This is a genomic window from Bacteroides sp. 3_1_13, from assembly GCF_001185845.1.
Taxonomy (GTDB): Bacteria; Bacteroidota; Bacteroidia; order Bacteroidales; family Bacteroidaceae; genus Bacteroides; species Bacteroides xylanisolvens.
The window spans coordinates 346,029-403,699 of sequence record NZ_KQ236955.1; the positions used below are offsets into that span (position 1 = coordinate 346,029).

Here is a 57,671-nt window from a genome sequence, read left to right on the forward strand (position 1 = left end):
AAGAACCATATCCTGTGCAGGCACAGTAATAGGCGCACCGTTTGCCGGATTCAAGATATTATGTGATTGAAGCATCAACATTTGTGCTTCAAGAATTGCTTCATTACTCAAAGGCAAGTGAACAGCCATCTGGTCACCGTCAAAGTCAGCGTTGAATGCCGTACATGCCAATGGGTGCAACTGGATAGCTTTACCTTCGATCATTTTAGGCTGGAAAGCCTGAATACCCAAACGGTGCAAGGTCGGAGCACGGTTCAACAGTACCGGGTGTCCCTTCATTACATGTTCCAAGATATCCCAAATCACCGGCTCTTTGCGGTCTACGATTTTCTTTGCAGACTTAACAGTCTTAACGATACCACGTTCGATGAGCTTGCGAATAATAAACGGCTTGTATAATTCGGCAGCCATCAATTTAGGAATACCGCATTCACCCATCTTTAATTCCGGACCAACGACGATTACGGAACGAGCAGAGTAGTCAACACGTTTACCCAGCAAGTTCTGACGGAAACGTCCCTGTTTACCTTTCAAACTGTCAGACAATGACTTCAACGGACGGTTGGCGTCTGTCTTCACAGCACTTGACTTACGTGAGTTATCAAACAAAGAATCGACAGATTCCTGAAGCATACGTTTTTCATTACGCAAGATTACTTCCGGAGCCTTGATTTCAATCAGTCGTTTCAAACGGTTGTTACGGATAATCACACGACGATAAAGGTCGTTCAAGTCAGATGTAGCAAAACGGCCACCATCCAGCGGAACCAACGGACGAAGTTCGGGCGGAATAACCGGTACGATACGTACGATCATCCATTCCGGTTTGTTACGTCCACGTGATGCGCGGAACGATTCTACTACCTGAAGACGTTTCAAAGCTTCATTCTTACGTTGCTGAGACGCATCGTTTCCGGCGCGGTGACGCAGTTCGTAAGACAAAGCATCCAGATCCAAACGAGCCAGCAAATCATAAATAGCTTCGGCTCCCATCTTTGCAACAAATTTATTCGGATCATTATCTTCAAGATACTGATTGTCTTTCGGAAGCGTATCCAGAATATCCAGATATTCTTCTTCAGAAAGCAAATCATATTCGGCTACGCCATCTTCAGCTTTCACACCCGGCTGAATAACAACATAACGTTCGTAGTATATAATCGAATCCAGTTTCTTTGTCGGCAATCCGAGCAAATAACCGATTTTATTAGGAAGCGAACGGAAATACCAGATGTGAGCCACCGGCACAACCAGCTGGATATGTCCCATACGTTCACGGCGCACTTTCTTTTCAGTAACTTCCACACCACAACGGTCGCAGACGATACCTTTATAACGGATACGCTTGTATTTACCGCAATGACATTCATAATCCTTGATAGGACCAAAAATGCGCTCGCAGAACAAACCGTCACGTTCGGGTTTGTACGTACGGTAATTAATGGTTTCAGGCTTCAAAACTTCACCACTCGAATTCTCAAGGATTTCTTCCGGAGAAGCCAGACCAATTGAGATCTTCGAGAAATTACTTTTCGTCTTATTTTCTTTTCTAAAAGCCATACTCTATATAATTGAGATTTGATAATTGAATCATTGGAAATTGAAAAAAGTGCGGATGCCAACAGACCTTCATCGGTACATTGACATCTCACATTCTTTCATTATTTTATTCTAGGTTGATACTCAAACCTAAACCTCTCAACTCGTGCAACAATACGTTCAAGGATTCCGGAATACCAGGTTGTGGCATCGGTTCACCTTTCACAATTGCTTCATAAGCCTTCGAACGTCCTACCACGTCATCAGATTTGATAGTCAGGATTTCCTGCAAGATATGGGCAGCACCGAAACCTTCGAGTGCCCAAACCTCCATTTCTCCGAAACGCTGACCACCGAATTGAGCTTTACCACCAAGAGGTTGCTGAGTAATCAATGAGTACGGACCGATAGAACGAGCATGCATCTTGTCTTCAACCATGTGGCCCAACTTCAACATGTAAGTTACGCCCACAGTAGCTGCCTGGTCAAATTGCTCACCTGTACCACCATCACAAAGATAAGTCTTACAGTAGCGAGGCAATCCTGCCTTGTCTGTCCACTGATCCAGATCTTCCATGGTAGCACCGTCGAAAATAGGAGTCGCGAATTTCACGCCCAACGTTTTTCCGGCACGTCCGAGTACAGCTTCAAAAATCTGACCAATGTTCATACGAGAAGGCACACCCAACGGATTCAACACAATGTCAACCGGAGTACCATCAGCCAAGAACGGCATATCCTCCTGACGAACAACACGGGATACAATACCCTTGTTACCGTGGCGACCAGCCATCTTATCACCCACACCAATCTTACGTTTCTTAGCAATATATACTTTTGCCATCTGGATAATACCAGCAGGAAGTTCATCACCAATTGTAATAGCAAACTTCTTACGTTTCAATTCAGCATCCAGCTCTTTATATTTCTTAATGAAATTCATCACCAGATCACGAATCATACCGTTAATATGATCGTCACTTGTCCAGTTGCTCAACTGAATAGAAGTAAAGTCAAGTGAATCAAAATCAGAAGCACTGAACTTAGAACCTTTCGCAATAACTTCCGCACCCAAATAGTCTTTCACACCTTGAGAAACCTTACCTTCAGTCAAAGTCATCAGTTTCTTAACCAGGATACGTTTCAAGTCAGCTACCTTAGATTCAAATTCATCATCAATCTTAGGCAACAATGCTTTATCGGCCAGTTTAGAGCTACGATTCTTAATCACACGTGAGAAAAGTTTCTTATCAATCACCACACCTTTCAAAGAAGGAGAAGCTTTCAAAGAAGCATCTTTCACGTCACCTGCCTTATCACCGAAGATAGCCCGAAGCAGTTTTTCTTCCGGAGAAGGATCAGATTCACCCTTCGGCGTAATCTTACCAATCATGATATCACCCGGCTCGATACGAGCACCGATTCTTACGATACCGTTTTCATCCAAGTCTTTGGTAGCTTCTTCACTTACATTCGGGATATCAGAAGTCAGCTCTTCCATACCACGCTTTGTTTCACGAACTTCCAGCGAATATTCCTCTACGTGAACCGAAGTCAACAAGTCTTCGCGTACCACACGTTCGTTCAATACGATAGCATCCTCATAGTTGTAACCCTTCCAAGGCATATAAGCTACCAGCAGGTTCTTACCCAATGCCAATTCACCCTTTTCAGTAGAATAACCTTCAGTCAAGATATCACCTTTCTTCACACGCTGGCCTTTGTCACAAATCGGACGTAAGTCAATCGTCATGTTCTGGTTAGTCTTACGGAACTTAGGTATTCTATATTCCTTCAAAGCAGGTTCGAAACTTACAAATTCTTCGTCTTCCGTACGGTCATACAAAATACGGATAGTAGTAGCATCCACATAGTCAACCACACCATCGCCTTCTGCGGTAATCTGGGTACGAGAGTCTCTTACCAACTGACGTTCGATACCTGTACCTACGATCGGAGCTTCACTTCTCAACAAAGGAACTGCCTGGCGCATCATGTTCGATCCCATCAATGCACGGTTAGCATCGTCATGTTCCAAGAATGGAATCAAAGAAGCTGCAATAGATGCGATCTGCTGTGGAGCAACGTCCATCAAGTCAACTTCAGATGGTTCAACAACCGGGAAATCTGCATCTTGACGAGACTTAACTCTGTTAAGTACGAATGTACCATCGTCATTCAACGGAGCATTTCCCTGCGCAATAACCTTTTCTTCCTCTTCTTCAGCAGTCAGATAAATCAGACCGTTATCAGAAAGATCCACTTTCCCATTTTCCACCTTGCGGTAGGGAGTTTCAATGAATCCTAGCTCATTAATCTTAGCAAATACACACAATGAAGAAATCAAACCAATGTTCGGACCTTCAGGAGTCTCAATCGGACAAAGACGACCATAGTGTGTATAGTGAACGTCACGAACCTCAAATCCGGCACGTTCACGGGAAAGACCACCAGGACCAAGGGCAGACATACGACGTTTGTGCGTAATTTCAGCCAGCGGGTTTGTCTGGTCCATGAACTGCGACAACGCGTTCGTTCCGAAGAATGAGTTGATTACTGAAGAAATAGTCTTCGCATTAATCAAATCAATCGGAGTAAACACTTCGTTGTCACGAACGTTCATACGTTCACGAATCGTACGAGACATACGAGCCAGCCCCACAGCAAACTGATTAGAAAGCTGTTCACCAACAGTACGTACACGACGGTTACTCAAGTGGTCAATATCATCCACATCCGCTTTTGAGTTAATCAACTCAATCAGATATTTGATGATTTCAATAATATCTTCCTTCGTGAGGACACGCACGTCCATATCAGTCGTCAGATTCAACTTTTTGTTGATTCTGTAACGACCTACATCACCAAGGTCATATCGTTTTTCTGAGAAGAACAAGTTGTTGATAACCTCCCTTGCACTTGCGTCATCAGCCGGATCGGCATTACGCAACTGACGGTAGATATACAACACAGCTTCTTTTTCCGAGTTACTCGGGTCCTTCTGCAACGTATTATATATGATAGAGAAATCGGACTGATTCGGTTCATCCTTATGCAAAAGGATGTTCTGAACTCCCGACTCCAAAATTTCATCAATATGCTCCTCTTCCAGTACGGTTTCACGGTCGATAATAACTTCGTTACGTTCAATAGAAACCACTTCACCGGTATCTTCATCAACGAAATCTTCAATCCATGTTTTCAAGACACGTGCAGCCAGTTTACGGCCTAACACCTTCTTCAGATTTGTCTTGTTTACCTTCACATCTTCTGCAAGATCGAAAATCTCAAGAATATCTTTGTCATTCTCGAAGCCAATTGCACGCAACAATGTAGTCACCGGCAATTTCTTCTTACGGTCGATGTATGCGTACATCACATTATTGATGTCAGTAGCAAACTCAATCCACGAACCCTTAAACGGAATAATACGAGCCGAATAAAGTTTCGTACCATTGGCATGTACACTCTGACCGAAGAACACACCCGGAGAACGGTGAAGCTGTGACACAACTACGCGTTCGGCACCGTTAATGACGAAAGTAGCCTTATCAGTCATATAAGGAATCGGGCCGAGGAATACGTCCTGAATCACTGTATCAAAATCCTCATGATCGGGGTCCGTACAGTAAAGCTTAAGTTTCGCTTTTAAGGGAACACTATAAGTAAGCCCACGCTCTATACAATCATCAATGGTATAACGCGGCGGATCAATATAATAGTCCAGAAACTCAAGAACAAAATTGTTTCTTGTATCGGCAATAGGGAAGTTTTCAGCAAATACTTTATACAATCCCTCATTCTTACGCTTTTCAGGTGGGGTATCTAATTGTAGAAAGTCTTGGAATGACTTCAATTGTACTTCCAGGAAATCCGGGTATTCTAGCGGATTCTTAGTCGAAGCAAAATTAACTCTTTGATTTACAGTATTTGAAGACATCTGTCAATGAATTTGGAGAACTTAATTTGAAATATATACACAAAAAGGTTAAGAATCCTCTTGTGAAGGATTCCTAACCGAATTACCTGATTACCAGGCCAATGTTATTTAAGTTCAACTTCAGCTCCAGCTTCTTCCAATGTTTTCTTCAATGATTCTGCTTCGTCTTTAGCCAAACCTTCTTTTACTGTGCTAGGAGCACCGTCTACCAAGTCTTTAGCTTCTTTCAAACCAAGACCACAAGCTTCCTTAACGGCCTTAACTACTTGAAGTTTAGCTGCACCAGCGCTCTTCAATACTACGTCGAAAGAAGTTTTTTCTTCTGCGGCAGCAGCACCAGCTGCAGGACCAGCAGCAACAGCTACAGCTGCAGCAGCAGGTTCAATACCGTATTCTTCTTTAAGGATAGTTGCAAGTTCATTAACTTCTTTTACTGTCAAGTTAACTAATTGTTCTGCAAAAGCTTTCAAATCTGCCATTTTTTGTATGATTTTAATTGTTTAAATACTTTGTTGATTTTTGAAAATTATTCGGGACGTTCACCAAGAGTCTTGAGAACTCCGTGAAGGGTGTTACCACCTGATTGAAGAGCAGAAATAACATTCTTGGCCGGAGATTGCAACAGGGCAACGATATCGGCGATAACTTCATTCTTACTCTTGATTGAAACGAGAGCATCCAATTGATCAGCACCAATGTAGAAGCTTTCTTCTGCATATGCAGCTTTCAGTCCGGGAATACCGTCTTTCGCTTTGTCTTTGATTAACTTAGCAGGAACGTTTGCAGTATTGCTAAACATAACAGCAGTAGTACCTTTCAAAGAACCGTAAAGAGGTGAGAAGTCTTCTTCCAAGCTTTCAAGTGCTTTGTGAAGCAGCGTGTTTTTAACCAACATCAATTTGATGTCTGATTTAAAACAATCTCTTCTCAATGCACTGGTAGCAGCAGCGTTCATAGCTGTAACGTCTACCAAGTAGAAGTGACCATATTCCTTTACTGTAGCAGCAATTTGCTCTATAATCGTACTTTTATCTTCCTTTCTCATTATTTCTCTGTTTTATTAGATTTCATCCACTGATTTCGGGTCGATTTTAATACCCGCACTCATTGTACTAGAAAGATAAATACTCTTAATATATGTACCCTTTGCTGCGGTCGGTTTCAGTTTGTTCAGAGTAGAGATGAACTCTTTCGCGTTGTCGCGAATCTGATCAGGACTGAATGATACCTTACCGATAGAAGTGTGAACGATACCGCTCTTATCAACTTTAAAGTCAATCTTACCTTGTTTTACTTCTTTTACAGCCTTAGCAACATCCATAGTTACAGTACCACTCTTAGGGTTCGGCATCAATCCACGAGGACCGAGTACACGACCGAGCGCACCAATTTTACCCATGATAGATGGCATAGTGATGATTACATCAATATCAGTCCATCCACCTTTGATCTTTTCAATATATTCGTCAAGACCAACGTAGTCAGCACCAGCTTCTTTTGCAGCAGCTTCAGCATCCGGTGTACAAAGTACCAACACACGCACTTCTTTACCAGTACCATGAGGAAGTGAAACAACACCTCTCACCATCTGGTTAGCTTTACGTGGGTCAACACCTAAACGTACATCAATATCCAGTGAAGCATCAAACTTAGTAAAAGTGATTTCTTTTACCAAAGATGCAGCTTCTTTCAGTGAGTATGCTTTCCCTGCTTCAATCTTTTCTGCAGCTAACTTTTGATTTTTTGTCAGTTTACCCATTACAATTGAAGTTTATTAATTATTAACCGGGAACTCCCCTTTTACAGCGATACCCATACTTCTAGCTGTACCTGCAACCATTCTCATGGCAGCTTCCACAGTAAAACAGTTTAAGTCAACCATTTTGTCCTGAGCAATCGTACGAACCTGTTCCCAAGTAAGCTCGGCAACTTTCTTACGGTTAGGCTCAGCAGAACCACTCTTTACCTTAGCTACTTCAAGTAATTGAATAGCAACGGGAGGAGTCTTGATTACAAAATCGAAAGACTTATCTGCGTAGTAAGTAATGATAACAGGTAAAATCTTACCTGCTTTGTCTTGGGTTCTGGCATTGAATTGCTTGCAAAATTCCATGATATTAATACCCTTAGAACCCAAAGCAGGTCCAACGGGAGGTGATGGATTTGCAGCGCCTCCTTTAATCTGTAACTTGATTAGTCCAGCAACTTCTTTAGCCATTTTTTTATTGATTTATATATAAACATTAAACGAAGAACAACAACAGCGTAACAATTCCGTGTTATTCCTTTTCCACTTGCATAAAGCCCAATTCAAGCGGAGTTTTGCGCCCGAATATCTTTACCATGACCTTTAGTTTCTTTTTTTCACTATTCACTTCTTCAATGATGCCACTGAATCCGCTGAAAGGTCCAAAAGTAACTTTTACAGTTTCTCCCACTACGTACGGAATATTGAGTTCTTCACCCGTTTCCTGCAGTTCGTCCACTGTACCAAGTATACGATTCACTTCTGATTGTCTGAGAGGCACCGGTTTTTCGGAGCCGCCTAAAAAGCCTATCACATTCGGAGTATTGCGCAGGTGATGAGCGACCTCACCAACCAAAGCAGCCTCCACTAAAACGTAGCCAGGAAGATAACTTCTTTCCTTCACATTTTTTTTACCATTGCGAACCTGGTAAACTTTTTCAGTAGGAATCAATACCTGAGATACATATTCACCAAGGTCGCTGTTCTTAAGATCAGCTTCAAGATATTCCTTTACCTTAGCTTCTTTACCGCTAATAGCACGTAGAACGTACCATTTCTTTTCAATCTCAGCCATTTTCAATTCCTAATTTTTTAATGTGGATAAACGATTTTTTCCATGAAGTTCTGGAAACAGACATCCATACCCCATACTACCAATGCAATAAGCAGGGAAGCATATAAAACAACTACTGCACTGTTAGCAAGTTCAGAATACGTAGGCCACGATACTTTATGTACAAGTTCGTCGTAAGATTCTTTAATATAAGCTATTACCTTTTTCATTTCAATAATATTAGCACGGGAGGAGAGGCTCGAACTCCCGACACCCGGTTTTGGAGACCGGTGCTCTACCAACTGAGCTACTCCCGTGTGTACATAATCAGTTCCCGATTGGAAAACCGGGAACTGATTAATTATTGTGTATTAGTCGATAATTTCAGTAATCTGACCAGCACCTACCGTACGTCCACCTTCGCGGATAGCGAAACGAAGACCCGGGTTCAATGCTACTGGGTAGATCAACTCAACTGTAATAGTTACGTTATCACCCGGCATTACCATTTCTGTTCCTTCCGGCAAAGTGATTTCACCTGTACAGTCCATAGTACGCAAGTAGAACTGAGGACGGTATTTGTTGTGGAACGGAGTGTGACGACCACCTTCTTCTTTCTTCAAGATATAAACCTCAGCTTTGAATTTAGAGTGCGGTTTAATCTGACCTGGTTTACAAAGAACCATACCACGTTTGATTTCGTTCTTGTCAATACCACGAAGCAAAAGGCCTACGTTGTCACCAGCTTCACCTTGATCCAACAGTTTACGGAACATTTCAACACCAGTTACAACTGATTTCTTATCTTCACCTAAACCAAGGATTTCGATTTCATCACCAACGTGGATAACACCAGTTTCGATACGACCTGTTGCTACAGTACCACGTCCTGTGATAGAGAACACGTCTTCAACCGGCATCAAGAATGGTTTATCAACATCGCGCGGAGGCAGTGGAATCCAGTTATCAACTGCATCCATCAGTTCCATAACTTTGTCTTCCCATTTTTCAACACCGTTCAATGCGCCAAGAGCAGAACCACGGATGATAGGAGTATTGTCACCGTCGAAATCATAGAATGAAAGAAGTTCTCTCATTTCCATTTCAACGAGTTCCAACATTTCTTCGTCGTCTACCATATCGCACTTGTTCAAGAATACAACCAGACGAGGTACGTTTACCTGACGAGCCAACAGGATGTGTTCGCGAGTTTGAGGCATCGGACCATCAGTTGCAGCACAAACGATGATAGCACCGTCCATCTGAGCAGCACCAGTTACCATGTTCTTTACGTAGTCGGCGTGACCCGGACAGTCTACGTGTGCATAGTGACGGTTAGCTGTTTGATATTCAACGTGAGAAGTATTGATAGTAATACCTCTTTCTTTTTCTTCAGGAGCGTTGTCGATAGAATCGAAAGAACGCAATTCTGAAAGACCTTTCTTTGCCAACACAGTAGTGATAGCAGCTGTCAACGTTGTCTTACCGTGGTCTACGTGACCGATTGTACCAATGTTTACGTGCGGTTTGGTACGTTCAAATTTCTCTTTAGCCATAGCTTTACTTGTTATTTATTTGATTAATAATCAGCATTTACATCCTTTATGAGCTGTTACCGGGATTTGAACCCGGGACCTCTTCCTTACCAAGGAAGTGCTCTACCACTGAGCTATAACAGCAAGAAAAGAGAGCGGAAGACGGGGCTCAAACCCGCGACCCTCAGCTTGGAAGGCTAATGCTCTATCAACTGAGCTACTTCCGCATTCTTGCCAAAGTTGTCACTCTGATTGTGGGCAAAGATGGATTCGAACCACCGAAGGCGTAAGCCAGCAGATTTACAGTCTGCCCCATTTGGCCACTCTGGTATTTGCCCTTTTCAAAATCAAGAAATAAAAGAACTATTTTCAAACAATATGATGAAGACAGACGTTCTATCTTTGTTCTTCGGTTTCTTTTTGAGCCTCTTGTCGGATTCGAACCAACGACCCCGAGATTACAAATCACGTGCTCTGGCCAACTGAGCTAAAGAGGCAAACTTACTAAAAAATGCAACCGTCACGTTCTAACGCGAGCGAAACGGCTGCAAATTTAGTTATTTATTTCTTTCCCGCAAAATATTTGGGATTTTTTTATTTGCTACGTTGCTTTTCCTTGTATTTAACCAGCTGTTTTCCGAGTGCTTCCACATCTAAATCAATTGCTTCTTCAAATGTATCGCATACTTTGCTTGCATAAAACTCTCCATTTGGGATCAATATTTTAATGCCCGCTTCCTTGTTTTCAGCAACTTCTGGTTTAACTACCTTTAATGACACCTCTACTTTCTTTATATCTTCGTAATATTTTTCCAACTTGGACACTTTCTTCTGAATAAATGCCTGCAATTGCTCTGACGCATCAAAGTGAATTGATTGAATTCTAACATCCATACTTACCTCCTTTTTTTTAAGCTCTTGGATGAGCTTGTTTATACACTTTTTTAAGTTCTTCAAATGTGGCATGTGTGTAGATCTCGGTAGTTGTTATGCTTTCGTGACCCAAAAGTTCTTTTACCGCCCCCAGCTCTGCTTCATTATTCAGCATTGTGGTAGCAAAAGTATGCCTCAACACGTGAGGGCTCTTTTTCTTCAACGTCGCCACCTTTGACAGGTTCCGTTTCACTAAATTATAGACTAGATTCTTGTAAAGCCGTTCACCATTCTCTCTAATAAAGAAAGCTTCCGACCTTTCCGGAATCGTTTCGTTTCTTACATTAATATATTCAAGCATCAATTCCTGCAGTTCGTCACCGAACGGAATCAGCCGTTGCTTGTTTCTTTTCCCGGTCACTTTCAGAAGAGAAGCCGAAAAATCCACATCCTTATTATCCAGACCTATCAATTCCGAAAGTCTCATGCCGGTAGCATAAAACATTTCAATAATCAACCGATCCCGACAGCCTTTAAATCCTTCACCAAAGTCCGTTTCATCCAATAACCGATTCATTTCGTTTTCTTTTAAGAACACAGGCAACGGCTTTTTGTTTTTAGGTCCTTTTATTTTACGCAAAGGATCTATAGTCGTTTCTCCCTGCCTCAAGAGATACTTGTAAAACGTTCGGAGCGAACTTAGCTTACGATTTACAGAAGTTGAGGTATACCCTTTGTCCATCAATGAAACAATCCATTCACGAATCAGTTCCGCCTCGACCTCCAACGGATTAAATTTTCCATACTCTTCCTGAGCAAACTCCTGCAGTTGCTTTATATCTTCACCGTACGCAAGAACGGTTTTTTCAGAATAGTTCCGCTCATACTGGAGATAATCAAGAAAAGATTCTATCAACATAATATCGCTACATCTAAAATCGTGCAACGAATGTATGAAAAGAATTCAATAATTCAAAGGAAATTACGAATTATTAATCTTCTACTTGCTGAAGTTGTTGTACGTAAACTGCGCGTTCTTTCTTAAGTCTTTTAGTTACAGACGGTTTATCAAACTGTTGTCTGCTTCTCAACTCTTTTACAATGCCAGTCTTTTCAAATTTTCTTTTGAACTTCTTCAGCGCTTTTTCAATGTTTTCGCCTTCTTTTACAGGTACTACAATCATTTTGTTACTATTAATATGTTATGATTAAAAAATTCCGCAGTCAAATTGCGCCGCAAAATTACACATACTTTCTTTATTCACAAAACTTTCGGCAAATATTTCTCAAAAACTATTCATAAACAAGTTATTAAATGCAGAAAGTTAGTACCTTTGAAACACTTACATGTCTATAATAATATAATAAAGTATGAAACAGAGCATAAAAGAGCGAGTGCATGCACTGCGCATGACCTTTCATTCCAATTCTATCAAAGCGTTCATTATTCCCAGCACCGACCCTCATCTTAGTGAATATGTGGCTCCCCACTGGATGTCACGGGAGTGGATTTCCGGTTTTACTGGTTCTGCCGGAACAGCGGTTATCCTGATGGATAAAGCAGGATTATGGACCGACTCACGTTATTTTCTGCAAGCTACGAAGGAATTGGAGGGCAGCGGCATTACCTTATATAAAGAGATGTTGCCGGAGACTCCCAGTATTACAGAATTTCTCTGCCAACACTTAAAACCTGGAGAATCTGTAAGTATCGACGGGAAAATGTTCTCTGTGCAACAGGTCGAACAGATGAAAGAAGAACTGGCGGCACATCAGTTACAGGTCGACATATTTGGAGATCCATTGAGTAGCATTTGGAAAGACCGGCCCGCCATGCCTGATTCTCCTGCCTTTATTTATGATATCAAATATGCAGGGAAAAGCTGCGAAGAGAAAATATCCGCCATCCGTACGGAGTTGAAAAAGAAAGATGTCTATGCTTTATTCATATCCGCACTCGACGAGATCGCATGGACTCTCAATTTGCGAGGAAACGATGTACATTGCAATCCGGTCATAGTAAGTTACCTGTTAATCACACAGGATGAAGTGACTTATTTTATTTCACCAGAGAAAGTGACGGCAGAGGTAGAGACTTATCTAAAGGAACGGCAGATTGGGATACAGAAGTATGATGAGGTAGAGACATACCTGAATTCTTTTCCGGGAAAAAACATTCTGATTGATCCACGAAAAACGAATTATTCTATCTATTCGTCTATTAATCCGCAATGTTCTATTCTTCGTGGCGAGTCGCCTGTCGCATTATTGAAAGCGATTCGCAATGAGCAGGAGGTCGCCGGCATCCACGCTGCCATGCAACGGGATGGAGTAGCACTCGTCAAATTCCTCAAATGGCTGGAAGAATCCGTATCTACCGGAAAAGAGACAGAATTAAGTATAGATAAAAAGTTGCATGAGTTTAGGGCTGCACAGCCTCTCTACATGGGGGAAAGTTTCGACACGATTGCAGGATATAAAGAACATGGGGCAATCGTACATTATTCAGCTACCCCGGAAAGTGACGTGACTCTTCAGCCCAGAGGGTTCTTACTCTTAGATTCAGGAGCCCAATATCTGGACGGAACCACTGACATCACCCGAACCATTGCCTTAGGCGAACTTACAGAAGAAGAAAAAACGGATTATACCCTTATATTAAAAGGACACATCGCGTTGGCTATGGCCAAATTCCCTGCCGGAACCCGTGGAGCCCAGCTCGATGTACTAGCCCGTATGCCTATCTGGAACCACAGAATGAATTTTCTTCATGGCACAGGACATGGCGTCGGACATTTCCTGAGTGTACACGAAGGTCCGCAAAGCATTCGTATGAATGAGAATCCTGTCATTTTGCAGCCCGGCATGGTTACTTCCAATGAACCTGGTGTTTATAAAGCAGGCAGTCACGGGATACGTACGGAGAACCTGACGTTGGTTTGCAAAGATGGAGAGGGAATGTTTGGAGAATATCTTAAGTTTGAAACTATCACTTTATGCCCAATCTGCAAAAAAGGGATCATCAAGGAGATGCTGACAAATGAAGAAATTGAATGGTTAAACAATTACCATCAGACTGTCTACGAGAAGTTGTCACCGGATCTTAACGAAGAAGAAAAAGTTTGGTTACAAGAGGCGACTGCTTCCCTTTAAACAGAACTTGTCTGACACCCGGGTGTCAAGCATACTGAGACCCGGGTGTCAGACTATCCAAGACCCGGGTCTCATCCATCACGACACCCGGGTGTCGTACAACATAGAACTGCATTAAATAAAAAACTTTATTAGAAACAAATATTATATGGCTTTAATTAAATCAGTACGGGGTTTTACTCCCGAAATCGGAGAAAACTGCTTCCTCGCAGATAATGCAACTATTATAGGAGATGTAAAAATAGGAAATGATTGTAGCATTTGGTTTAATACGGTATTAAGAGGTGACGTCAACTCCATACGAATCGGCAATGGTGTCAACATTCAGGATGGAAGTGTCTTGCATACGTTATATCAGAAATCGACTATTGAAATTGGCGATCACGTATCCGTTGGGCATAATGTCACCATTCATGGGGCGACCATCAAAGATTATGCATTGGTAGGGATGGGGTCAACCGTCCTGGATCACGTCGTAGTTGGTGAAGGAGCAATCGTTGCCGCCGGTTCGCTGGTATTAAGCAATACCATCATTGAGCCGGGAAGTATTTGGGGAGGAGTACCCGCGAAATTCATAAAAAAGGTAGATCCTGAACAAGCCAAAGAACTGAATCAGAAGATTGCTCACAATTATTTGATGTATTCGCAATGGTATAAGGAAGATAAATAGCAGACTCTAACAAGTTAATAAAAACAGCGGGACATTCTAATGAAAGAACATCCCGCTGTTTTTATAAGATTTTTTATAAAGCCGTTTTTTTACAAAAAGCGAATTCATTGGATTCATCTCTTTTCGACACTATTTCCTCTAATCAAAAATTAATCATGTGCATAATCTTTTCTGTAGCTCCGGCATTACTAGTCACATAATAACCTGCATTTGTTCCTGTTTCACGCAAGAACAATTCATCCGTCAGGAAACGATCCAGTAAAGTTTTCAGTTCATCATAATCTTTGATAGAATAAGCGCCTTTTGCTTCGAGCAATTGAACGGCTTCCATAAATTTCTGATACTTCGGTCCGAAAATCACCGGAATACCATATACAGCCGCTTCCAATGTGTTATGAATACCGACTCCGAAACCTCCACCGATATAAGCTATTTCGCCATAACGGTAAATAGAGGACAGCAGTCCGAAGCAGTCTATAATAAGACAATCCGCTTTCAATACATTCCTTTCGTCGGCACGGGTATAGCGCACATACGGACGTTTCAATTTACCGATGATTTCAACCAAGTGATTCTCGTCAATCACATGCGGAGCAATAATCAGTTTCATTTCCGGATGGTTATTGAAATATTCGAGGAATAAATCTTCGTCAGGTCCCCATGAGCTTCCGGCAATAAAAGTAAAGGAATTGGTTCCTTTAAATTTCTCTACCAACGGGAGTTCTTTAGCCTCTTCACGGATTTGTAACACGCGGTCAAAACGGGTATCTCCCACTACTGTCACACGGCTGATACCGATTTTCGACAAGTAACGTTTGGATGCCTCATTCTGAACAAAGAGATGATCGAAATCTTTCAATACATTGCGATAAGTTCCACCGTACCATTTAAAGAATATTTGTTCGCGACGGAAGATAGACGATACACTATATACCGGAATACGGCGTTTGTGAAGTTCATCCAGATAATTCTTCCAAAACTCATATTTGATAAAAAACGCCATGCAAGGATTTGCAATATCCAGGAACTTTTTCACATTTCGCGGTTTATCAAACGGCAGATAGCAGACAATATCCGCCCCCCGGTAATGTTTACGCACCTCGTAACCGGAAGGAGAAAAAAATGTCAGCAATATCTTATAGTTAGGATACTTCGCACGAATCATTTCTATCAGAGGGCGCCCTTGTTCAAACTCTCCCAGTGAAGCAGCATGAAACCAAATATACTGTTCCCCTTTCTCCACTTGCTGCCGCAGGAGTTCATACACTACCCAATGCCCTTTCATCATCTTTCGGGGCTTACGGCTAAACGGAGCAGCCAAATGGACGATAAAGTCATAAATGACTATTGCCAGGTCGTAAAGCATAGTACTGTGTCGATTACTTCAAAACCTCTACCGCACGTTTCATGCGAGCTATCGTCTCCTCTTTGCCCAATACCCAGGAAATATCGAACATGTGCGGGCCTTTTCCTTCACCCACTAATGTCAGACGGAAAGCATTCATGATATTACCAGTATGATAACCTTTCTCCGCAATCCAGTCCATAACGACTTTTTCCTGTCCTTCAATACTAAAGTCTTCAATGCCGGCAATCACTTCTGCCAATTCGGTCATACATTTTGCAGAATCTTCTTTCCAACGTTTCTTCACCGTCTTTTCATCATATTCGGTAGGAGCAACGAAGAAGAAGCTACATACGTCCCACAGTTCTTTAATGAAACTTACCCGATCTTTCATCATGCCAACCACAGTCACCACTTTTTCGAAAGGAGCTTCTACACCATGTTCTTTCAGGAAAGGCAAGAACAGTTCCGCAATTTCTTCGTTAGGTTTCTGCTGTATATATTGATGGTTGAACCATATTCCCTTTTTATAGTCGAACTTGGCACCCGACTTGCTGCAACGGTGAAGATCAAACAATTTAATCAATTCGTCCATTGACATCACTTCCTGGTCATTGCCCGGGTTCCATCCCAATAAAGCAAGGAAATTAATCACTGCTTCCGGCAGATACCCCGATTCACGATAACCTGAAGAGATTTCTCCCGATTTCGGATCGTGCCATTCCAGTGGGAATACAGGGAATCCGAGACGATCACCGTCACGTTTACTTAATTTTCCATTACCTTCCGGTTTCAGCAATAAAGGCAGGTGGGCAAATTCCGGCATTGTATCTTCCCAGCCGAAAGCACGGTACAACAACACATGCAAAGGAGCGGAAGGCAGCCATTCTTCACCACGAATCACGTGGGAAACTCCCATCAAATGGTCGTCCACGATATTTGCCAGATGGTAAGTCGGCAGTTCATCAGCCGATTTATAAAGCACTTTATCATCCAGAATGGATGAGTTGATAATAACTTCGCCACGAATCAGGTCATTCACATGTACGTCTTCATTCGGTTCGATTTTGAAACGAACGACGTATTGTTTGCCTTCAGCAATCAGTGCATCCACTTCTTCCTTCGGCATGGTTAATGAGTTGCGCATCATTCCGCGAGTAGATGCGTCATATTGGAAGTTAGCAATTTCGGCACGCTTAGCGTCCAGTTCCTCCGGAGTATCAAAAGCGATGTATGCTTTTCCATTTTCCAGCAAAACCTGCACATATTTCTTGTAGATTTCGCGGCGCTCCGACTGGCGGTACGGACCACATTCACCACCGAAGCTCACTCCTTCATCAAAGTGGATACCCAACCACTTAAAAGATTCGAGTATATACTCTTCCGCTCCCGGAACGAACCGGTTAGAATCAGTATCTTCAATACGAAATATCAAGTCTCCGCCGTGTTGACGCGCAAATAGATAATTATACAAAGCTGTACGCACACCACCGATGTGCAGTGCTCCCGTAGGACTTGGAGCAAAACGAACTCTTACTTTTCTTTCTGCCATAATTTGGGTTAGTATAGGTAAATCGTGGCAAAATTAAACCTTTTTTTCCACACTATTGTTTTTTTTTGTACTTTTCGCAAAAATTTCAGTGGATATGGAACATTTGAAGAAGAAAAAAAGTTTTTCATGGAGAGATTTACTATATAAATCACTGCTATTTGTGAGCACTGTGACGTTGATTGTCTATTTCCTGCCACGTGACGGAAAATTCAATTACCAGTTTGACATCAATAAGCCCTGGAAGTACGGGCAGCTGATCGCGACTTTCGACTTTCCTATTTATAAAGAGGACGCGGTAGTAAAAAGAGAGCAGGACAGTCTGATGGCTTTCTTCCAGCCTTATTACCAATTGGATAAAGACATCGAAAAAGACGCAATTGCCAAGTTGAAAGAGAATTATCACACCAATCTGAAAGGAATTCTTCCTTCCATCGATTACTTGCGGTATATCGAGCGTACCTTAAAAGAAATCTATCAGGCAGGTATCGTATCGACAGAGAATATACAACAGCTTCAAAAAGACAGCACTTCATCCGTCATGGTGATTGACGATAAACTTGCCAACCCGCAGGCTACCGAAAACATTTACACGGTAAAGAAAGCGTATGAACACCTGCTGACAGCAGACTCGACCCATTTCAACCGGGAAGTATTAAGGCAATGCGCGCTGAACGAATACATTACTCCCAACCTCACTTTTGACGAGGAGCGCACCCAGGCTGCCAAAGAGGAAATATTAAATAATTATTCCTGGGCAAACGGATTGGTAGTCAGCGGGCAGAAGATTATCGACCGTGGAGAGATCGTTAGTCCGCATACCTATAATATCCTCGAATCATTGCGCAAAGAATCCATCAAACGCAACGAGTCTATGGGACAAAACCGTTTGATTCTCGGTGGTCAGGTTCTGTTTGTGGGTATGCTGATGCTTTGTTTCATGCTCTATCTCGATTTATTCCGGAAAGACTATTATCAACGGAAAGGCAGTCTGTCGTTACTATTCACCCTGATTGTGTTCTACAGCGTCATAACGGCTTTCATGGTGACACATAATATATTTAATGTGTACATCATCCCCTACGCGATGCTGCCGATTATCATCCGTGTCTTTCTTGATTCGAGAACTGCTTTTCTGACGCATGTCATCACTATATTGATATGCTCCATCTCCTTGCGCTTCCCTCATGAGTTTATTCTGACGCAGTTGGCAGCGGGATTAGTGGCGATATTCAGCCTAAGGGAACTATCGCAGAGATCCCAGCTTTTCCGAACGGCCTTATTAGTGATACTGACTTATGCAGCCATTTATTTTGCTTTCGAACTGATGACGGAGAATGGTCTTTCCACCGACTTCTCAAAGTTGAACATACGCATGTACACTTACTTCATCATTAACGGAATCCTGTTATTATTCACTTATCCTTTATTATTCTTATTGGAAAAGACTTTCGGATTTACTTCCAATGTTACTTTGGTGGAACTTTCGAATATCAATAACGATCTTTTGCGGCAGATGTCTGAAACGGTTCCCGGAACCTTCCAACATTCCATGCAGGTGGCTAATCTGGCAGCAGAAGCCGCTATCCGCATTGGAGCAAAAAGCCAGTTAGTACGTACGGGGGCTTTGTATCACGATATCGGGAAGATGGAAAATCCGGCTTTCTTTACGGAGAATCAGTCGGGAGGGGTTAATCCGCATAAGAATTTGAATTACGAACAAAGCGCACAGGTCGTTATCAGCCATGTGACGGATGGATTGAAACTGGCGGATAAACACAATCTGCCTAAAGCGGTCAAAGATTTTATCAGCACCCATCACGGACGGGGAAAAACAAAATATTTCTATATTTCCTGGAAGAACGAGCATCCGGACGAAGAGCCGAATGAAGAATTGTTCACTTACCCCGGACCAAATCCGTTTACCAAAGAGCAGGCTATCCTGATGATGGCGGATGCTGTGGAAGCTGCCTCGCGCAGTCTTCCGGAATATACGGAAGAAACAATCAGCAACCTGGTCGACAAGATTATCGACTCACAGGTTACTGAAGGCTACTTTAAGGAATGTCCTATCACTTTCAAGGATATAGCAACTGTGAAAGCTGTATTCAAGGAAAAACTAAAGATTGCTTATCATACCCGGATCAGCTATCCGGAGTTAAAGAAGTAAGCAGGCCGGCACAAGCGTCTTCCAACACATCGAGTACATATTCAAATCCTTCGGCCCCTCCATAATAGGGGTCGGGGACATGATCTGCAGGAATACGGGTGCAGTACTCCGTCATGCGATGAATCTTCTTCCATTCTTCGGGAGAAGGTGCTTTGTCTTTCAGGTCGTCTATGTTCCGGTCGTCCATACCGATTATCAAATCAAAATGATAGAAATCTTCTGTACGGACGGGGCGCGAACGATGCACCAATTGGTAACCGCGACGAGCCGCGTGAGCACGCATCCGGCTGTCCGGCAGTTCGCCCTGATGATAAGACAAGATTCCGGCGGAATCTATCACAAATTCTTTTTCCAATCCCGCTTCTTTTATCAAATGAAGCATCACGCCTTCAGCCGTAGAGCTACGGCAGATATTTCCAAGACAGACAAACAATATCTTTTTCATAATTTCACTTTTAACAGATTCAAGAATAAGTCAAATGATAATTTTGCGGAGTGCCCTGAAAGGGCTTAATTATATAGCGTAGGGCAACGCCCTACGTAAAAACGACAATCTGAATTTGCGCCCTGAAAGGGCATATTTGTATACAGTTCCGCCCTTTCAGGGCTTGTGGCTGGTGTGTTTTTTTCGTAGGGCGTTGCCCTACGCTATATAATTAAGCCCTTTCAGGGCACCCCAATAAATATATAATTGTAAGGCTTTCAGCCTAACCGAAAAATTCCCATTTAACCGATAAATTCCCATTTACCGGCGTAGCGCCGGAGCAAGGTTTCCATTCGGTATTCCCTGAAAGAGATACAGTTCCACCCTTTAGGGTATGTCTAAAACGATAACATGCCGAATGGAAACCTTGTTGGGGCGCTACGCCCCTAAATTCCCATTTAACGAACAATCATTTACAATGAGTTCAATATTTGATTTGCCCGGTTCACGGTTACTGCTGCCGGGGTTTCCGGCATACTACCCAAGTTGAACGGAGCAAGCATTTTCTCTATTTTCTTTAATCCGGCTTTATTTCCCTTTTTCTCAAATTCCTGACGGAGGATATTTATCTTCTCGTGCGCCTGAATTCCTTCAATCAAGCGTTCGAAACGGATACAGCTACGCGCTCCCGGATATACAAGATACGTATCTCCACCTGCCCAACTGCGGAAACGGGAATCGAGCAGCGGTTCCAATGGCCAGCTGTTGTATGCCCAACGCAAATAACCGTCCAGGTGTTTCTTAGAAGAATAATAACTTATCCAGACAGCTTCTGCAGGATCGGAGAAAGTAAATGTATTGGGGTGAGCTTCCGTACAGCAGGTGTAATAGTTGGTACGCTTGTTTTCTGCCACACGGCGGAGGCGTACTTCTTCGGGGAAGTTCTGTCCGATTACAATGCAGTAATCATACAAATCGGGCTCAATCTCCGCATGGTAATTTCCTGCCAACGAAACTTTGAAATCCGGATCGGCCTTACGAATCACCTTCAAGGTCTTCTGCATCACTTCCATCGGACGTTCATCCATTGCTATAGCGCAGATATCGAACCATCCTTTTTCTTTCAGGTGCTTGGAGAAAGACGAAAGCATTGCTACCCACATTTCTTCGTAAGCCTCCTCGCCCGGTGCTGTTTTCACAAATTTCAGCGAGTTGGTTGCCTGGTCGTAATACTGGAATGACAACTCCCAAGGAACCATTGAATAACAGTTGATCTGTTTGTCAATGCCCACACTCATCATAAATTCTACCCAACGGTCGAAAATGGTATAGTCGAAAGACCATGTGCCGTCCGCCCGTTTCATCCAGGTAACCATTGTATCAAAATAATCTTCCGTCTGACCGTTCCAGGGTTTGTGCGTCAAAGTAGCCGTGATAATCTTTTGTCCGGCGTCTGCCAGCATTTTCATCAAAGGACGCATGGCGTCTAAATGCTCCTGGCTCCATAGAGGAACCTGATAGTAACGTGCCACTGCATAGGGACTTTGCCACAAATCCAAGTGGTAAGCCCACTCCGAAGGCGCCGGAAGTTCACGGGAAGAAACCGTAATTTCCAGATTCAGGCGTTGCAACAAACGAGAGCCGTCGTTGATTAGCAACTCCCCTTTATACGTTCCGGGAACAGCCGATTGAGGAATCCAACATTGCACCCAGACAGGTTGAACTGTGCGGGCAGGCAAAGCCATCGCTTTCAGACTGGTATCAATCGGATCGGCCACCAATAATGAATCATAATCCACCGCTTTCCGATGTCCGCAGGCACCTCTGCCGTCTTTGTTCAATTCGTCCGTCATCACATAACGAACAAAACCGCCGGTGAATGCATCTTGGGGAAGAACATTTCCTTTCTTGTCTTTGAAATCACCAAAGCTGAAATTCAGGTCTTTCAGTTCTACACCTGTCCATACAACCGCTTGCGCGTTCACACGTTCACCACGCCAGCCTTTCAAAGCAACCGTTTGCTGGTTCTTCAACCGGGGAAGCCCGTGTTTTGCGTACCGGACGTCTGTTGTACCCCAAGACACTTGTGTTATTGTCACTGCCGCCCATTCTTTATCAGACGGCGCAGCAGGGTCGGGCAATTCCTGATAAGTCTGTAAAGGGAACTTCGGTTGTCCTGTCGGAACACCACATTGAGTGACTCCTTGCTGGGCAAAAACTGCGCCTACGCTAAAGAGACAAGTCAGAGAAAAAATAGTAAGTCGTTTCATGGTTAGTTAATTAAATGATTAAAGGTTTTTATTAGGGGGAAAAATATTCAATCACATGGGGTCTACATCATAATAGACAATCAAAGATTTATAGCGTTCATCTTCCAACATCTCCCGTTGGATGCGCAACAGCAACTCCCGGGCACGCCCCATCGGAGCGTTCTGCTCAATCTTTACGACAATCTTTTTAATAAACAACGTTTGGATACGGGCAACAGGAGGTTTATCCGGCCCCAACACTCGATTACCAAATACCGCCCGCAGCTTATCCGCCATCACTACCGCCATCTGATCCAACAACGCTTCATTATGATTTTTCAGATAAACATATACCAACCGGTAATAAGGAGGATAATGGAACATCTGCCGTTCCGCCAACTGCCCGCCTACCATGTCTTCATAATCATTGGCAATGACCTGATGAATGATAGGATGCTCGATACTCTTGGTTTGCAGCACCACCCTACCCCGTTTGTTCTTACGTCCGGCACGTCCCGCTACTTGCGCCATCAACTGGAAAGCCCGTTCATAGGAACGGAAATCCGGATAATTCAGCATCGTATCGGCATTCAGTATACCTACAATACTGACATGATCGAAATCCAATCCTTTTGAAACCATTTGCGTACCGATCAATATATCCGTCTTTCCCTGTTCGAAATCCGCAATAATCTTTTCATAAGCAGAGCGGGTGCGCGTGGTATCCAAGTCCATTCGTGCCACTGCCGCTTCGGGAAAAAGGATTTTAATGTCATCTTCAATCTTTTCCGTACCAAAGCCACGGTTCACCAGTTCCGTACCTTCGCAGGCAGGACAGGATTTCGGCAGTTGGTAGGTATAACCGCAATAATGACAAGTTAGCTGATTGATCCCTTTATGATAGGTAAGGCTCACGTCGCAATTCTTACACTTGGGCACCCAACCGCAAGTACGACACTCCACCATCGGAGCAAACCCGCGACGGTTCTGAAAGAGAATCACTTGCTCTTCTTGTTCCAAAGCCTCTTTCATGTATTGTATCAACAGCGGTGAGAATTGTCCCACCATCCTCTTTTTGCGATGCAATTCCTTTATATCTACCGGAATAATCTCCGGCAATTGAATTTCTTTATATCGTTCTTTTAGTTGTACAAAACCATATTTCCCCTCCCCTGCATTCTGCCACGACTCGATGGAAGGAGTAGCCGTCCCCAACAAAGTTTTAGCTCCGTACATGGCAGCCAGTACAATCGCTGCGCTACGGGCATGATAACGGGGAGCGGGATCTTGTTGCTTATACGTATTTTCGTGCTCTTCGTCCACAATCACCAATCCCAGATTTCGGAAAGGAAGAAACACGGAAGAGCGAACACCCAGGATAATATCGTACCCATTCTCTCCCAGTTGTTTCCGCCATATTTCAACCCGTTCGGCATCGGGGAATTTAGAATGGTAGATCCCCAGGCGAGCACCGAAAACCCGTTGCAGACGCTCTGTAATTTGAGTAGTCAAGGCAATCTCCGGCAACAAATATAAGACTTGCTTTCCCTGACGAATCGTTTCTTCGATCAGATGAATATACACTTCCGTCTTCCCGCTGGACGTTACTCCATGAAGCAGACACACGTTTTTCTCCTGAAAAGACTGAACGATTTCATCATGTGCCCGTTGCTGAAACTCGTTCAAGGCGTTCAGCTCGACTACTTCTTTCTCCTGTTTATTCAACCGTCCGATCTCGTGATAGTAGATTTCGAAAATCTTCTTATCCACCAGCCCGTTCAGTACCGAAGGAGCCACATTAGCCCGTTGCAACAATTCTTTCTTGGAGACTTCTTTCGGAGTTCCGGTTCCTAAAATACCTGAATACTCTACATACTTCATGAGCAACGCCAGTTGCTTCGGAGCACGAGACAGAATATCAAACAGAATATGGAGTTGCTTTTCATCTGCCGTACCCGCAAGCCGCACCCGTGCCTCTGTCTTAGGCTTATAAGTGCGTTTCAATTCTTCCTTTACAAAAATGGCTTCTTTATCGAGCAGGGACTTGATGGCGGTAAGAATATTTTTTATGCCGCTATCTTTCTCCAGTTTAGTGACGGACTGCTGCGCATCTACGGCAAGTAAATCCAAAATGCGTTGTTCCCGTTCCGGCAATGGCGCATCCGCCTCAAAATCGGGATTATATTCAACAATCGTTTCACTCTCCAGCTTCAGGCCGGAAGGAAGTGCCGCTTTATAAACATCTCCCTGTGTACAGAGATAGTAATCGGCTATCCATTCCCAAAATTTGAACTGAACGGGTAGTAAAATGGGAGAAGCATCCAGCAATGCAGATATATCTTTCACTTCGTACTCCGTTGGAGCACAATAATGAACGTTAAGGACGATAGCCGTATAAAACTTCTTTCGCCCGAAAGGAACTACCACACGGCAGCCTATCTTCACATCTTCCGCACATTCGTCCGGCAAAGAGTAAGTGAAACTCTTCGGAAGCGGAAGCGGTAATATGACATCTACATATTTTTTCATTGCAGGTACAAAAATACAATAAAAAAATGGGGAATGAAAAAGAAGGAAGAGAGAACACTCAAAAGAAAAACGCTTCTTAAGGCAGGATTGGGCAGAAACAGTTTCGAGGCTGCAACAGGGCAGCCTCCGAACAAAAAAAGAGTTCCCGTTCACCGGAAACTCTTTTTTATATACGATGTAAAATGACAGACTATTTAAAAAATATAGGCAACAGATACCTGCCAAGTCTTAGTCTTATAAGAACCATCTATTCCTTCAAATTTGGCAGTGTCTCCCAAAGGGATGTTATAATTGGCACCAACCTGCAAATGATTGAGCAATTTCACACCCGCGCCAACGTTAATGCCGACTTCGGCTTTCTTCTTGTCGGTTTTTACGCCTTCAATCGTTTTATTTCCCGCAAAATCGAAATAAAAATCAGGACCTGCAGCGAAGTAAATACCTGCCAGACTTCCCAAACCGATTGTATATTTCAAGTTTACAGGAATATCAATACCGTTTTGCTTAACAGTATAATCCTCGTTTCCTTCAGAAACCTTTATACCTCTTTGAGCAAAAAGCAAGGCAGCATCTACTCCCAACCCTACGATTGGAATATTAAACTCGGCCATCGGACCAATAAAGAAACCGGTAAAATTATCCTTCTTAAAGTTTTCGCTCACATTAGAGAAACTCGCCTTCGACAAGTTCAAACCTCCTTTTACACCAAAGTGTATTTGCGCCTGGGCAGGCATTGCCATACCGATACATACGGCAATCATTAAAGCACCAAAAATCTTTTTCATAAATTTACGTGTTTATAATTCGGGACAAAGATATATAATTAGAATAAATAAACACAATTTATCGGTTTTTTGTTCGCTCAAAGTCGCTGTTGTTCACTTAATCCGACGCCCGTACTTTTATATTTGCTCTTTTGAAGATTGAACTTACAATAGAGCATCAGTTTCATCCACCACTCACAGACTAATAAGAAATTCTTATTAGTTCAATTTTCATCCTATCTATCATCTATAAATCTTGGGAAAATGATAGTTAATCAAATTTACTTCCAGATTATCATACATAACCTTTTCAGCCAACACGCACGGCAAGTGGTTTGTTCCAATGCAAGTTCTTTTTCTAAATGCCGCACCCGGTCACATTGCTTCAACCATTTGCCCTGCAATGTATCATACAAGTGTTTAGCTCCTTTATATATGGTGATTTCCTTATCCTGTTTGCCTAAAAGTGATGCGTATATTGAACAGACTCGAGATTTATCCATGCAATATCGTTCCAACTTTTCGATATACATCAATGTAATCCCCTTTTTATTCCGGTTGATAAAATCCTGAATACTTTCATCGTCGATGATGTCAATGTCGGCTCTTTGGTAGTCCACGGTGATTTCTCTTATCTCTATCAAGACCCAGATATATTCTGTCTCGAATCCGTACTTTGCAGCCGCTTCTTCTATACTAATCCATTGTGCCATAGCGTTTGTTCTTTTATGTGTGATACAATAAGGGATGAATAATGTTTTATTCATGTATATTAGCACAACGAGCATCCACTCTTTTTGCAGTCTGCCGGATGGAGATTGGCTAGGTTAAATTGTGGGATAATCAATAACCGGCCGAATACAAGAAAGACGCAGATGCTGCTGTACCATTATCCACTTTCAAGGCTAGCTAAACCGACCAGAGAACAATGATAACAGCAGACACCCACGTCAATCGTTTATATATAACACATCTTTTACGAATATGTTGATATACATCCGTTCACGTGGAGTATCTACCGTATCATCTCCCTCTGTTTGAATTAGCTATTTCTGAAAGTGAGAGATAATACGCTTTTACTCCATATAGGAAATAAAAACCGCTTCCTGCCTGTTTCATCACGCTGATGGGCTGAAAGCGTATGACAAAGATATATGTTTTTTTTGAAAGGTAGCAGAAATATGGAAATAAATATAGGAAGTTCTGTATTAAAATGAATTTGATAAAATATAATCCTGTTTCTTATTTCTGATTACTGAAATCCGTCACTAATAAAAATAAATAAGCAATTTTACTCTCATACTCTCATCAATCGTTTGAAAAGCCTTTATTCATCGGAGTTACAGGTATGAGAGTAAGTATGATAGTAAGATGAGAGTAACTTTTACTCTCACCATGCCTCACACCAAGACAGGACCATTATCTTCTGACATACAGTACATTATCTACTATTACCAAAAGTATTAACAGCTATAGCATCAAGTATTAACTCCCTAAAAATCATATATTAATAGTTCGAAAATCAGGTATTAATGCATGGGAAACAGTATAATAATACCTTTATTAGTAGTGACAATAAAAGCATTATAGATAAACTTATAACCAGGCTATCATCATCTTTCTACCATTTAAGTAGTGAATGTTCGTTAAAATACGAATATAGGATTTGCTTTTTATAGCATTGTTCGTATATTTGCGAACATTAAATAAAAGAGAAACTAATGTATGGAACAGCAGGAACAGATTGCTCGTTTTGCTAAAGCGTTGGGGCATCCCACCAGAATAGCAATACTTAATTTTCTTGCAAGGCAAGAAAGCTGTTATTTTGGGGACATCCACGATGAGTTGCCAATCGCTAAAGCAACCGTTTCCCAGCATCTAAAAGAGTTAAAAGACGCTGGACTGATACAGGGTGAAATAGAAACGCCCAAAGTGAAATATTGCATAAACCGTGAAAACTGGGAAATAGCCAGACAGTTGTTCGCCCAATTCTTTTGCGATTGCGCTTCTAAAAAAGGTGCTTGCTGTGAATAGCAGCCCTTTTTTTAGACTTATTGTTCGTTGTTTTGCGAATTACGTTTAATATATAAAATAGAAAATATGGAAATTAAAGTTTTGGGTACAGGCTGCGCAAATTGTAAAGCTCTGTACGTAACAGTAGAACAGGCGGTAAGAGATCTAAATTTAGATGCTACGTTAGTTAAAGAGGAAGATATTTTAAAGATTATGGAGTATAATATCCTTAGTTTGCCGGCATTAGTGATTGACGAAAAGATCGTTTCCGCCGGAAGAAAATTATCCTTAGCCGAAGTAAAAGAACTATTGAAACAATAACTTAGAAACACTGTACCTATGAAACATTTATTTTTGATTGTTATCAGCTTACTCCTGTTTTCTTGTAGCGGGAAGCCAAAAACAGAAAACAAACAAGCGGTTTCCCCACAGGGAGATCGTGTAGAAGTAATCTACTTTCATGGAAAACAACGGTGTGTTACCTGCCGTGCGATTGAGCAACTGACGAATGAAGTGTTGGAAGCCACTTTCAGAAATCAAATCGATAAAGGGGCAGTTGTGTATAAGGTTATAGATATTTCAGATCCGCAAAATGAAGCGATTACGGATAAATATGAGGTGACATGGTCGTCTTTGTATATAAACGGCTGGAAGGGAGGAAAAGAAACTGTTAATAACATGACTGAATTTTCTTTTGCCAACGCAAAGGGGTCACCGGACATATTCAAAGAAGGTATAAAGAACAAAATAAATGAACTGCTAAAATAACTATTATATGGATTTTCTTCAAAATCTTCTGGATAATAGTAATATCCCGGTAATAACCGCTTTCCTGCTCGGTTTGCTTACAGCCATAAGTCCTTGCCCTTTAGCTACCAATATAACTGCGATAGGCTTTATCAGTAAGGATATAGGCAACCGGAACAAGATTTTTTTAGGAGGATTGCTTTATACCTTGGGGCGTGTTGTGGCTTATACGGTTTTAGGGATCATCCTGATTTCTATATTGAAAGAGGGATCAAGCATGTTTTCCTTGCAAAAAGGTATAAGTAAATATGGTGAGATACTGATCGCCCCGGTCTTGATATTTGTAGGGGTATTCATGCTTTTCGGAGATCGTTTGAATTTACCTAAGTTCGGATTTTCGGGAACAGGAAAGGCAGAAAAACTGAAAGGCAATTTAGGCAGCCTTTTGCTTGGAGTGCTTTTCGCTCTGGCATTTTGCCCTACCAGCGGACTGTTTTACTTCGGGATGCTTATACCGATGTCGGCAGCAGAACCGGGAGGCTACCTCTTGCCTATTGTCTATGCGGTGGCTACCGGTCTGCCCGTTATTCTGGTAGCCTGGATCTTGGCGTATAGCGTTGCCGGGATAGGTAAATTTTATAACCGCATACAGGTATTTCAGAAATGGTTTAACAGAGTGGTAGCTGTTTTGTTTATCGCAGTCGGCATTTATTACGCATATATCAATTACTTATAAATTAAATAAAAACAGAATATGAAAAGAATCGAGATTTTTGATCCGGCGATGTGTTGCCCTACCGGATTGTGTGGCCCGAATATCAATCCTGACCTTATGAGGATTGCAGCCGTACTGGAAACCCTCAAAAGACAGGGGATCGTTGTCGAGCGTCATAATTTACGGGACGAGCCGCAGCTTTATGTCAGCAATAAAACGGTTAATGATTATTTGATGAAAGAGGGTGCGGAAGGCTTGCCAATCACCATAGTAGAGGGGGAAATCGTGGTAACAAAAGGTTATCCGACCAATAAGCAGTTGAGCGAGTGGACAGGCATTCAGTTAGACATTATTCCAATTATCAACCAATGAGATTATGAAGAATTTCAATTTATCAGACATACAGTTAACAAAGTATTTGTTTTTTACAGGTAAAGGCGGTGTAGGAAAAACTTCTATCGCTTGCGCTACGGCCGTAGGTCTTGCGGATCTTGGCAAAAAGATATTATTGATAAGTACAGATCCAGCATCTAATTTGCAAGATGTGTTTGGGCAGGAACTGAACGGACATGGTACGAATATCTCCGAAGTGCCCGGCCTGACGATCGTAAATCTTGATCCGGAAAAAGCAGCCGCAGAATACCGGGAAAGCGTAATCTCCCCTTATCGTGGGAAATTGCCGGAAAGTGTGATCCGGAATATGGAAGAACAATTGTCCGGATCTTGCACGGTAGAGATTGCAGCGTTCAATGAGTTTTCGGATTTTATCACCGATAAAACCAAAGAGAAAGAATACGATTATATCATTTTTGATACAGCGCCAACAGGACACACCCTAAGAATGTTACAATTACCATCCGCCTGGAGTACGTTTATCAGTGAAAGTACGCATGGCGCATCCTGCTTAGGCCAGCTGTCGGGACTGGAAGAAAAAAAAGGCATTTATAAACAGGCTGTAAATACCTTGTCCGATGAAAAAGCAACCAGCCTGATACTAGTTGCCCGCCCGGATCTTGCTCCATTAAAGGAGGCTGCACGCTCTTCTCACGAGTTGAATTTGCTTGGCATAAAAAACCAGGTACTTGTCATAAACGGAGTGTTACAACAAGCCGATGATAACGACAAAGTTTCCAAGTTATTAAGCGAAAAACAAACTTCGGCTTTACAGAACATTCCGGAGGAGTTGAAAGATTATCCGGCATATAGCGTTCCGTTACGTTCCTACAATTTATCAACTATAGAAAATATCCGGAAAATGTTATCGAGCGATAACCTTATTTCGGGAGGTGATTACAAGCCTTTGCAGGGTGAAAAGAATCTGGATGATTTGGTAAATGACCTTTTTTCTTCCGGCAAACGGGTTATTTTTACAATGGGAAAAGGGGGCGTAGGAAAAACGACTGTTGCAACCAATATCGCCCTAAAGCTAAAAGCACTTGGCGCAAAAGTGCATTTGACAACAACAGACCCGGCCAATCACTTGAATTATGAACTTGTAATAAAAGCAGGGATCGACGTTAGCAAAATTGACGAAGCCGAAGTTCTGGAGGCTTATAAAAACGAGGTAAGGGCAAAAGCCAGGGAAAACCAAATGACGGCCGAAGATATGGAATATATTGAGGAAGATCTGCGTTCCCCTTGCACACAGGAAATAGCTGTATTCAAGGCATTTGCCGATATAGTGGAAAAGGCTGATACGGAAATTGTAGTAATAGACACAGCACCAACCGGACATACTTTGTTATTGTTGGATGCAACGCAAAGTTATCACAAGGAGGTAGAACGAACGCAGGGAGAAATCAAGGGAGCAGTGGCAAACCTGTTGCCACGTTTGCGCAATCCCAAAGAAACGGAGGTTGTCATCGTAACACTTCCGGAAACAACCCCTGTTTTTGAGGCGGAACGTTTATTGCAAGATTTACAACGGGCAGGCATCAAGAACAAATGGTGGGTGATAAACTCCTGTTTATCTCTGGTTGATACCCAAAACCCATTTTTAAAGGCCAAAGCACAAAGTGAGTTGCCATGGATCGACAGAGTAAAGAAATTATCTGACAATAATACCGCGTTAATCGCATGGAGAGCAAAATAAAAAGAGAGTGATTATGAAACAACTTGCTTTTTTAGACCGTTATTTGACGGTATGGATTTTCTTAGCAATGTTTATCGGTGTAGGACTGGGTTACCTATATCCCGGCATCGTAGACTTTTGGAGTCATTTTGAAGTCGGAACGACGAATATACCCTTGGCAATAGGGCTTATCCTGATGATGTATCCACCTTTGGCAAAGGTGAAATATGAAGAATTAGGCAACGTATTCAAAAATAAGAAAATCCTGACCGTATCACTTTTGTTGAATTGGTTGGTAGGGCCGATACTGATGTTCGCTCTCTCAATCATCTTCCTGCATAATTACCCCGAATATATGTACGGATTGATTATGATAGGTCTTGCACGATGTATCGCCATGGTACTGGTTTGGAGCGAACTTGCAGGAGGAAGCAACGAATATACGGCCGGACTGGTCGCTTTTAACAGCATCTTTCAGGTCCTTTTCTTTTCTGTATATGCTTATTTCTTCTTATCTGTGTTCCCTGAATGGGTGGGAATGGAAACAACCAACGCCGTTCAACAAATCACGATGTCCGAGATTGCGAAAAGTGTAGGCATTTATTTAGGAATACCGTTTGTTCTTGGATTTCTTACACGTTTAGTCTTGGTTAAGAATAAAGGCATGGATTGGTATTACCAGAAATTTATCCCTAAAATCAGCCCGGTTACATTGTTGGCCTTGCTGTTTACAATCGTGATAATGTTCTCTTACAAGGGAGAATATATCATAAAATTGCCGTATGATGTGATGATAATAGCAGTCCCGTTGGTGTTGTACTTTGGAATCATGTTTTTTGTTTCCTTTTTTATTACCCGAAAAATGGGAACGGATTACCCAAAAGCCGCATCCGTATCATTTACGGCTACCGGAAATAACTTTGAATTGGCTATTGCTGTGGCTATTGCCGTTTTCGGTATCAGTTCGGGAGAGGCTTTCGCCGCGGTAATCGGGCCACTGGTAGAAGTACCCGTATTGATACTATTAGTAAGATATGCGTTAAAGATGCGCCGCAAATTTAAAGCAAAGAACTAGAAACTACAGTTCCGAGGCGGGAAACGACAGTATCTAAGGCAGGAAACGACAGTACCTAAGGCAGGAAACTGAAGTTTCCATATAGAGTTATTATAACTCTCCCGTAAGGATAACTAGAACTTCCCATAGCTTTGCATAAAGAAATCAAGGACTTTTCTTTAGTTATATTATACGTTGCAGATACTTTATCTGCAACGTATCTGCAACAGGTATCTGCAACGCTCCAACTGCCTATTTACTAATACATTACAAGCGTTTTGTTGCAGGTGGCAGATACTTTGATGTTTTTTAAACTTTATGGAGGAAGATTATACTCATTCTTACTACTATGAAAACAAATCATTTAACGCCTCGCTCATACTAGGATGAGTAAAAATGAAGTCACGCAGGAAAGTATAATCCTGACCTGTCTTCATTGCAACAGCAACTATATTGATTACTTCGCTGGAATCAGGCGCAAACAGCATACAGCCCAATATTTTTCCCGTATTCTTATCAATAACAGCTTTCAAAAGGCCATCCGTTTCTCCCAATGTTTTCGCTCTTGGTATCGCCATAACGGGCAATTTCTTGATAATAATATCCAAATTCTGTTTACGAGCCTCTTCTTCATTCAATCCGATACGTGCTAATGGAGGATCAATAAAAACAGAGTAGCTAACCGGATTGCGATCATTGGTTGTCCGTTCTTTATCGCCAAACAGATCCTCCCGGATAATCCGGTAATCATCCAATGAAATATAAGTGAACTGCAAACCACCTTTCACATCACCAACGGCACGTATATTCGGTTGGGTTGTTTTCAGGTATTCATCCACAATGATCGCTCCGCGTGCATCCGTCTCCACTCCGGCCACTTCCAAATTCAGATCTTTCGTGTTCGGCCGGCGTCCTGTAGCCAGCAATACAGCATCAGCTTCAAGTTCCACCACCTCACCAGTTTGTGAATCAGAAAAAACAACGACTGCTCCATCTTCGATATGTTTCACAGATTGAACCTTTGCATTCATTCGAAAAACAATGCCTTTTTTCTCTAATGTTTCTTTTACACTTGCAGCAATATCCCGATCTTCACGCACAATCAGTTCAGGATAACTTTCGAGTACGGTCACCTGTGAACCGAACGAAGCATACATAGACGCAAACTCCAAACCGATGTAACCGCCACCGACAATAACCAGTTGGCGGGGAAGCTCGGCCAATTCCATGATTGAGGTACTTGTATAAACCAACGGATTACCCGCAACTCCCTCAATGGGAGGAATAACTGTTTCTGCTCCCGTATTGATAATAATTTGCTTCGATGTCAGCATTATTTCTTCAGTAGATGTACGGACAGAAACCACATCGGAAGAGACAAAAGAGCCCACACCTGTATAGACTGTCACATTGGGATTATCTGCCAGATTATGGTAATTCTTATTTCTCAATGCACTTGTCACAGCTTCTTTCACATAAATGGCGTTGCGATAGAACTCACTCCTTTCTTCAAATGTAGCATCTTTCATACCGGAAGCAATCTTAGCCTGATGAACCAATGTCTTGGTCGGAATACAGCCAATATTAATACACGTTCCTCCATACATTTTATCCGAACGTTCAACAATGGCAACTTTTCGCCCACGCTTTGCAAACTCTGCCGCAAGAGTCTTCCCTCCCTTGCCAAAACCGATAATAATAACGTCAAATGCATCCATATCCATATAGTTTTAATTGGTTCTAAATTTACTTGTTAAGTTCATAACTAATGATGTTGCAAAGTTCACTGTTTTTGAAAGAATGAACAATAACCATTTTACCGGATAAGTTAGCAATTATTCCCATATAGAATAAAAGTAACAAATAATCAAAATCGCCGGAGCAGATCAGTGACTTGCCCGGCGATTTCCCTATTGAATCGATTCCCACTTACTATCTATCAACGGTTGGGATGAATATCCAGTTTGACTGGTTTAATCATATTTTCAGGTTCCAGAATGGTATCCAAATCTTTCTTGGAAAGGATATTATGTTCCAAAACAAGTTCATACACTCCCTTTCCTGTTTCCAATGCTTCTTTAGCTATCTTGGTAGAATTTTTATAACCAATCACCGGATTCAGGGCTGTCACTACGCCAATGCTGTTGTGCACATCTCTCCGGCATTTTTCTTCATTGGCTGTTATGCCGTCGATACATAACGTACGCAAGGTATCGAAGCCATTCATCAACAAGTCGGCAGACTCGAAACAACATTGCGCCATCACCGGCTCCATCGCATTCAGCTCCATTTGAGCGGCTTCGCCACTCATGGCCACACAAAGATCATTTCCTATCACCTTATAAGCCACCTGGTTCATCACTTCAGGAATCACCGGGTTCACTTTTCCCGGCATGATGGATGAACCCGGTTGCATAGCCGGCAGATTGATTTCGCCCAATCCGCAACGCGGACCGGAAGCCAGCAATCGCAAGTCATTGCATATCTTATTCATTTTGACAGCTATACGCCTCATCGCTCCCGAATAACCTACCATGCAGGAAGTATCCGAAGTGGCTCCTACCAAATCATCGGCAAGCTTTATATCCAGTCCCGTAATCTTGCGCAAAGCGGCAATACACTTTTCCGCATATTCCGGTTCGGCGGTGATTCCGGTTCCGATGGCCGTGGCTCCCATGTTGACTGTCAGAAAGTCTTGCGCGGCAAAATCAAGATTCTTCACTTCATGTTCAAGAATACTCGCAAACCCGTTGAAGGTCTGTCCGAGAGTCATCGGTACGGCATCTTCCAGTTGAGTACGTCCCATTTTGATGATATGCGCAAACTCACTTCCTTTCTTCCGGAAAGCCTCTATCAACACCTCGAAATGCTTAACTAATTTCAAATGAGTGTAATAGAGTCCAATGTGGATAGCGGTGGGATAAGCATCGTTGGTAGATTGCGAGCGGTTGACATGATCGTTAGGCGAACAGTATTGATACTCTCCGCGCTGATGCCCCATCAATTCCAATGCCCGGTTGGCAACCACTTCATTGATATTCATGTTCGTGGTAGTACCCGCTCCTCCCTGAATCATATCTACGGGGAACTGTTCGCGATGCTTTCCTTCAAGTATTTCTTTACAAGCTCTCAAGATAGCATCCGTTTGTTCTTCGGTTAATAAGTCCAGTTCGCGGTTGGCAACGGCGGCTCCCATTTTTGTGATAGCCAATGCCTGGATAAACAAAGGGTACTCATTTAAATGAAACTTACTGATGCGAAAGTTTTCGATACCGCGGAGCGTCTGTACTCCGTACAGTGCACTTTCCGGCACTTCACGACTACCTATCAGGTCACTCTCCGTACGAGTTTTTTTTGATAAATTTTGTTCCATATCGGTTGTTTTATAATAATAACAGTTTCGTTAGTTCTTATAATAACCAATGAGTTTAGTTATTGTTTTAATAAATATGCAAAAACTATTCAAAGACTTTTTTGTTGTTAATACAAGAAAAAGAAAATACAAAGAGAGAAATCACTTATCTTTGTTGGGAACTTAAAACAGCATCTTATGATATTACAATTAGCATTTGTTCTGACAGCTATTATTATTGGCGCACGCCTGGGAGGTATCGGCCTCGGCGTGATGGGAGGAGTTGGATTGGCTATACTTACGTTCGTTTTTGGTTTACAACCCACCGCGCCTCCTATCGACGTAATGTTAATGATTGCCGCAGTGATTTCGGCTGCTTCCTGTATGCAAGCGGCCGGCGGACTGGACTATATGGTGAAACTGGCAGAACATTTGCTTCGTAAGAATCCTTCACACGTCACCCTGCTTAGTCCGCTGGTGACTTACCTGTTTACTTTTGTAGCCGGAACGGGACACGTCGCCTATTCTGTGTTGCCGGTCATCGCGGAGGTTGCCACCGAAACCAAAATCCGTCCGGAACGTCCGTTGGGTATTGCTGTCATTGCTTCCCAACAGGCCATTACGGCCAGTCCGATTTCCGCGGCTACCGTAGCACTTCTCGGACTCTTAGCCGGATTCGATATTACCCTGTTCGACATTCTCAAAATTACGATTCCCGCTACCATTGTCGGCGTGTTGGTCGGTGCTTTATTCTCTATGAAAGTCGGTAAAGAGCTGGTGGAAGACCCCGAATATCAGAAACGTCTGAAAGAAGGATTATTCAACAATAAAAAGATAGAGATTAAAGATGTGAAGAACAAACGTTCCGCTATGATTTCCGTCCTTATCTTTATATTGGCAACTGCGTTTATCGTACTCTTCGGTTCTTTTGAAGGAATGCGCCCCAGTTTCCTGATCGACGGGGAAATAGTTACATTAGGAATGTCTTCCATCATTGAAATCGTGATGTTATCGGCTGCTGCCATTATCCTGTTAGTGACCAAGACTGACGGAATCAAAGCAACGCAAGGTTCCGTATTTCCGGCAGGCATGCAGGCAGTGATTGCCATCTTCGGTATTGCCTGGATGGGAGATACCTTCCTTCAGGGAAATATGGGACAGCTAACTCTTTCTATTGAAGGGATCGTGCAACAAATGCCGTGGCTGTTTGGTGTCGCGCTGTTTGTGATGTCTATTCTACTATACAGCCAGGCTGCCACAGTTCGGGCACTTGTGCCTCTGGGCATTGCGTTGGGGATTTCGCCTTATATGCTGATCGCCTTGTTTCCGGCAGTGAACGGATATTTCTTTATTCCGAATTACCCTACCGTAGTGGCTGCCATTAATTTCGACCGTACCGGGACAACAAAAATCGGCAAGTATGTGTTAAATCATTCGTTCATGATGCCCGGCTTGGTATCGACGATTGTTGCCATTGCCCTAGGACTGCTCTTTATACAAATATTTTAATATACATATATTATTAACCTAAACATCATTCAGTTATGAAACAATTCAAAAGCTTTGGACTGGTAGTAGTCACACTACTATTTTCTGTAACAATGGCATTTGCCGCCAAACCGAACATTCATATCCTTGCCACCGGAGGAACGATTGCAGGCACAGGAAGTTCAGCTACCGGAACCAGCTACACAGCAGGACAAGTTGCCATCGGCGCACTACTCGATGCCGTGCCGGAAATTAAGGATATCGCCAACGTGACCGGAGAACAGATTGTCAAAATCGGTTCGCAGGACATGAACGACCAGGTTTGGCTGACGCTTGCAAAAAAAATAAATGAACTATTGAAACGCCCGGACATCGACGGCATCGTGATTACTCACGGAACCGATACGATGGAAGAAACTGCCTATTTCCTGAACCTGACCGTTAAAAGCAACAAACCGGTGGTACTGGTAGGTGCCATGCGTCCGTCTACTGCTCTAAGTGCCGACGGCCCGTTGAATCTTTATAACGCCGTAGTTACCGCCGCCGCAAAAGAATCCAAAGACAAAGGAGTACTGGTTGCCATGAACGGACTGATCCTTGGAGCACAGAGTACAGTTAAAATGAACACGGTCGACGTGCAAACTTTCCAAGCTCCCAACTCCGGCGCGCTAGGTTATGTGTTGAACGGAAAAGTATTCTATAATCAGGTGACGCTAAAAAAACATACCACCCAATCCGTTTTCGATGTTACTCATCTGAACGCACTTCCTAAAGTAGGTATCGTATACAGCTACTCTAACATTGAAGCAGATATGGTCACTCCGATGCTCAACAACGGCTATAAAGGCATTATCCATGCAGGAGTAGGAAATGGAAATATCCATCAGAATATCTTCCCGGTACTGACAGACGCCCGTCAGAAAGGAATCCTTGTGGTTCGTTCTTCCCGTGTCCCGACAGGTCCTACCACACTGGATGCAGAGGTAGACGACGCCAAATATCAGTTTGTGGCTTCACAGGAACTGAATCCGCAGAAATCACGCGTTTTGTTAATGCTTGCACTAACCAAAACAACTGACTGGAAACAAATTCAGCAATATTTTAACGAATACTAAAAGCCTGACCTACTTATGAAAAAATGGATATTTATGTTGCTCCTCGCGGGCAGCATACAGGGAGTATATGCTCAAAAAACGGAGAAGAAGGATAAATTCAACCCGAACACTCCCCTGTTTGAAGAACTGACAGACGTAAAAAAGAAGACAGATAAGTTCAATCTTTATCTGAATATGCAAGGAAGTTTTGACGCTCATTTCCAAAATGGTTTTCAGGAAGGTGACTTCAATATGCACCAGCTCCGTATCGAAGCCAAAGGAAATATCAACAACTGGCTTTCTTACCGCTATCGCCAGCGCCTCAACCGCTCGAACGATGCAAACGGCATGATTGACAATCTGCCTACTTCCATCGACTATGCCGGAATCGGTATCAAACTGAATGACCAGTTCAGTCTCTTCGCAGGAAAGCAATGTGCCGCATACGGTGGTATCGAGTTCGACCTCAACCCGATCGACATCTATCAGTACAGCGATATGATCGACTATATGAGTAACTTTATGACCGGACTGAATGTAGGTTATAACATTACTCCCGAACAACAACTTAACCTGCAAATACTGAACAGCCGCAACAGTTCGTTCGACAATACTTACGGAATCACGGAAGATGCCGAAGGAAATCTTCCCGATCTGAAATCCGGCAAAATGCCGCTGGTTTATACTTTGAACTGGAACGGTAATTTCAATAACGTATTCAAGACCCGTTGGTCGGCTTCTATCATGAACGAGGCCAAAAGTCACAATATGTATTATTATGCTTTAGGTAACGAGTTGAATCTCGGCAAATGGAATGCTTTTGTCGATTTCATGTATTCAAAAGAGGATATTGACCGCAAAGGTATTATCACCAACATCGTAGGCCGTCCGGGCGGACACAATGCCTTTGACGCGAATTATCTTTCCGTGGTTGCCAAATGTAATTATCGTTTTCTGCCGAAATGGAATGTGTTTGTGAAGGGTATGTATGAGACGGCTTCCGTGAGCAAGGCATCCGAAGGAATAGAGAAAGGCAATTACCGTACTTCCTGGGGATACCTGACCGGTATCGAATATTATCCGATGGAAACCAACCTGCATTTCTTTGTGACGTATGTAGGACGTTCGTATGATTTCACCTCCCGCGCCAAAGTGCTGGGACAGGAGAATTACAGTACTAACCGGATTTCCGTAGGATTCATCTGGCAGATGCCTGTATTCTAAAAAACAGCCTCATTATTATACAAAAAATACCCGATAGCCTTCTTGCAAAGGTTATCGGGTATTCTTATATGTTCGGTCTTTTTTAATCAATACTCTTCCTCGTTAAAGAAGAAATCCTCCTTACTAGGATAATCCGGCCAAATATCTTCGATACTCTCATAGATTTCGCCCTCATCTTCCATCTCTTGGAGGTTCTCAATAACTTCAAGAGGAGCACCCGAACGCATGGCATAATCAATCAATTCATCCTTGGTTGCCGGCCAGGGAGCATCTTCAAGTTTTGATGCAAGTTCCAATGTCCAATACATAATCTTGAGTATTTTAAGTGAATACTAAATTTGTCTCGTTTTCTATTTTTCGGCAAAAGTATAATAAAATCTATCATTTCCAACTATTATCCCAAAATATTTCATTATTTTGTTCATCAAAATTAATTTTTCGGGATAATACAAACAAATAATCTGATAATCTGTTGACAAATGCTAATACTTCGGGAGAAATTGTACAAGTTTCGGACAAAGCCAGAATGCGTCTTTCAGCTCTCCGGCAAATCGTACGGCAAACATGGCAAACGGCTGCTCCACGACTTCCGCCGGGAATGATGAAAGCACAAAGTTCGGGTAATTGCTCGTCCAGCTTATCAATCTCCCGCTCAATACTTTCCACATGTTCAGGGGTAATGATACTGGCGGGTTTCAGTTGTGTTTTCTCCTGGTCGGTGGCCAGGTGTGAACCGATGGCGAATAACTTATGTTGAATACTCAAGATAAAATCCCGGTCGGACTCCTCCTGCAGATAAGTGTGCAGCCATCCCAGGTGAGAATTTAATTCATCCACCGTTCCGTAAGCTTCCAGGCGGATATGAGTCTTTGGAACGCGACTTCCGCCGACAAGACTGGTAGTTCCTTTGTCTCCGGTCTTTGTATATACAAGGCTCTTTTTCATAACTTTCTTTTTTACTATTATAGATGGTAAACGTACAAAGGTTCTTAGAAGTTGATGATATACTGCTGTTTTATCTTCGTTTTATCAAAAAATAGCAAACCGACGTCATATAGGTCGAAAGTTATTCCTACCCTTTCGTCAGCCTGCCACTTTTTCCAAAGCGCTTTCATCTCTTTGGAATAGCAAATGCCATGGACTACAAATACACTTTTAGGAGTAGTACGGTGTACGCAAACCCGAAATACTTCTTCCAATAAGTCCGGATTTTGGTAATCGTTCAGATACAGAAAATCGACTGAAGTATCCGCATCCAGAAACAATTCCGACAAATCGGAAGCAAAGAGATAGGAAGCCGATGGTTTAGCAGACTGTAAGTACAAGGCTGTCGAGGAAGGACGCCCAACCTCAATAATCGTATCAGGCTGCACTCTATTTACCAACCGGAACAAAAAACGGTTTACCTTTTGAGAACCTTTGGTCCACCCACGCTCTCTTACCATCTTTTTTTGTTCTTCTTTCAAAGAAGAATAAGCATAGTAAGGCATCTTTTCATAAATTACATCAGTAATGAGACTGAAAGCAAATGGGGAATGGACACCATATCCGCAACGATGACGAAAGCGGGAAAGCCAGATAAAAGGTCTTTTTATACAGAGTAGAAGATTCATAAAACAATCATTCGTATTTTTATTCTCCCGACAAAGATATATTTTTTTATTGAAAAAGGGTTGGTTCTTTGCAGGAACCAACCCTTATTCATTTATTCCAAGTTACTACTGCAGTCTGAATGACACAGGTACAGTATATTTCACTCGAACTTTCTTACCATTTTGCACTCCGGGAGTCCATTTCGGCATAGAACTTATCACGCGGATAGCTTCTTTATCCAAATAAGGATCAACCCCTCGCACCACTTCAGGATTAGAAATCGTTCCGTCTCTATCTACTACAAACTGAACAATGACTTTTCCCTGTGAGCCAGTTTCTTGCGAAATCGTCGGATATTTGATATTGCTACCTAAATATTTCATTAAAGCAGCTGTACCTCCAGGAAACTCCGGCATGACTTCAACACTTACGTGAATAATGTCTTCAACTACCGTTTCTGTTTCTACCACTGGTGGTATCCAAATAACGTCATGAACTGCATTCATATCCTCTGACACTGTAGAAACGTTATCCGTCACCTCCATATTGTTTTCCACTATTTCGAACAATTCTGTTACCTTAGTTTCGGGAGGAGGAGGCGGTTCCAGTTTCTCTTCAGGGAATGTGATCGGAACTAGCTCTGTTACAAAGATGGATTCATCATCTGGTGATAGTGCTGCAACTCTGACATCATGTTGTGTCCATTCGAACGAAACGAACATGAAGGCTAGCGCAACAACCAAACCCATCAACAACCAAGAACCCCGTTGATTCTCAATTGCAGCCTTTTTTGATTTCTTGGCTTCCATAAAAAATGTGTTTAAGTAATTAATAATAGAAAATATATAGTATATATACTACTTTTCGTTTTTCCTCTTAAGCATTACTTAAAGTGCTCTCTCGCTGCAATAAATATAGTCTTTTTATGGATAGGTTGTTACGACGCCCCTTGTTTATTTTATTCTTTTCTCTTCTTTTGGATAAAATTTATGAATTAATCCTCATATCGGACAACCTGTCCATTCCTGTCAACAATAATCCTTGAATATATGTCTTTCAAAGCACACAAGAATAAATCTTTGCTAAGTACAGTAATGTTATGATAGACGGGAGCAGTAAGAGGCTTTCCTTTTTCATCCATCAGCCCGTAAAGATTGTAACTACCATATCTATAAATTCCGGTAGGCTTCATGATTGTTCCTTCGCCGTCTTCTGCCCTTTCCATCGTATCATAATCCAGTGAAGTCACATCATGATAAACATTCTTATTTAGTATCCTACCATCATAAGCGATCTGCAACTGAACTCCATCCGGTCTATCTGCCACTAAATAATCATCTAATAATTCAATATCCCTGTATTCTGCAGGAAGAAGTACATGCAAAGAATCATCCAGTACTCCATACATCTTTCCGTCATTGAATACTCTTTTTCCATATTGCGGATTTTGTATATACTCATAGGATGGTTTCAGTACCCATTCTCCCTTTTTATTGATTATGCCACATTTCCCGGTTGCATCATACATACTGCTATACCCATCGTGAAACACAAGCCCAACTTGCTTCTTATTATCCTTAGCATAAGGAAACTGAAAATCAATCACAGTCTTTCCTTGATGATCAATAAATCCAACCTTATTATTCAGTACTACAGCTGCCAAGCCTTCGGAGAAGATCCAGGCATGTGTATATTGTGCCGGTATCACATTCGCTCCCGTATAACGGTCGAAATATCCACGTTTGAAGTTTATGGAATAAACAACCAACGAATCTGTATATGCATCCGCCGCAAACAGCCAGTCGATGCCGTCAATCGTTGTTTTTCCGGTAGTCATATTGCGTATACTATATTTCTCGTCACTGATAAAAGAACGACACTCGCTACTGTATATATCAGCCAATTGCTCGTCACTCTCATAATGTTCACAAAAACCAATAGTCAACATAATGCTAACCCAAAGCAGGCACAATACAGCAATTGTACCCAAAGCTTTTCCCAAAGTTATCTTTTTCATTTTATCTTTATACTATTTTTCATCATCAAAAAAATTGTCTGCCAAATTATTACAGTTTTTCTCCAGTTTATCAAAGAAGCGCATACGACTGGCACTTTCTTTTGCAAACATTTGATTGGTACCACATGGAGTACTTTCAAAACTCATTACGTTTGTTACGGAGATCGTTGCAGCCACCTTTTCTACATTCTGATTAGCTCCGATATAAGTAAACACCCAACCTTTAGTCTTCAATTCTTCAACCATTTTCTTTATCAGCCTTCCATCATATTCCGAAGAGGAATTTTCTTCCCCGTCTGTTATAATTGTAACCAATACTTTATAATCATCGGTTTCGGATAAAGAATAGCGCAACTTTGTCAATGCCATTCCCATTGCATCATACAAAGGAGTACAGCAATCCGGACGATAGGTCTCATGCGTTAACTCCGACACCACATCTACACTGACTTTATCAAACACAGTCCGGATACTGTCTGAATTAAATACTACCAATGAAACAAAATGTCGTTGTCCTTCATGCTTCCTTTGCGCAGCAGAAATCGTTTGAATCGTTTCATTAAAACCTGAAATAGTTTGTTTCTCAATGCTGCTCATTGATCCACTCTCATCCAAAATAATTAAATTATAAACTCGTTGACTCATGTTGTTTTTATATTTTTAGTTTATCAAAAAAAATCTACAATCATTTTATCTATAATCCTACATACAAACTTTTCTCCTCTCTTAAAAGAGAATTGTCTCCTTATCTGATTAGGAGTCCCAACAAAGCAACTTGTTGACATTCTTCCCTCATCTTTAAACCCGATCTCCACATATACCAGACAGCACTGTTCATCTTTCACCCCTCTGATGTATTGAAATGAAAGAGAGTCATAACAATCACTTACTTTTTCATTCTCCTCCAACAACTTGACTTCCTTATCTGTTATAGTCCCTTTTATATCTTGCACTACCACCTCCAGTAGCTTACTATTCAGCCGGGATATAAGTCCACAAAGATGTGAGTAATCAAAATTGCTTTTACTTCTACGCTGTTCTTCCTGATTACGCTCCCATTCCTTCCTCTCTTTTTCCCGTTCAGGAGTCAGTTCCACTATCCAATAGGTATCTCTCAACTCTTCACACTGATCTAATACAGATTTCTCACTAGCTTCCAACGCTTTACCGGCTTTTTCCCGTGTTTCAAAAGTACCTACCAAATAACTTTCCCGGGCAAAAGTATCTTCGCCCCATACCTCATACATTACCTTGTTCATAATTCCTCCCTGCTATTAAATACTTGGATATTTTTCTTTCAGTTTTCTCATAAAAGGCTTGGTTATCTGTAAATTATCCACCTCATCAAACGGTGGAAGAAACACGCAATTATTATCCTTAATCAAGATCAGGTATCTTACATTAATGATGAATGACTGGCTAACCTGCACCAAGTGAGGATGATAACTCAGTATCTTTTGCGAATTTGTATTTCTTTTCAACATCAGAGAATGTTTATCACACAAAACTGCTTCCCATTGCTTACATTTGGAGTTATAGCGAAAATAACCAATGTGTTCCAAACGGATCAGTTGCAAATTTCCAGTCATAGTGGCAGATAAAAAGATATTATCCTGATCTCCGGCAATACCAATATTCTTCCAATTGTCCATGTTCAGTTCATTTTAATTCGGTTATATGTACTTATATTACCATTGTAAATACTCAAAAACTCCTTGATAGCCCGATGTTTAATATTATAAATATTATCTATCGTTTTATTCCATTTTCGGGCAACCTCCTCAGGTGTATATCCTTCAATAATCATTAATCTTAGGATATCCGCATAACGCTTGTTTTTCATCAAAGACATTACCCGTTTCACATCTATATCTACTTCAAGGTTCAGTTCTGTATTATAAGTATTCCTACAGGAATTTATCAATTCCTCTTCAGAATCCTTCTCCATCAGCACCATCTTCTTTTTGACGAAAAAATGCCATGACACGACAGAAAGCCACGTTTTCAGATGACAATCATTTATTCCTAAAAAAGAATCCAGTCTTTTCCAGTTTCCAGCATTGAGTTCCAGATATAGTTCGTTCACAAGTTCATCATATCCGACTTTACCATTGTAAAGTGAATACTTGATTTCATTCAATAAAAAATAGCATTCTTTATAAAAGAATTGATGAGTTACCCTGTTATCCAGATTTTTAAGGCCATGGATATAGTCATTATCACTCAATAAAGGGCTTTTAGTAGCATACGATTTCATAATGGTAAACCTTTAATTTACCACTTAATGTATTTTAGTCCTTCAAAGTAACCCTACTTTGGAAGAAAAATGTATTATTTCCTATTTTTTAGTGTCAGTCCAGCATAATAAAGCCTGCCCAGTAGAAAGGTTCAGGATAAGTTTGACGTATGAATGCTTTTGCATCTTCAAAAGCCTTTCTCTTATTCCAGCCGTTTTCTGTCAGATTTCTGTAAAAATGCACCATAAATTCTTTGGTAGTCCAATCACTCACTCCCCATAAACTCATCACTAAAGTTTGTACACCGGCCTTCTTAAAAGCACGCTGTAGGCCAAAAACTCCTTCAGAATTGATACTACCTAATCCTGTGTCACAAGCAGATAGTACGACTAAATCCGCATCTTTCAAATTCAGACGGGAAATATCATCTGCCGTCATAATGCCATCTAAAACACCTTCCGGTAGCATGGTTCCCTTCCACCCTGCATTACCACCGGACATGATCACACCGGATAACAACATTGCATTCTGATATCCTGCCAACCTTGATACATTCTCCGCATCCGTCGGAGTATAGTAGAAGCCATGTGTAGCCAAATGAATAATTTGAGGTGCCTGCCCATCCAAATGAAAGAAAGATTCCTCAGTACCCTGAGTTCCAGTATAAATAGTCGCATCTATCCGGCAGTCTCCCAGCAAATCAGCAATACTATTTACCTCCTCTTGGGTCATAGGAAGATAGCGATAAACAGAATCACTGACCATGGCTCCACCACGCAATGCAAAAAGTCGGGATATATCATATTTCTTACTTTCCGCATCCATAACGGACAAATCGACATCATAATATAACCCTCCGTACAAAACCGCACTTGTATGTCCAGTTTGTTGTAATTCTTGCCTGCAGATTTCTCTGGTAGAAGACAATCGTATAAAATGATACTGATCTCCCAATATAGAATCAGAGGTAACAGCTACAGATTCAAGAGATAGCTGATGTAAAGTACCAGCCGGAACATAATAAACGGTCTCACCCAGATGAATATAATGAGACAGTGATTCCCAACAAAGCTTCAACAAAGATTGAGAATAAGGGAAATGATAAAGACGGTCTGTTATATTATTTACAGTGTTATATAATGAGTCCAATTGATTCTGATTAAAAAGCGGAACCAATAAGGGATATTCCCACTCTTTCCTTAAAACATAAGCTGCATAACAATGAACGGAATCTAATTTAAAATCCGTAAAGTCAATGGCAACCTCACCTTCTTTCAAAGCATTTTTTATATCCTTATATTGCGTATTCAAGAACTGAGTATAGTTTCCATAAAAAGAGCACTTGCTTGCCAACTGTTTATCAATCTGATCAATCTGAGAATAAAGTTCATTGGCATTCTCTGTCCCCTTACCTGTAGCTCGCTCTACTTCGGTCAATCGACTTTGTAACAGTAGCATTTTATTATACAGTGCCAAGTCTTCTTCCGTGCCACTCTGCCGTAGTAAATTCCTCATAGACCTTTCAGACTCCAATAACAATCCTTTCGAAAAGACCAATGCATTATATGCATCGCAGGCAAAAGGCTCCTGCTTTACTCCTATTTTTACAGCATAAGCAGTCATATTCCATAATATATCAGAAAGATCATTCCAGTATTTAGTTCTGGCGTTCGTTGGCAAATATCTTAATTGCTTTTTAATAAGCTCTTTCAATAAAATTGCAGCCTGCCTGTAATCTTTGCATCCAACTTGCTTTTCATTGGTGAATCCTTCAATGTTGGCTAAATAGTAAAGTGAATTTGCATACTCCATAGACTGATCTCCATATTTAGATTTACACAAAACTGAATAATGGGAATAATTCTTTTTAGCGACAGCAAAATCTTTTTTATGATACCAACAATTGGCCATAGCCAGCAAAATATGCATTCTGCTATTACTATCTTCCGGGTAACGGACAGACAGCAGACTGTCTGCATATTTATAATCAGCTATTGCCAAGCCGTATTCATCAAAGTTTGCATATAATAAACCTCTCTGTACATAATGACCGGCAACCGTTTCCATAGACACCGACTTCAGCTGATGACTCAGGAATAAGGAATCCATACAGCAAAAAGCACTATCCTTTAATCCCATTTTCTGATAAATATATGCACGGTTCCGGTAAGGAGAATAACGATTAGCTGACGCAAGACCAAACTCTGAAGCATAACAAGACAAACAACAGGTGTTATATTTTAATGCGTCATCATATTTTTTCTGTGCTATCTTCAGATCGCACAAGCGTAAACTGGTAATAAATAACTGGCTATTTCTTACCTCTTCCTGCAAATTGGGAATCAGACTTAAATTCTTTAAATAAAATGATTCTGCTAGTGCATCATTTCCCCACAAATTTTGTGCATTGTCCCCTCTTTCATAATTCAGTTCCATCTGAATATTGACATCGCCAACATTTGACATTAAAGAATCTAGCCTAAGTGACAATTGCAGATATTCCTCCCACTCTCCAAGCTCCTTCAATACACCACTTTGTCCTTTCAAGGCATCAGTCCACATAAGTGTATCAGGTATCTGCCGGGCAATGTTCACCACCTCGTTATACCTTTTCATAGCCTCATCAGCCGAATAGAATCTTTTTTCTATCTCAGCCATTTGCTTTAATACGGACATCTCATCTCCCTTATCAGAAATCTCCTGAAAAGATTTACGTGCTTCTATAAAACATCGGTATGCTTCTTTATTCTTATTCTGCAGTTTAAGAACACAACCTTCAAAGTACCAGCTCAGTCCTATTTTCTGTATGCTTTTTATGCGCATCTCGCCTGTAGCAAACGTCAAACCTTGATGCAATACACTTCTCGCCTTTTCATAATCACGCTTTAATATCAGCTCCAAAGCACGTGAGTAGTAAGTCGAGTCCGGCTGCGTTTCGGTATACTGCCGGGCATTTACTCCGACAGTCGCCATTATGAATAATATATAAGTCACCCAACGTCTCATCTTAGCATCTTTTATCTAAGCAACATCCATAATGAATCCGCCTTATCGCGATAATCGCCTTCTTGTAATCTATACTGTTCTAACGATTCACGGACTTCATTATATTTTTTTTGCCCAATTAATGATTGAATACGTAACCACTCTAACTGATAAAGAACAATAGAGTCGCATTCATGTATATAAACATCTTCCTCTGTCTTTATCTTTTTAGCTAGTACCAGAGAGTCTTCACTCCTATATACAATTCTCAAAGAATCTACTAAAATCAAAGCTTCATCATATTGGCTATCATTCAATAACTTCACGACATTCTGAGTATGTGTTCCTCCCCGTTGGTACATTCCCAAGTCTGATGGGATAGACACAGGGATAGACAAATGATCATCTCCTACATGAAAAAAGAAAACAGCCAATACTAAACAAGCAGCCAAAACAGATACGATTCTTCCAATCTTGTAAACCTGGTTTCGCCTGGACCGTACTACATCCAGTGCTACCAAATGCTCTTTCATTGCACGTGTTTCAACTGCATCTATTATATCTTTCATCAATTCTACACGCTGGCGTAAAGTATCATCTCCTGCCAATATATTCTCAAAGGCATTCTTCTCACGATCCGTCATCTCTCCACGTAGGTAACGATCTATTTTATTTAAAGTTTCCTCTTTCATGTAGATAAGGTTTCAAGTTATACATATTAAACTTTTCTTCAATACGCTTTTGCAATTGTTCCATACATTTATATTTCCGTGTTTTCAATGCATCCTTACTTGTATAATTATCTGACATCTCCATGATTTCATCGTAATTCTTTTGCTCGTAATAGAAAAGTGAAATAATCTTGTAGCAAGAATCGGGTAGGTTCATTACACATTCTGAAACAATTTTCGATTTCAAATCTTCCGTATGAGTAGTAACGTCTGCCTCACTCACCTTACTATTCAAAAGCTGTTCCATATCCCGTGCACTTACTTCTTTTTTTCTGAGATATTGGTTATAATCATTTTTGGTGATATCTATCAGATATGTCCGCAAACTGCATTTTAACAGATTTATCTCTCCAGCAGCATTTCTCTTGTAAATTTGATTATTTTGTACAAAAATAGAACAACGCCGGATCTCTTTCCACAGTTTCACAAATGACTCCTGAAAAAAATCATCTTCCAGATTTTCTTCCTGAAACAGCTTCTTATAGGTTTTACGAAAATAATCTCTACAGTAAGTATGAAAGTGATTAATCACTTTCATGTTTTCTTTTTGAATTTCCAGGATGTAAAATTCATCCGTATATGATTTAAATCCCCACATCAACTATTTTCCTCCAAATACATTAAAGATTTTATATCCGGATTGCCCAGTCAACACAGGAGTCTGCGGCAAACCTCTCCGATTCTCATCCATAAATGATTTTATTAATTGGATTAATTGATCATTAGACAGTCTACCCAATGATTCTTTATGTTTATACAAGCCATAACTCAATTTTCCATATCCATCCGGTAATTCTGTATTAGACTGATAATTCTTGCAAGCACTCAGCGTCAGCCAATACTCCGGAGTCTTTTCTTTTTTGACGACAAGAGCAGGATCAATGGGAATCACAAACTTCCTCTCCGTACCTCTCACACACTCCTTGCTTATATCTCTCGAAGAATCTCCACTATGGCATGCATCTACTGCTACCAACAGATGTCCCGACGTTCCTATTTTATTATGTATATTTGTCAATAGTAAGCCGATCTCATCATCTACCAGATGTTTCTCTCCACGATCTTTATTACTATATTGCAAATATCCGTCATAAGGAATCCAAGCCTCATCCAAACCATCCTCTTCATCTCCGTCTATATCCGTCATTCGTTGCCCATGTCCGGAGAAATGAATATAGACAATATCACCAGCTAAACATCGTTTTGCCAGTTTTTGAAATTCAGAGACTATTTGTTTCTTGGTAGCTTGCTTATTCACCAACGTCTTTACATCATTATATTTATAGTATTTCAGCATTTCCACGATAATAGGGACATCCTTATCACCATGAACAGCAGACCAGCTAGTATCTTCATATTCACCTAATCCTATTACTAATGCTCTTTTATTCTGCGCTTGCAAATACAAAGAAAAGAATATGATAAATGTCACTACTAAAGATTTCTGATTCATAGTCTAAACATCAATGTCTAATTCATTTTCCAGCCTTTATTTCTAAATACAGATTTACATGAAGGACAAAAATCATCCTAAGCAAACAGTAATGTAAAAGCTAACATACTTAGAAAAGCCTGTTTCATCATATTATACTTTTCAATTTCTATTATAAGCCTTTTTTAAAGCATCTCTAGCCCACTCCAATCTAGTTTTAGCTTTATCTTTGGCGTCTTTTGCCCATCTTTGACGTGTTTTGGCTTTATCCACTGCATCTTTCGCCCATCTTTGACGGGTAGCTACCTTGTCCAAATTATTTCTATCTGCATAATATTCAGCGTCCTTCAAATACTTTTGCGCCTGATTATTATAATATTTTGCCTCCCGTTCATAACCTTCCGCCTGATTAAAATAGTACTTAGCTTCACGTTGATAACTCTCAGCCTGTTTCAAATAGTAATCGTTACTTTGGGAAAAAGCAGGCAATACAATCCATAATCCAACCACAAAAAAAATAAACAATCTTTTCATGTTAGTTCTATTTAAAAATATCCTTTTTATACTATTGAGTCATTCAATCTATTATTTCTAACATGAAGTATGAAAAATATTCCATTATTAAACAATCAACAATGATAATTCCAGGAGCGTGCGATAATTCTGCTGACTCCTGGAATTTTATATACCCCAAACGCCCGAATGCTAATACACAACAATCACATTATGCGTCAACTATATTGTCAATCGTATTCTGTGCTTCATGTGCCTGATTGATAAATAGCTGGGCTGTCACTGGTGAACCACTATCCATTGCATCCTGAGCATATCGCATACAATCATCATAATTGTTCTCCAATGATTGAATCGAATGTTGCACTGTCGGATTATTCAAATCATATCCAAAGGAATCATAATTGAAGCTAGACGGATTGAATGGCGAATTCATAGAAAATAATGAGGCATCTATAGGTGGTAGTCCAACAGAAGCAATCGCATCATCAAAAGTCAAATAAGGTGCTGTCGGCATCGTATCGAAAGCATTATACAATAATGTCATAGGATCTGTCGCTGCCATCCATGTAGAGGCATCTGGAAGATAATGACTATAATTGTGAAACATATCGAATGTACCATATTCTACTCCTGCTACAACAGGCAAATGATAGTCTTCACCCATACTTTGAAATGCTTCTACAGCGTTTGGAGTGGGAATATCCGTTGAAACCATAAAATGCTTTGAATCAGACCACGCATCCATAAACTGATCCATTGGATATGCCTGGGATTCTTGTCCTGTTCCAGGATCAGTCAATATGACCATTGGATTATTAGGGTCAGCCATATCTATTCCAGCTACAACTAGTGCATGATCAGGTGTATCACCATGGAAGAAATCATTCCACCACCCTAATAGTTTATTATCCCACAACTCACCACTATCAACCCCCACAATAACCTTATGCCCCTGTGCCAGTTCATTTGCTAAGTCAAAGACATTTGCATTCACCGTTTGAGTACATGGGATACCAGCTTCTGCCAGCAGTTTACCAACATCTCCCATTTGAGTACCTGTTCCATCACCTGAATACCACCCGTGTTCAATAGAATATTGCACCAGCTGATCTTCAGAAACTGGAACTCCGAAATCATTTAAAATAAGTTGCTGGGATTTAATAGCACAGGTATCAGCATATTCCTGTTGAATTGAATTGTTTTCTAAAGCTGCCATAATACAATTTTATTTTTTAATTAATACCATATTCATTTAACTTAGTCCCCCAATAACTATCACCAACTGAAGCTGCTACAATTGCCATTGACCAAGCTCCCATATCATCTTGTGTATACCATGTTCCATTGGGAAATATCTTGAAGTTGTCTGCCGAGTATCCTGATGCATAATCCCCTTGCGGATGATAACAGTTAATGATAGAAGAACCATCTGTATAGTTGGTAAGCGTAGCTCCTTCTGTTATCCATAATAAACCAAGTTGTGGATGAACATATTTAACCTTTACCAATCCCGAGAAATCGGTCATAATAACAATTAATGCCCGATAAGTCATATAACTAGCGTCAGTCCATTGCACTTCTACCATCCTATAAATAGATGGGGAGGATTCAGAAGTGAAAGATGACGATGAAGTATCATCACTTTCCGATGAATCATCCGTCGTAATACCCACATCAGTGTCATCATACGTATCAGCATTGTCATAACCATCATTCGCCGCAGTTTCAGTAGCAGAACTTGATGGTCTAACAGGCGCTGTATCTATATAATCCGAACTTGAAGATTCTGAAATAGCATAGACACATATTCCAAGAATTATAACTGCTACAATAGACAAAACGACCTTCCAAATACCCAAATCGCCAGATGCATTCAGATTGACGCCACATCCTCTACAAAACTTTGCTTCATCAGGATTAGTAACCTTACATTTTTTACATATTTTCATCTCCAAATCTTTTTTTAACCATTCTTAAGAACCCTCTTCCACAGCTTCAGCTGAATCCATATTTGTATCTTTTCTTCCTGCAAGAGAATCTTGCAATTGTTTAATTATTTGGTTATACTCATTGCTCTGATGGATTATCTGTTGGTCTTTTATTTTCAGCTGCTTTTGAAGCAAATGAATTGTCTTTCTTTGATTGACCGGTTCTACGTTTCGAGAATATAAAAGTGTCATCAATAAGATCAGACAAAATATAAACAAGCCCACTATAATCCAAACACTTCCCAATACATAAGTTTTTTTTTTAATTTTTATTCCCCCAATATTAATATACTCTTCAGAATTATTATGAGATGCAAATGAAAAATAATCACATGTTTTTTTGTTTGCGGTACTATTTTCGTCCAAAGAAGGGATGGCTACTTTTTGTTGTTCAACATGCTCTGTTTGCACAGATGTAGCACAGCTATTTTTACCATCTTTTACTAACGGAGCACCACACATTGGACAATAATAAATAGTATCTTTTATTGATGGACTTTTTTCATCTTGACGGAGCTGTAGGAATATAGCAGAATAGTTATCATGCGATTTTTCATCACACATTTCTCTCAATCGCAAAGTACGTTCTTCTAATATTCCTTCGTACAAAACTGCTTCAATTTCATTATCACGAAGTGCATCATTCACTCCATCAGTACATAACAATAAGTAATCACCATCTGTTACATCCACAAGTGTATCTATCGTCATTTCGATTTTTTCATCTTTGCCGGCCTGAACACTACGTGTGAGAATATTCTTCTTAGGACTATTATAAGCTTCTTCTTCTGTCAATATTTGATTTTCTACCGCTTCCGCAACCATAGAATGATCTCTAGTACGGAATTTGATATTGCAACAATTATCTAACAAATAGCATCGACTATCCCCAACGTGCCCCACTAACACATTATAACGGTTCAATGCCACCACAACGAGAGTTGTACCCATACGACGTTCATCGTGATAAGTATCAGCGTCGTTCAATTGTTCGACAGCAAAATCAAGTGCTTCTTGAAGTACATCGGAGGTATATTCATCTATTTGTAATTCTTTAAGATAACGAAATACGCTCGTTCCAACAATTTCACTGGCGATTTCCCCATGCCCATGACCTCCCATGCCATCACAAAGCACAAAAATCCGATCCTGATCATCACAAGGGTAAATGAAGTCCTCATTTTCTTTGCGATATTTTCCTTTTTCAGAAAAACTTGCACTATTTATAACTTGTACCATAATTCATTCTATTAATATTAATGCTATAATGATCTAAGAACTTTTCCATATTTCACGCAGAACGCCACCCGCTCCCACTATCACTCCCGTCTTTCCAACCATGTTAAACACATATATCAGATATATTGCCAATGCAATTATAACAATAGAAAAGACTACTTTTGCAACTGTACCAGTTCTTTCTGATTGTGTTCCAGATGGAGAAGATTCTTTCACTTTGGGGCCGCCAGATTGTATCAACAACATCCCACACCATCTGCAATATTTCGCATCAATGGGATTATCCGTATTGCATTTACTGCATCTTTTCACCATAATACTACGCTTCTACGTAAGCTATCTCTTTTGATCCGCAATAACAGCAATAATTGTTCTTGTTATCATTAAACTCTGAAGGCAGAGAACGGTAACAACTTTTACATTTCCAACGTTTAGATACCGAAGAAGTAAATATGTACCCACAATAACAGGAGGAATTCCCGAGCGGACTTTCCCTTCCACATTTAGGGCATTTCTTTGTTACTTCGGATATTGCTATTTGCTCCTTTCCGCAATATGGACAGTATCGAACATTCTCTGCAATTTTTTGATGGCAAGCAGGATTAATACAAACCCTCTCCTTTTTATTACCTATTCCTTCCAATGCCAATTTCAATTGATTAAAACCAGCAAACCTTTTGTTGGGATTCTGTTCTGTGCATTTATCAATAATAGTAGCAAAAGGTTCCACTGTTACTTCAACAGAAGGATCATCTGTACCTGTCAATAAAAAGTGCAACGTTTTACCAAAAGAATAGATGTCAGAAGCTACTGTCAGTTTGCCACCTACTTGTTGTTCAGGAGAAGCATAAGCAAGCGTCCCTTTAAATGTAGACTCCCCTGTTTCTGTTTTGGTAGTGTACATCTCTGCACCTTCTACAATGTCTGCATTCTCGCCTATAATTTTGGCTATACCAAAATCTATTATTTTAATATATCCGTCTTTAGTACGAAATAGATTGTTAGGTTTTATATCTAAATGCAAAATATGTTTATCATGAGCATATTGCAAACCTTCTATTACTTGATAACATATCTTTTTCACTGAGTCCGGAAGAATTCCATTAGGAGTTTTTTCTTTAACAAATTTCTCTAAATCCATTCCATCAAGCCAATCCATCTCAAGAACGGTATACGTTTCTCCGGTCTCATCATCAACATAAGTGAAAGCATTCAATGCTTTGATTATATTCGGATGATCCAGACTCTTAAGTATTTGAATACCCTTCAAGAAGCGTTGACAAAGTGCCGGATTGTTTACCGCCTTATCTGGACGGACTACTTTAAAAGCACGACAAAAACCTGAACTATTCATTCCTTTATATACTACGGCCATTCCACCTTGTGCCTTTTCTACAATTCTATATCCATTTATTTCCTTTGGCATAATCTTTGGTTTTTAATATTATTATAGAGTTATTTTTATTATTATTTCTATCACTTACCAATAAAAAATATTCATTTACCGTTTTTCGACAATAATAAAGTTCAAAAGAAAACAGACATTGTTCACTTTTTAAACTGAAATCTTGTTACACCTGCTTGGATGGTGGCTCCATCCACTAATGCTATATTTCTAGGTGCAAAAGGTACATTCAAGTTCAAAGCCAACCTATCATTAATTATAGTAGCCTTTTTTTGACTCATTGTAGTTACCAAATATTCATAATGTCCTGACGAGTTTCTAGATACATCAATAGTAAAGTGTTCCCGACTCATAGCCGGGTCGCTAAAACTAAAATCCTGCTCACTACTCCGTCCGAAAGTATTCACGCCTTCTTTTAATTGACAGACCTCATTCCCACAAATCAATATTCCAATCTGTTCTTCCGCCATAGGAGGCTGTTCTTGTTTGTCCAGCAACCTTTCTATATAGGCAATTCCCCCCAAACATACAGCATAGTTATGATTATATTCCCCATTAATTCCGGTCATACTACGAATGATACGCACCTCGGAAGCGTTATGGGAGGCAAGATGTTGTCGAAGCTTTTCACTGACTAAAGGAATTGATGTGGATCCACCTACCAATAAAACTTGATTTATATGCGTCCATTCTTTATGAGCCGTTTTCAACATTGAATCACAAGCACTTAGTGTGAGATCCAGTTTCTCTCCAATCAAAGCATTCAGCCCTTCCCTATTAAGTGAGAAAAATTCATCATTTGAAAGCATGATAGTCCCACTGGGTGATGCTGACAAGCTCTCTTTCAATTTCTTACAAGCCTCATAGTCATTCCATCGTTTCTCCCGGACTAGAGGTTTATCCATGTCCGTTGCTTCTTTCTGAGCCTTTTTATAAACAGCTGCATCGAAATATTGTCCACCACATTTCACTCCACTATTACATCCCAAAAAAGTTGGGTTGTCTACTTCTCCCATATCCATCAATGCAGGATCGAAAGTGCCGCCTCCAAGATCATAAATCAATGATAAACCTGCCGAACGACTATCATTGATGTAAGCATAGTGCCAAGCAGCGGCTTGCGGTTCCCGCAAAAACTCCACCGTCGTAAAACCAGCATCTAAGGCAGCCAACCTCATGATATCTTTACGCGAATCTTGCTCTGTATATATAGCCGGAATCGTAAGAATTACTCTATCCAAACGTGCTCCGTTATTTTCTACTTCAGAGCATCCTTTGATGTATCTAAGTATTTCAGCTACCACCTTTTGGTAATCCACCCCGTTACAATCCGGTGAATTAGCGATATCCAGCTTAAACTCCTGCAAGAAACTTTCAGGATAACGTGTTTTAAAGCTCTCCGCATTTTGGCATACCACAATTTTATCCCTTGACAGTACACATGCAACTGTAGGGAAAAAAGGAATATTGTTAGGCAATACCAATTTCGGCCTACCATCTATTTCAATAGCAGCTGCTGAATTACATGTTCCAAAATCTATGCAAACCCAATTACCCATATACTTTCTATCAAAAATTAGTCATTTATTATGTTCATAAAACAGCACTTACACTACATCGATATCATAATAGCCCAAATGGATATAAAGACAGCAAAAATCATCAGTATAATCCATATCCATTCATAATTTCGCTTCAAAATTTGCCCACAATAACGACAGTACTTTGCATCCACAGGATTATCTGTGTGACAATGTATACATTCCATATCAATACTATTTTAGCTCATTTCCATAAATATCCATAATATATTGACGTCCGTTTTGCTGTACGTTCAGAATCTGTCCTTCAATTTTCCATGATAACCAATCATAAATTGCCGGAAGTTGTATCTCATACCGCCGAACACTATATACACCAAACTTTTTATTCTTCACTATAAAAGTATAATCATCATCATTCACAAAATCCAGTTGTATGTAATCCGCTTCTTTAAGAAGTTCACTCTTGACGTATCGGTTGGGAAATGATTTATCAAAGAGTTTGTATTTAAAAGAAACATAAGCAATGACAAAACTGCAAACAAAACCGCCTAATCCAAAAAAAACTTGGACAGATAGTGGCTGAACAAAAAACACAATAATTCCTCCAATAGCCATAAAACAGCCGATAACAAAAAGAAACTCTAATAAATATAATAAAAGAGTAGCCCCTAACGAGCTTTTTAAC

The 57,671-nt window shown here is 40.9% G+C and carries 56 protein-coding genes and 5 tRNA genes (2 of these 61 cut by a window edge); 14 read left to right on the top strand and 47 right to left on the bottom strand.

What is annotated here, in order from left to right; all coding sequences use genetic code 11:
- From rpoC to rpsU, 17 genes are all read right to left on the bottom strand, one after another.
- Positions 1–1,560: the beginning of a DNA-directed RNA polymerase subunit beta' gene (gene rpoC / locus HMPREF9009_RS01335; RefSeq protein WP_004310891.1), read on the bottom strand. Its footprint begins 2,724 nt before the window's first position; 1,560 of the gene's 4,284 nt are visible here — the first part of the coding sequence; the start codon lies at positions 1,558–1,560; its stop codon lies beyond the left edge, outside the window.
- A 106-nt stretch (positions 1,561–1,666) separates the two neighbouring features.
- Positions 1,667–5,479, bottom strand: a complete 3,813-nt coding sequence (rpoB, locus tag HMPREF9009_RS01340) for a DNA-directed RNA polymerase subunit beta (protein ID WP_004310892.1) — start codon at positions 5,477–5,479, stop codon at positions 1,667–1,669.
- 104 nt (positions 5,480–5,583) lie between these two features.
- The gene (gene rplL / locus HMPREF9009_RS01345) at positions 5,584–5,958 is read right to left on the bottom strand and encodes a 50S ribosomal protein L7/L12 (RefSeq protein ID WP_004296358.1); all 375 of its coding nucleotides are present in this window, start codon (positions 5,956–5,958) and stop codon (positions 5,584–5,586) included.
- 47 nt (positions 5,959–6,005) lie between these two features.
- Positions 6,006–6,524: a 50S ribosomal protein L10 gene (gene rplJ, locus HMPREF9009_RS01350; RefSeq protein WP_004310893.1), complete on the bottom strand. Its 519-nt coding sequence runs from the start codon at positions 6,522–6,524 to the stop codon at positions 6,006–6,008.
- A gap of 15 nt (positions 6,525–6,539) precedes the next feature.
- Entirely contained in the window at positions 6,540–7,238 is a 699-nt protein-coding gene (gene rplA / locus HMPREF9009_RS01355) for a 50S ribosomal protein L1 (protein WP_004310894.1), read from the bottom strand.
- A 15-nt stretch (positions 7,239–7,253) separates the two neighbouring features.
- Entirely contained in the window at positions 7,254–7,697 is a 444-nt protein-coding gene (gene rplK, locus HMPREF9009_RS01360) for a 50S ribosomal protein L11 (RefSeq protein WP_004296361.1), read from the bottom strand.
- Positions 7,698–7,758: 61 nt separating this feature from the next.
- Positions 7,759–8,301 carry a transcription termination/antitermination protein NusG gene (gene nusG, locus HMPREF9009_RS01365; RefSeq protein ID WP_049701234.1) on the bottom strand — a complete coding sequence of 181 codons (543 nt, stop codon included), beginning with the start codon at positions 8,299–8,301 and terminating at the stop codon, positions 7,759–7,761.
- Positions 8,302–8,318: 17 nt separating this feature from the next.
- Positions 8,319–8,510, bottom strand: coding sequence for a preprotein translocase subunit SecE (gene secE / locus HMPREF9009_RS01370; protein ID WP_004296363.1), 192 nt, complete (start codon positions 8,508–8,510; stop codon positions 8,319–8,321).
- Positions 8,511–8,524: 14 nt separating this feature from the next.
- Positions 8,525–8,597 (bottom strand) — tRNA-Trp (locus tag HMPREF9009_RS01375).
- Positions 8,598–8,651: 54 nt separating this feature from the next.
- Positions 8,652–9,836: an elongation factor Tu gene (gene tuf / locus HMPREF9009_RS01380; RefSeq protein WP_004307553.1), complete on the bottom strand. Its 1,185-nt coding sequence runs from the start codon at positions 9,834–9,836 to the stop codon at positions 8,652–8,654.
- Positions 9,837–9,887: 51 nt separating this feature from the next.
- Positions 9,888–9,959, bottom strand: a tRNA-Thr gene (locus HMPREF9009_RS01385).
- Between the two features lie 10 nt (positions 9,960–9,969).
- Positions 9,970–10,042 (bottom strand) — tRNA-Gly (locus tag HMPREF9009_RS01390).
- A 28-nt stretch (positions 10,043–10,070) separates the two neighbouring features.
- Positions 10,071–10,153, bottom strand: a tRNA-Tyr gene (locus tag HMPREF9009_RS01395).
- An 85-nt stretch (positions 10,154–10,238) separates the two neighbouring features.
- A tRNA-Thr gene (locus HMPREF9009_RS01400) sits at positions 10,239–10,312 on the bottom strand.
- A gap of 97 nt (positions 10,313–10,409) precedes the next feature.
- Entirely contained in the window at positions 10,410–10,709 is a 300-nt protein-coding gene (gene hpf / locus HMPREF9009_RS01405) for a ribosome hibernation-promoting factor, HPF/YfiA family (protein WP_004310895.1), read from the bottom strand.
- A 16-nt stretch (positions 10,710–10,725) separates the two neighbouring features.
- Complete coding sequence (xerC, locus tag HMPREF9009_RS01410; RefSeq protein ID WP_004313453.1) at positions 10,726–11,607, bottom strand: tyrosine recombinase XerC; 882 nt, start codon at positions 11,605–11,607, stop codon at positions 10,726–10,728.
- Positions 11,608–11,680: 73 nt separating this feature from the next.
- Positions 11,681–11,872 (bottom strand): 30S ribosomal protein S21, encoded by a 192-nt coding sequence (gene rpsU / locus HMPREF9009_RS01415; RefSeq protein WP_002558090.1) that lies wholly within the window; start codon positions 11,870–11,872, stop codon positions 11,681–11,683.
- A gap of 187 nt (positions 11,873–12,059) precedes the next feature.
- Here rpsU and HMPREF9009_RS01420 point away from each other — a divergent pair, with 187 nt between their 5' ends.
- Both HMPREF9009_RS01420 and HMPREF9009_RS01425 read left to right on the top strand, forming a co-directional pair.
- Complete coding sequence (locus tag HMPREF9009_RS01420; protein ID WP_049701235.1) at positions 12,060–13,841, top strand: aminopeptidase P family protein; 1,782 nt, start codon at positions 12,060–12,062, stop codon at positions 13,839–13,841.
- A 148-nt stretch (positions 13,842–13,989) separates the two neighbouring features.
- Positions 13,990–14,511 carry a gamma carbonic anhydrase family protein gene (locus HMPREF9009_RS01425; protein WP_004313451.1) on the top strand — a complete coding sequence of 174 codons (522 nt, stop codon included), beginning with the start codon at positions 13,990–13,992 and terminating at the stop codon, positions 14,509–14,511.
- Positions 14,512–14,653: 142 nt separating this feature from the next.
- Here the strand turns inward: HMPREF9009_RS01425 and HMPREF9009_RS01430 are convergent, their stop codons facing one another.
- Together HMPREF9009_RS01430 and gltX are read right to left on the bottom strand one after the other, a co-directional pair.
- Positions 14,654–15,877: a 3-deoxy-D-manno-octulosonic acid transferase gene (locus HMPREF9009_RS01430; protein ID WP_049701236.1), complete on the bottom strand. Its 1,224-nt coding sequence runs from the start codon at positions 15,875–15,877 to the stop codon at positions 14,654–14,656.
- Positions 15,878–15,890: 13 nt separating this feature from the next.
- On the bottom strand, positions 15,891–17,408 hold the full coding sequence (gene gltX / locus HMPREF9009_RS01435) for a glutamate--tRNA ligase (protein ID WP_008645735.1): 1,518 nt from the start codon (positions 17,406–17,408) through the stop codon (positions 15,891–15,893).
- A gap of 94 nt (positions 17,409–17,502) precedes the next feature.
- Between gltX and HMPREF9009_RS01440 the strand changes: the two genes are divergently transcribed.
- A complete protein-coding gene (locus HMPREF9009_RS01440) occupies positions 17,503–19,575 on the top strand; it encodes an HD family phosphohydrolase (RefSeq protein ID WP_049701237.1) in 2,073 nt (690 codons plus the stop codon).
- On the opposite strand, the gene HMPREF9009_RS01445 is transcribed toward HMPREF9009_RS01440, so the two are convergent.
- The 3 genes from HMPREF9009_RS01445 to priA all read right to left on the bottom strand — a co-directional run bounded on the left by HMPREF9009_RS01445 (position 19,550) and on the right by priA (position 24,777).
- Positions 19,550–20,020: a low molecular weight protein-tyrosine-phosphatase gene (locus HMPREF9009_RS01445; RefSeq protein ID WP_049701238.1), complete on the bottom strand. Its 471-nt coding sequence runs from the start codon at positions 20,018–20,020 to the stop codon at positions 19,550–19,552. The two genes, HMPREF9009_RS01440 and HMPREF9009_RS01445, sit on opposite strands and share 26 nt — an antisense overlap.
- A 452-nt stretch (positions 20,021–20,472) precedes the next feature.
- Positions 20,473–22,269: a DUF4091 domain-containing protein gene (locus tag HMPREF9009_RS01450; protein WP_049701239.1), complete on the bottom strand. Its 1,797-nt coding sequence runs from the start codon at positions 22,267–22,269 to the stop codon at positions 20,473–20,475.
- 51 nt (positions 22,270–22,320) lie between these two features.
- Complete coding sequence (gene priA / locus HMPREF9009_RS01455) at positions 22,321–24,777, bottom strand: replication restart helicase PriA (protein WP_049701240.1); 2,457 nt, start codon at positions 24,775–24,777, stop codon at positions 22,321–22,323.
- Positions 24,778–24,810: 33 nt separating this feature from the next.
- On the opposite strand from priA, the gene HMPREF9009_RS25615 reads away from it, so the two are divergent.
- Positions 24,811–24,963 carry a hypothetical protein gene (locus HMPREF9009_RS25615; RefSeq protein WP_153882614.1) on the top strand — a complete coding sequence of 51 codons (153 nt, stop codon included), beginning with the start codon at positions 24,811–24,813 and terminating at the stop codon, positions 24,961–24,963.
- An 8-nt stretch (positions 24,964–24,971) separates the two neighbouring features.
- On the opposite strand, the gene HMPREF9009_RS01460 is transcribed toward HMPREF9009_RS25615, so the two are convergent.
- Both HMPREF9009_RS01460 and HMPREF9009_RS01465 read right to left on the bottom strand, forming a co-directional pair.
- The gene (locus tag HMPREF9009_RS01460) at positions 24,972–25,562 is read right to left on the bottom strand and encodes a porin family protein (protein ID WP_049701241.1); all 591 of its coding nucleotides are present in this window, start codon (positions 25,560–25,562) and stop codon (positions 24,972–24,974) included.
- Positions 25,563–25,822: 260 nt separating this feature from the next.
- Complete coding sequence (locus HMPREF9009_RS01465; RefSeq protein ID WP_049702195.1) at positions 25,823–26,254, bottom strand: hypothetical protein; 432 nt, start codon at positions 26,252–26,254, stop codon at positions 25,823–25,825.
- Positions 26,255–27,266: 1,012 nt separating this feature from the next.
- On the opposite strand from HMPREF9009_RS01465, the gene HMPREF9009_RS01470 reads away from it, so the two are divergent.
- The 7 genes from HMPREF9009_RS01470 to arsB all read left to right on the top strand — a co-directional run bounded on the left by HMPREF9009_RS01470 (position 27,267) and on the right by arsB (position 32,162).
- The gene (locus tag HMPREF9009_RS01470; RefSeq protein WP_008023058.1) at positions 27,267–27,575 is read left to right on the top strand and encodes an ArsR/SmtB family transcription factor; all 309 of its coding nucleotides are present in this window, start codon (positions 27,267–27,269) and stop codon (positions 27,573–27,575) included.
- A gap of 66 nt (positions 27,576–27,641) precedes the next feature.
- Positions 27,642–27,875, top strand: a complete 234-nt coding sequence (locus tag HMPREF9009_RS01475; protein ID WP_008023059.1) for a thioredoxin family protein — start codon at positions 27,642–27,644, stop codon at positions 27,873–27,875.
- Between the two features lie 18 nt (positions 27,876–27,893).
- Positions 27,894–28,322, top strand: a complete 429-nt coding sequence (locus HMPREF9009_RS01480; RefSeq protein ID WP_049701242.1) for a nitrophenyl compound nitroreductase subunit ArsF family protein — start codon at positions 27,894–27,896, stop codon at positions 28,320–28,322.
- Between the two features lie 7 nt (positions 28,323–28,329).
- The gene (locus HMPREF9009_RS01485) at positions 28,330–29,037 is read left to right on the top strand and encodes an aromatic aminobenezylarsenical efflux permease ArsG family transporter (RefSeq protein ID WP_008023061.1); all 708 of its coding nucleotides are present in this window, start codon (positions 28,330–28,332) and stop codon (positions 29,035–29,037) included.
- Between the two features lie 18 nt (positions 29,038–29,055).
- Complete coding sequence (arsD, locus tag HMPREF9009_RS01490; RefSeq protein WP_008023063.1) at positions 29,056–29,388, top strand: arsenite efflux transporter metallochaperone ArsD; 333 nt, start codon at positions 29,056–29,058, stop codon at positions 29,386–29,388.
- Positions 29,389–29,392: 4 nt separating this feature from the next.
- Entirely contained in the window at positions 29,393–31,108 is a 1,716-nt protein-coding gene (gene arsA, locus HMPREF9009_RS01495) for an arsenical pump-driving ATPase (protein ID WP_049701243.1), read from the top strand.
- A gap of 13 nt (positions 31,109–31,121) precedes the next feature.
- A complete protein-coding gene (gene arsB, locus HMPREF9009_RS01500; RefSeq protein WP_049701244.1) occupies positions 31,122–32,162 on the top strand; it encodes an ACR3 family arsenite efflux transporter in 1,041 nt (346 codons plus the stop codon).
- A gap of 326 nt (positions 32,163–32,488) precedes the next feature.
- On the opposite strand, the gene HMPREF9009_RS01505 is transcribed toward arsB, so the two are convergent.
- A complete protein-coding gene (locus tag HMPREF9009_RS01505; protein ID WP_049702196.1) occupies positions 32,489–33,859 on the bottom strand; it encodes an FAD-dependent oxidoreductase in 1,371 nt (456 codons plus the stop codon).
- Between the two features lie 221 nt (positions 33,860–34,080).
- Positions 34,081–35,514 (bottom strand): aspartate ammonia-lyase, encoded by a 1,434-nt coding sequence (locus HMPREF9009_RS01510; RefSeq protein ID WP_049701245.1) that lies wholly within the window; start codon positions 35,512–35,514, stop codon positions 34,081–34,083.
- Positions 35,515–35,691: 177 nt separating this feature from the next.
- Here HMPREF9009_RS01510 and HMPREF9009_RS01515 point away from each other — a divergent pair, with 177 nt between their 5' ends.
- From HMPREF9009_RS01515 to HMPREF9009_RS01525, 3 genes are read left to right on the top strand one after another with little or no spacing between them, the layout of a single operon-like run.
- Positions 35,692–37,002: an anaerobic C4-dicarboxylate transporter family protein gene (locus HMPREF9009_RS01515; RefSeq protein WP_004313440.1), complete on the top strand. Its 1,311-nt coding sequence runs from the start codon at positions 35,692–35,694 to the stop codon at positions 37,000–37,002.
- A 35-nt stretch (positions 37,003–37,037) separates the two neighbouring features.
- Entirely contained in the window at positions 37,038–38,096 is a 1,059-nt protein-coding gene (gene ansB, locus HMPREF9009_RS01520; protein ID WP_004313439.1) for an L-asparaginase 2, read from the top strand.
- Positions 38,097–38,111: 15 nt separating this feature from the next.
- The gene (locus tag HMPREF9009_RS01525; RefSeq protein WP_049701246.1) at positions 38,112–39,299 is read left to right on the top strand and encodes a porin; all 1,188 of its coding nucleotides are present in this window, start codon (positions 38,112–38,114) and stop codon (positions 39,297–39,299) included.
- Between the two features lie 86 nt (positions 39,300–39,385).
- Here the strand turns inward: HMPREF9009_RS01525 and HMPREF9009_RS01530 are convergent, their stop codons facing one another.
- The 21 genes from HMPREF9009_RS01530 to HMPREF9009_RS01630 form a co-directional block, all read right to left on the bottom strand.
- Positions 39,386–39,607 (bottom strand): DUF2795 domain-containing protein, encoded by a 222-nt coding sequence (locus HMPREF9009_RS01530; protein WP_002558131.1) that lies wholly within the window; start codon positions 39,605–39,607, stop codon positions 39,386–39,388.
- A 73-nt stretch (positions 39,608–39,680) separates the two neighbouring features.
- The gene (locus tag HMPREF9009_RS01535) at positions 39,681–40,244 is read right to left on the bottom strand and encodes a cob(I)yrinic acid a,c-diamide adenosyltransferase (protein ID WP_004313274.1); all 564 of its coding nucleotides are present in this window, start codon (positions 40,242–40,244) and stop codon (positions 39,681–39,683) included.
- Between the two features lie 44 nt (positions 40,245–40,288).
- Positions 40,289–40,912, bottom strand: a complete 624-nt coding sequence (locus tag HMPREF9009_RS01540; protein ID WP_049701247.1) for a hypothetical protein — start codon at positions 40,910–40,912, stop codon at positions 40,289–40,291.
- 105 nt (positions 40,913–41,017) lie between these two features.
- Entirely contained in the window at positions 41,018–41,701 is a 684-nt protein-coding gene (locus tag HMPREF9009_RS01545) for an energy transducer TonB (protein WP_008023080.1), read from the bottom strand.
- A 185-nt stretch (positions 41,702–41,886) separates the two neighbouring features.
- Positions 41,887–42,909 (bottom strand): WG repeat-containing protein, encoded by a 1,023-nt coding sequence (locus HMPREF9009_RS01550; protein WP_008023082.1) that lies wholly within the window; start codon positions 42,907–42,909, stop codon positions 41,887–41,889.
- A gap of 12 nt (positions 42,910–42,921) precedes the next feature.
- Positions 42,922–43,554, bottom strand: a complete 633-nt coding sequence (locus HMPREF9009_RS01555) for a vWA domain-containing protein (protein ID WP_049701248.1) — start codon at positions 43,552–43,554, stop codon at positions 42,922–42,924.
- Between the two features lie 23 nt (positions 43,555–43,577).
- Positions 43,578–44,168: a hypothetical protein gene (locus tag HMPREF9009_RS01560; RefSeq protein WP_232313558.1), complete on the bottom strand. Its 591-nt coding sequence runs from the start codon at positions 44,166–44,168 to the stop codon at positions 43,578–43,580.
- Positions 44,169–44,183: 15 nt separating this feature from the next.
- Complete coding sequence (locus tag HMPREF9009_RS01565; RefSeq protein ID WP_008023088.1) at positions 44,184–44,561, bottom strand: hypothetical protein; 378 nt, start codon at positions 44,559–44,561, stop codon at positions 44,184–44,186.
- 2 nt (positions 44,562–44,563) lie between these two features.
- The gene (locus HMPREF9009_RS01570) at positions 44,564–45,166 is read right to left on the bottom strand and encodes a sigma-70 family RNA polymerase sigma factor (RefSeq protein WP_008023089.1); all 603 of its coding nucleotides are present in this window, start codon (positions 45,164–45,166) and stop codon (positions 44,564–44,566) included.
- A 94-nt stretch (positions 45,167–45,260) separates the two neighbouring features.
- The gene (locus tag HMPREF9009_RS01575) at positions 45,261–48,152 is read right to left on the bottom strand and encodes a CHAT domain-containing protein (protein ID WP_049701249.1); all 2,892 of its coding nucleotides are present in this window, start codon (positions 48,150–48,152) and stop codon (positions 45,261–45,263) included.
- Positions 48,153–48,163: 11 nt separating this feature from the next.
- On the bottom strand, positions 48,164–48,823 hold the full coding sequence (locus tag HMPREF9009_RS01580) for an anti-sigma factor (RefSeq protein WP_049701250.1): 660 nt from the start codon (positions 48,821–48,823) through the stop codon (positions 48,164–48,166).
- Complete coding sequence (locus tag HMPREF9009_RS01585; protein WP_147393842.1) at positions 48,801–49,400, bottom strand: RNA polymerase sigma factor; 600 nt, start codon at positions 49,398–49,400, stop codon at positions 48,801–48,803. The genes HMPREF9009_RS01580 and HMPREF9009_RS01585 overlap by 23 nt, the downstream gene beginning before the upstream one ends.
- Positions 49,401–49,463: 63 nt before the next feature.
- Complete coding sequence (locus HMPREF9009_RS01590; protein WP_049701252.1) at positions 49,464–50,315, bottom strand: caspase family protein; 852 nt, start codon at positions 50,313–50,315, stop codon at positions 49,464–49,466.
- A 141-nt stretch (positions 50,316–50,456) separates the two neighbouring features.
- Positions 50,457–50,828, bottom strand: a complete 372-nt coding sequence (locus HMPREF9009_RS01595) for a hypothetical protein (protein WP_008023101.1) — start codon at positions 50,826–50,828, stop codon at positions 50,457–50,459.
- A 190-nt stretch (positions 50,829–51,018) separates the two neighbouring features.
- The gene (locus HMPREF9009_RS01600) at positions 51,019–52,026 is read right to left on the bottom strand and encodes a cysteine peptidase family C39 domain-containing protein (protein ID WP_049701253.1); all 1,008 of its coding nucleotides are present in this window, start codon (positions 52,024–52,026) and stop codon (positions 51,019–51,021) included.
- A 16-nt stretch (positions 52,027–52,042) separates the two neighbouring features.
- Positions 52,043–52,669: a hypothetical protein gene (locus tag HMPREF9009_RS01605; RefSeq protein ID WP_141408527.1), complete on the bottom strand. Its 627-nt coding sequence runs from the start codon at positions 52,667–52,669 to the stop codon at positions 52,043–52,045.
- 114 nt (positions 52,670–52,783) lie between these two features.
- Positions 52,784–54,037: a protein phosphatase 2C domain-containing protein gene (locus HMPREF9009_RS01610; RefSeq protein ID WP_049701255.1), complete on the bottom strand. Its 1,254-nt coding sequence runs from the start codon at positions 54,035–54,037 to the stop codon at positions 52,784–52,786.
- A 319-nt stretch (positions 54,038–54,356) separates the two neighbouring features.
- Positions 54,357–55,463: a serine/threonine protein kinase gene (locus tag HMPREF9009_RS01620; protein ID WP_049701257.1), complete on the bottom strand. Its 1,107-nt coding sequence runs from the start codon at positions 55,461–55,463 to the stop codon at positions 54,357–54,359.
- Between the two features lie 122 nt (positions 55,464–55,585).
- Positions 55,586–57,001, bottom strand: coding sequence for an Hsp70 family protein (locus tag HMPREF9009_RS01625; RefSeq protein WP_049701258.1), 1,416 nt, complete (start codon positions 56,999–57,001; stop codon positions 55,586–55,588).
- A 53-nt stretch (positions 57,002–57,054) separates the two neighbouring features.
- Positions 57,055–57,210 (bottom strand): zinc ribbon domain-containing protein, encoded by a 156-nt coding sequence (locus HMPREF9009_RS26355; protein ID WP_008023113.1) that lies wholly within the window; start codon positions 57,208–57,210, stop codon positions 57,055–57,057.
- Between the two features lie 7 nt (positions 57,211–57,217).
- On the bottom strand, positions 57,218–57,671 hold the 3' portion of the coding sequence (locus HMPREF9009_RS01630; protein WP_049701259.1) for a zinc ribbon domain-containing protein. 134 nt of this gene lie beyond the right edge of the window; 454 of the gene's 588 nt are visible here — the last part of the coding sequence; its start codon lies off the right edge, out of view — the gene reads right to left on this strand; its stop codon occupies positions 57,218–57,220.

What these genes read in the sequence shown, in the direction of transcription:
- rpoB (WP_004310892.1), bottom strand. Translation starts at nt 5,479, where the DNA reads ATGTCTTCAAATACTGTAAATCAAAGAGTTAATTTTGCTTCGACTAAG.
- rplL (WP_004296358.1), bottom strand. Translation starts at nt 5,958, where the DNA reads ATGGCAGATTTGAAAGCTTTTGCAGAACAATTAGTTAACTTGACAGTA.
- rplJ (WP_004310893.1), bottom strand. Translation starts at nt 6,524, where the DNA reads ATGAGAAAGGAAGATAAAAGTACGATTATAGAGCAAATTGCTGCTACA.
- rplA (WP_004310894.1), bottom strand. Translation starts at nt 7,238, where the DNA reads ATGGGTAAACTGACAAAAAATCAAAAGTTAGCTGCAGAAAAGATTGAA.
- rplK (WP_004296361.1), bottom strand. Translation starts at nt 7,697, where the DNA reads ATGGCTAAAGAAGTTGCTGGACTAATCAAGTTACAGATTAAAGGAGGC.
- nusG (WP_049701234.1), bottom strand. Translation starts at nt 8,301, where the DNA reads ATGGCTGAGATTGAAAAGAAATGGTACGTTCTACGTGCTATTAGCGGT.
- secE (WP_004296363.1), bottom strand. Translation starts at nt 8,510, where the DNA reads ATGAAAAAGGTAATAGCTTATATTAAAGAATCTTACGACGAACTTGTA.
- tuf (WP_004307553.1), bottom strand. Translation starts at nt 9,836, where the DNA reads ATGGCTAAAGAGAAATTTGAACGTACCAAACCGCACGTAAACATTGGT.
- hpf (WP_004310895.1), bottom strand. Translation starts at nt 10,709, where the DNA reads ATGGATGTTAGAATTCAATCAATTCACTTTGATGCGTCAGAGCAATTG.
- xerC (WP_004313453.1), bottom strand. Translation starts at nt 11,607, where the DNA reads ATGTTGATAGAATCTTTTCTTGATTATCTCCAGTATGAGCGGAACTAT.
- rpsU (WP_002558090.1), bottom strand. Translation starts at nt 11,872, where the DNA reads ATGATTGTAGTACCTGTAAAAGAAGGCGAAAACATTGAAAAAGCGCTG.
- HMPREF9009_RS01420 (WP_049701235.1), top strand. Translation starts at nt 12,060, where the DNA reads ATGAAACAGAGCATAAAAGAGCGAGTGCATGCACTGCGCATGACCTTT.
- HMPREF9009_RS01425 (WP_004313451.1), top strand. Translation starts at nt 13,990, where the DNA reads ATGGCTTTAATTAAATCAGTACGGGGTTTTACTCCCGAAATCGGAGAA.
- HMPREF9009_RS01430 (WP_049701236.1), bottom strand. Translation starts at nt 15,877, where the DNA reads ATGCTTTACGACCTGGCAATAGTCATTTATGACTTTATCGTCCATTTG.
- gltX (WP_008645735.1), bottom strand. Translation starts at nt 17,408, where the DNA reads ATGGCAGAAAGAAAAGTAAGAGTTCGTTTTGCTCCAAGTCCTACGGGA.
- HMPREF9009_RS01440 (WP_049701237.1), top strand. Translation starts at nt 17,503, where the DNA reads ATGGAACATTTGAAGAAGAAAAAAAGTTTTTCATGGAGAGATTTACTA.
- HMPREF9009_RS01445 (WP_049701238.1), bottom strand. Translation starts at nt 20,020, where the DNA reads ATGAAAAAGATATTGTTTGTCTGTCTTGGAAATATCTGCCGTAGCTCT.
- HMPREF9009_RS01450 (WP_049701239.1), bottom strand. Translation starts at nt 22,269, where the DNA reads ATGAAACGACTTACTATTTTTTCTCTGACTTGTCTCTTTAGCGTAGGC.
- priA (WP_049701240.1), bottom strand. Translation starts at nt 24,777, where the DNA reads ATGAAAAAATATGTAGATGTCATATTACCGCTTCCGCTTCCGAAGAGT.
- HMPREF9009_RS25615 (WP_153882614.1), top strand. Translation starts at nt 24,811, where the DNA reads ATGAAAAAGAAGGAAGAGAGAACACTCAAAAGAAAAACGCTTCTTAAG.
- HMPREF9009_RS01460 (WP_049701241.1), bottom strand. Translation starts at nt 25,562, where the DNA reads ATGAAAAAGATTTTTGGTGCTTTAATGATTGCCGTATGTATCGGTATG.
- HMPREF9009_RS01465 (WP_049702195.1), bottom strand. Translation starts at nt 26,254, where the DNA reads ATGGCACAATGGATTAGTATAGAAGAAGCGGCTGCAAAGTACGGATTC.
- HMPREF9009_RS01470 (WP_008023058.1), top strand. Translation starts at nt 27,267, where the DNA reads ATGGAACAGCAGGAACAGATTGCTCGTTTTGCTAAAGCGTTGGGGCAT.
- HMPREF9009_RS01475 (WP_008023059.1), top strand. Translation starts at nt 27,642, where the DNA reads ATGGAAATTAAAGTTTTGGGTACAGGCTGCGCAAATTGTAAAGCTCTG.
- HMPREF9009_RS01480 (WP_049701242.1), top strand. Translation starts at nt 27,894, where the DNA reads ATGAAACATTTATTTTTGATTGTTATCAGCTTACTCCTGTTTTCTTGT.
- HMPREF9009_RS01485 (WP_008023061.1), top strand. Translation starts at nt 28,330, where the DNA reads ATGGATTTTCTTCAAAATCTTCTGGATAATAGTAATATCCCGGTAATA.
- arsD (WP_008023063.1), top strand. Translation starts at nt 29,056, where the DNA reads ATGAAAAGAATCGAGATTTTTGATCCGGCGATGTGTTGCCCTACCGGA.
- arsA (WP_049701243.1), top strand. Translation starts at nt 29,393, where the DNA reads ATGAAGAATTTCAATTTATCAGACATACAGTTAACAAAGTATTTGTTT.
- arsB (WP_049701244.1), top strand. Translation starts at nt 31,122, where the DNA reads ATGAAACAACTTGCTTTTTTAGACCGTTATTTGACGGTATGGATTTTC.
- HMPREF9009_RS01505 (WP_049702196.1), bottom strand. Translation starts at nt 33,859, where the DNA reads ATGGATGCATTTGACGTTATTATTATCGGTTTTGGCAAGGGAGGGAAG.
- HMPREF9009_RS01510 (WP_049701245.1), bottom strand. Translation starts at nt 35,514, where the DNA reads ATGGAACAAAATTTATCAAAAAAAACTCGTACGGAGAGTGACCTGATA.
- HMPREF9009_RS01515 (WP_004313440.1), top strand. Translation starts at nt 35,692, where the DNA reads ATGATATTACAATTAGCATTTGTTCTGACAGCTATTATTATTGGCGCA.
- ansB (WP_004313439.1), top strand. Translation starts at nt 37,038, where the DNA reads ATGAAACAATTCAAAAGCTTTGGACTGGTAGTAGTCACACTACTATTT.
- HMPREF9009_RS01525 (WP_049701246.1), top strand. Translation starts at nt 38,112, where the DNA reads ATGAAAAAATGGATATTTATGTTGCTCCTCGCGGGCAGCATACAGGGA.
- HMPREF9009_RS01530 (WP_002558131.1), bottom strand. Translation starts at nt 39,607, where the DNA reads ATGTATTGGACATTGGAACTTGCATCAAAACTTGAAGATGCTCCCTGG.
- HMPREF9009_RS01535 (WP_004313274.1), bottom strand. Translation starts at nt 40,244, where the DNA reads ATGAAAAAGAGCCTTGTATATACAAAGACCGGAGACAAAGGAACTACC.
- HMPREF9009_RS01540 (WP_049701247.1), bottom strand. Translation starts at nt 40,912, where the DNA reads ATGAATCTTCTACTCTGTATAAAAAGACCTTTTATCTGGCTTTCCCGC.
- HMPREF9009_RS01545 (WP_008023080.1), bottom strand. Translation starts at nt 41,701, where the DNA reads ATGGAAGCCAAGAAATCAAAAAAGGCTGCAATTGAGAATCAACGGGGT.
- HMPREF9009_RS01550 (WP_008023082.1), bottom strand. Translation starts at nt 42,909, where the DNA reads ATGAAAAAGATAACTTTGGGAAAAGCTTTGGGTACAATTGCTGTATTG.
- HMPREF9009_RS01555 (WP_049701248.1), bottom strand. Translation starts at nt 43,554, where the DNA reads ATGAGTCAACGAGTTTATAATTTAATTATTTTGGATGAGAGTGGATCA.
- HMPREF9009_RS01560 (WP_232313558.1), bottom strand. Translation starts at nt 44,168, where the DNA reads ATGAACAAGGTAATGTATGAGGTATGGGGCGAAGATACTTTTGCCCGG.
- HMPREF9009_RS01565 (WP_008023088.1), bottom strand. Translation starts at nt 44,561, where the DNA reads ATGGACAATTGGAAGAATATTGGTATTGCCGGAGATCAGGATAATATC.
- HMPREF9009_RS01570 (WP_008023089.1), bottom strand. Translation starts at nt 45,166, where the DNA reads ATGAAATCGTATGCTACTAAAAGCCCTTTATTGAGTGATAATGACTAT.
- HMPREF9009_RS01575 (WP_049701249.1), bottom strand. Translation starts at nt 48,152, where the DNA reads ATGAGACGTTGGGTGACTTATATATTATTCATAATGGCGACTGTCGGA.
- HMPREF9009_RS01580 (WP_049701250.1), bottom strand. Translation starts at nt 48,823, where the DNA reads ATGAAAGAGGAAACTTTAAATAAAATAGATCGTTACCTACGTGGAGAG.
- HMPREF9009_RS01585 (WP_147393842.1), bottom strand. Translation starts at nt 49,400, where the DNA reads ATGAAAGTGATTAATCACTTTCATACTTACTGTAGAGATTATTTTCGT.
- HMPREF9009_RS01590 (WP_049701252.1), bottom strand. Translation starts at nt 50,315, where the DNA reads ATGAATCAGAAATCTTTAGTAGTGACATTTATCATATTCTTTTCTTTG.
- HMPREF9009_RS01595 (WP_008023101.1), bottom strand. Translation starts at nt 50,828, where the DNA reads ATGAAAAGATTGTTTATTTTTTTTGTGGTTGGATTATGGATTGTATTG.
- HMPREF9009_RS01600 (WP_049701253.1), bottom strand. Translation starts at nt 52,026, where the DNA reads ATGGCAGCTTTAGAAAACAATTCAATTCAACAGGAATATGCTGATACC.
- HMPREF9009_RS01610 (WP_049701255.1), bottom strand. Translation starts at nt 54,037, where the DNA reads ATGGTACAAGTTATAAATAGTGCAAGTTTTTCTGAAAAAGGAAAATAT.
- HMPREF9009_RS01620 (WP_049701257.1), bottom strand. Translation starts at nt 55,463, where the DNA reads ATGCCAAAGGAAATAAATGGATATAGAATTGTAGAAAAGGCACAAGGT.
- HMPREF9009_RS01625 (WP_049701258.1), bottom strand. Translation starts at nt 57,001, where the DNA reads ATGGGTAATTGGGTTTGCATAGATTTTGGAACATGTAATTCAGCAGCT.
- HMPREF9009_RS26355 (WP_008023113.1), bottom strand. Translation starts at nt 57,210, where the DNA reads ATGGAATGTATACATTGTCACACAGATAATCCTGTGGATGCAAAGTAC.